The organism is Rhodococcus sp. OAS809, from assembly GCF_040546695.1.
GTDB classification, from domain to species: Bacteria; Actinomycetota; Actinomycetes; order Mycobacteriales; family Mycobacteriaceae; genus Rhodococcus_F; species Rhodococcus_F qingshengii.
The window spans coordinates 2,583,644-2,641,314 of sequence record NZ_JBEPOI010000002.1; the positions used below are offsets into that span (position 1 = coordinate 2,583,644).

At 60.3% G+C, this 57,671-nt stretch carries 54 protein-coding genes and 1 pseudogene (2 of these 55 running past the window's edge); 13 read left to right on the forward strand and 42 right to left on the reverse strand.

Features of this window, described 5'->3' with window-relative positions; all coding sequences use genetic code 11:
• Positions 1–418, forward strand: the final stretch of a protein-coding gene (locus ABIE52_RS15050; RefSeq protein ID WP_070162082.1) for a hypothetical protein. It extends 515 nt beyond the left edge of the window; the window shows 418 of its 933 coding nt (coding positions 516–933); its start codon lies beyond the left edge, outside the window; the stop codon is at positions 416–418.
• On the opposite strand, the gene ABIE52_RS15055 is transcribed toward ABIE52_RS15050, so the two are convergent.
• A complete protein-coding gene (locus tag ABIE52_RS15055; RefSeq protein ID WP_192712055.1) occupies positions 408–2,348 on the reverse strand; it encodes a S9 family peptidase in 1,941 nt (646 codons plus the stop codon). The genes ABIE52_RS15050 and ABIE52_RS15055 overlap by 11 nt on opposite strands.
• Before the next feature lie 76 nt (positions 2,349–2,424).
• Between ABIE52_RS15055 and ABIE52_RS15060 the strand changes: the two genes are divergently transcribed.
• Positions 2,425–3,678 carry a pyridoxal phosphate-dependent aminotransferase gene (locus tag ABIE52_RS15060; RefSeq protein ID WP_192712054.1) on the forward strand — a complete coding sequence of 418 codons (1,254 nt, stop codon included), beginning with the start codon at positions 2,425–2,427 and terminating at the stop codon, positions 3,676–3,678.
• Positions 3,679–4,189: 511 nt separating this feature from the next.
• Positions 4,190–5,452, forward strand: a complete 1,263-nt coding sequence (locus ABIE52_RS15065; protein WP_003943628.1) for a YibE/F family protein — start codon at positions 4,190–4,192, stop codon at positions 5,450–5,452.
• Between the two features lie 9 nt (positions 5,453–5,461).
• Here ABIE52_RS15065 and ABIE52_RS15070 read toward each other — a convergent pair whose 3' ends face one another.
• Complete coding sequence (locus ABIE52_RS15070; protein WP_230793321.1) at positions 5,462–7,138, reverse strand: DUF7159 family protein; 1,677 nt, start codon at positions 7,136–7,138, stop codon at positions 5,462–5,464.
• 149 nt (positions 7,139–7,287) lie between these two features.
• Positions 7,288–8,607: a UDP-glucose dehydrogenase family protein gene (locus tag ABIE52_RS15075; protein ID WP_007726649.1), complete on the reverse strand. Its 1,320-nt coding sequence runs from the start codon at positions 8,605–8,607 to the stop codon at positions 7,288–7,290.
• Positions 8,608–8,715: 108 nt separating this feature from the next.
• Between ABIE52_RS15075 and ABIE52_RS15080 the strand changes: the two genes are divergently transcribed.
• Positions 8,716–9,240 carry an arsenate reductase/protein-tyrosine-phosphatase family protein gene (locus ABIE52_RS15080; protein ID WP_192712052.1) on the forward strand — a complete coding sequence of 175 codons (525 nt, stop codon included), beginning with the start codon at positions 8,716–8,718 and terminating at the stop codon, positions 9,238–9,240.
• Here the strand turns inward: ABIE52_RS15080 and ABIE52_RS15085 are convergent.
• The 25 genes and pseudogenes from ABIE52_RS15085 to ABIE52_RS15205 all read right to left on the reverse strand — a co-directional run bounded on the left by ABIE52_RS15085 (position 9,212) and on the right by ABIE52_RS15205 (position 38,766).
• Positions 9,212–10,636: a tyrosine-protein kinase domain-containing protein gene (locus tag ABIE52_RS15085; RefSeq protein ID WP_064074620.1), complete on the reverse strand. Its 1,425-nt coding sequence runs from the start codon at positions 10,634–10,636 to the stop codon at positions 9,212–9,214. The genes ABIE52_RS15080 and ABIE52_RS15085 overlap by 29 nt on opposite strands.
• Positions 10,637–10,766: 130 nt before the next feature.
• The gene (locus tag ABIE52_RS15090) at positions 10,767–12,092 is read right to left on the reverse strand and encodes a UDP-glucose dehydrogenase family protein (protein ID WP_192712051.1); all 1,326 of its coding nucleotides are present in this window, start codon (positions 12,090–12,092) and stop codon (positions 10,767–10,769) included.
• Between the two features lie 55 nt (positions 12,093–12,147).
• Positions 12,148–13,116 (reverse strand): GDP-L-fucose synthase family protein, encoded by a 969-nt coding sequence (locus tag ABIE52_RS15095; RefSeq protein ID WP_054187595.1) that lies wholly within the window; start codon positions 13,114–13,116, stop codon positions 12,148–12,150.
• Positions 13,113–14,144, reverse strand: a complete 1,032-nt coding sequence (gmd, locus tag ABIE52_RS15100) for a GDP-mannose 4,6-dehydratase (RefSeq protein WP_007726640.1) — start codon at positions 14,142–14,144, stop codon at positions 13,113–13,115. The genes ABIE52_RS15095 and gmd (ABIE52_RS15100) overlap by 4 nt, the downstream gene beginning before the upstream one ends.
• Before the next feature lie 97 nt (positions 14,145–14,241).
• On the reverse strand, positions 14,242–15,036 hold the full coding sequence (locus tag ABIE52_RS15105; protein WP_192712050.1) for a WecB/TagA/CpsF family glycosyltransferase: 795 nt from the start codon (positions 15,034–15,036) through the stop codon (positions 14,242–14,244).
• Between the two features lie 5 nt (positions 15,037–15,041).
• The gene (locus tag ABIE52_RS15110; RefSeq protein ID WP_192712049.1) at positions 15,042–16,208 is read right to left on the reverse strand and encodes a glycosyltransferase family 4 protein; all 1,167 of its coding nucleotides are present in this window, start codon (positions 16,206–16,208) and stop codon (positions 15,042–15,044) included.
• Positions 16,205–17,101, reverse strand: a complete 897-nt coding sequence (locus ABIE52_RS15115; RefSeq protein WP_065456015.1) for a glycosyltransferase family 2 protein — start codon at positions 17,099–17,101, stop codon at positions 16,205–16,207. The genes ABIE52_RS15110 and ABIE52_RS15115 overlap by 4 nt, the downstream gene beginning before the upstream one ends.
• Positions 17,098–18,309, reverse strand: a complete 1,212-nt coding sequence (locus ABIE52_RS15120; RefSeq protein WP_192712048.1) for an MATE family efflux transporter — start codon at positions 18,307–18,309, stop codon at positions 17,098–17,100. The genes ABIE52_RS15115 and ABIE52_RS15120 overlap by 4 nt, the downstream gene beginning before the upstream one ends.
• A complete protein-coding gene (locus tag ABIE52_RS15125) occupies positions 18,306–19,517 on the reverse strand; it encodes a glycosyltransferase family 4 protein (RefSeq protein ID WP_192712047.1) in 1,212 nt (403 codons plus the stop codon). The genes ABIE52_RS15120 and ABIE52_RS15125 overlap by 4 nt, the downstream gene beginning before the upstream one ends.
• A gap of 1 nt (position 19,518) precedes the next feature.
• Entirely contained in the window at positions 19,519–20,844 is a 1,326-nt protein-coding gene (locus tag ABIE52_RS15130) for an O-antigen ligase family protein (RefSeq protein WP_064074617.1), read from the reverse strand.
• On the reverse strand, positions 20,831–22,354 hold the full coding sequence (locus tag ABIE52_RS15135; protein ID WP_192712046.1) for a sugar transferase: 1,524 nt from the start codon (positions 22,352–22,354) through the stop codon (positions 20,831–20,833). The genes ABIE52_RS15130 and ABIE52_RS15135 overlap by 14 nt, the downstream gene beginning before the upstream one ends.
• A gap of 875 nt (positions 22,355–23,229) precedes the next feature.
• Positions 23,230–23,601, reverse strand: a complete 372-nt coding sequence (locus tag ABIE52_RS15140; protein ID WP_116057106.1) for a GNAT family N-acetyltransferase — start codon at positions 23,599–23,601, stop codon at positions 23,230–23,232.
• Positions 23,602–23,945: 344 nt separating this feature from the next.
• A complete protein-coding gene (locus ABIE52_RS15145) occupies positions 23,946–25,391 on the reverse strand; it encodes a tyrosine-protein kinase domain-containing protein (protein ID WP_007726623.1) in 1,446 nt (481 codons plus the stop codon).
• A 639-nt stretch (positions 25,392–26,030) separates the two neighbouring features.
• Positions 26,031–27,356: a UDP-glucose dehydrogenase family protein gene (locus ABIE52_RS15150; protein ID WP_007726621.1), complete on the reverse strand. Its 1,326-nt coding sequence runs from the start codon at positions 27,354–27,356 to the stop codon at positions 26,031–26,033.
• Between the two features lie 52 nt (positions 27,357–27,408).
• Positions 27,409–28,377, reverse strand: coding sequence for a GDP-L-fucose synthase family protein (locus tag ABIE52_RS15155; protein ID WP_054187555.1), 969 nt, complete (start codon positions 28,375–28,377; stop codon positions 27,409–27,411).
• A complete protein-coding gene (gmd, locus tag ABIE52_RS15160; RefSeq protein WP_003943737.1) occupies positions 28,374–29,405 on the reverse strand; it encodes a GDP-mannose 4,6-dehydratase in 1,032 nt (343 codons plus the stop codon). Before gmd (ABIE52_RS15160) ends, ABIE52_RS15155 begins: the two co-directional genes overlap by 4 nt.
• 46 nt (positions 29,406–29,451) lie before the next feature.
• On the reverse strand, positions 29,452–30,582 hold the full coding sequence (locus tag ABIE52_RS15165) for a polysaccharide biosynthesis protein (RefSeq protein WP_232319026.1): 1,131 nt from the start codon (positions 30,580–30,582) through the stop codon (positions 29,452–29,454).
• Between the two features lie 218 nt (positions 30,583–30,800).
• The gene (locus tag ABIE52_RS15170; RefSeq protein WP_007726615.1) at positions 30,801–31,727 is read right to left on the reverse strand and encodes a glycosyltransferase family 2 protein; all 927 of its coding nucleotides are present in this window, start codon (positions 31,725–31,727) and stop codon (positions 30,801–30,803) included.
• Positions 31,717–32,049, reverse strand: coding sequence for a glycosyltransferase family protein (locus ABIE52_RS15175; protein WP_228232624.1), 333 nt, complete (start codon positions 32,047–32,049; stop codon positions 31,717–31,719). Before ABIE52_RS15175 ends, ABIE52_RS15170 begins: the two co-directional genes overlap by 11 nt.
• Before the next feature lie 168 nt (positions 32,050–32,217).
• A pseudogene (locus ABIE52_RS15180) lies at positions 32,218–32,508 on the reverse strand (glycosyltransferase); the annotation flags it as partial.
• Complete coding sequence (locus ABIE52_RS15185) at positions 32,505–33,554, reverse strand: glycosyltransferase (RefSeq protein ID WP_007726612.1); 1,050 nt, start codon at positions 33,552–33,554, stop codon at positions 32,505–32,507. The gene ABIE52_RS15185 and the pseudogene ABIE52_RS15180, both read right to left, overlap by 4 nt.
• Complete coding sequence (locus tag ABIE52_RS15190) at positions 33,551–34,873, reverse strand: O-antigen ligase family protein (protein ID WP_054187556.1); 1,323 nt, start codon at positions 34,871–34,873, stop codon at positions 33,551–33,553. Before ABIE52_RS15190 ends, ABIE52_RS15185 begins: the two co-directional genes overlap by 4 nt.
• A 1-nt stretch (position 34,874) precedes the next feature.
• Complete coding sequence (locus ABIE52_RS15195) at positions 34,875–36,017, reverse strand: polysaccharide pyruvyl transferase family protein (protein ID WP_003943694.1); 1,143 nt, start codon at positions 36,015–36,017, stop codon at positions 34,875–34,877.
• On the reverse strand, positions 35,998–37,095 hold the full coding sequence (locus ABIE52_RS15200) for a glycosyltransferase (protein WP_054187557.1): 1,098 nt from the start codon (positions 37,093–37,095) through the stop codon (positions 35,998–36,000). Before ABIE52_RS15200 ends, ABIE52_RS15195 begins: the two co-directional genes overlap by 20 nt.
• 150 nt (positions 37,096–37,245) lie before the next feature.
• Complete coding sequence (locus tag ABIE52_RS15205) at positions 37,246–38,766, reverse strand: sugar transferase (RefSeq protein ID WP_007726602.1); 1,521 nt, start codon at positions 38,764–38,766, stop codon at positions 37,246–37,248.
• An 872-nt stretch (positions 38,767–39,638) separates the two neighbouring features.
• Between ABIE52_RS15205 and ABIE52_RS15210 the strand changes: the two genes are divergently transcribed.
• From ABIE52_RS15210 to ABIE52_RS15220, 3 genes are all read left to right on the forward strand, one after another.
• Complete coding sequence (locus tag ABIE52_RS15210) at positions 39,639–41,108, forward strand: hypothetical protein (protein WP_228401969.1); 1,470 nt, start codon at positions 39,639–39,641, stop codon at positions 41,106–41,108.
• Entirely contained in the window at positions 41,102–42,574 is a 1,473-nt protein-coding gene (locus tag ABIE52_RS15215) for a glycosyltransferase (RefSeq protein WP_081305432.1), read from the forward strand. Before ABIE52_RS15210 ends, ABIE52_RS15215 begins: the two co-directional genes overlap by 7 nt.
• Before the next feature lie 261 nt (positions 42,575–42,835).
• Entirely contained in the window at positions 42,836–43,162 is a 327-nt protein-coding gene (locus tag ABIE52_RS15220; protein ID WP_228232489.1) for a helix-turn-helix domain-containing protein, read from the forward strand.
• Here ABIE52_RS15220 and ABIE52_RS15225 read toward each other — a convergent pair.
• The 4 genes from ABIE52_RS15225 to ABIE52_RS15240 all read right to left on the reverse strand — a co-directional run bounded on the left by ABIE52_RS15225 (position 43,156) and on the right by ABIE52_RS15240 (position 49,537).
• Positions 43,156–44,079 (reverse strand): UTP--glucose-1-phosphate uridylyltransferase, encoded by a 924-nt coding sequence (locus ABIE52_RS15225; protein WP_007726597.1) that lies wholly within the window; start codon positions 44,077–44,079, stop codon positions 43,156–43,158. The genes ABIE52_RS15220 and ABIE52_RS15225 overlap by 7 nt on opposite strands.
• A gap of 571 nt (positions 44,080–44,650) precedes the next feature.
• Positions 44,651–45,799 carry a cellulase family glycosylhydrolase gene (locus ABIE52_RS15230; protein ID WP_054187559.1) on the reverse strand — a complete coding sequence of 383 codons (1,149 nt, stop codon included), beginning with the start codon at positions 45,797–45,799 and terminating at the stop codon, positions 44,651–44,653.
• Positions 45,800–45,845: 46 nt separating this feature from the next.
• Positions 45,846–47,579, reverse strand: coding sequence for a glycosyltransferase family 39 protein (locus ABIE52_RS15235; protein WP_054187560.1), 1,734 nt, complete (start codon positions 47,577–47,579; stop codon positions 45,846–45,848).
• Entirely contained in the window at positions 47,576–49,537 is a 1,962-nt protein-coding gene (locus ABIE52_RS15240) for a hypothetical protein (RefSeq protein WP_192712045.1), read from the reverse strand. The genes ABIE52_RS15235 and ABIE52_RS15240 overlap by 4 nt, the downstream gene beginning before the upstream one ends.
• A 306-nt stretch (positions 49,538–49,843) precedes the next feature.
• Here ABIE52_RS15240 and ABIE52_RS15245 point away from each other — a divergent pair, with 306 nt between their 5' ends.
• Positions 49,844–50,566: a hypothetical protein gene (locus ABIE52_RS15245; RefSeq protein WP_003943634.1), complete on the forward strand. Its 723-nt coding sequence runs from the start codon at positions 49,844–49,846 to the stop codon at positions 50,564–50,566.
• 33 nt (positions 50,567–50,599) lie between these two features.
• On the opposite strand, the gene ABIE52_RS15250 is transcribed toward ABIE52_RS15245, so the two are convergent.
• From ABIE52_RS15250 to ABIE52_RS15290, 9 genes are all read right to left on the reverse strand, one after another.
• Positions 50,600–50,797, reverse strand: a complete 198-nt coding sequence (locus ABIE52_RS15250) for a CsbD family protein (protein ID WP_007726588.1) — start codon at positions 50,795–50,797, stop codon at positions 50,600–50,602.
• A gap of 88 nt (positions 50,798–50,885) precedes the next feature.
• Positions 50,886–51,149, reverse strand: coding sequence for a GlsB/YeaQ/YmgE family stress response membrane protein (locus ABIE52_RS15255; protein WP_047890188.1), 264 nt, complete (start codon positions 51,147–51,149; stop codon positions 50,886–50,888).
• A 406-nt stretch (positions 51,150–51,555) separates the two neighbouring features.
• Positions 51,556–52,140: a hypothetical protein gene (locus ABIE52_RS15260; protein WP_054187562.1), complete on the reverse strand. Its 585-nt coding sequence runs from the start codon at positions 52,138–52,140 to the stop codon at positions 51,556–51,558.
• Complete coding sequence (locus ABIE52_RS15265) at positions 52,137–52,706, reverse strand: DUF6286 domain-containing protein (RefSeq protein ID WP_054187563.1); 570 nt, start codon at positions 52,704–52,706, stop codon at positions 52,137–52,139. The genes ABIE52_RS15260 and ABIE52_RS15265 overlap by 4 nt, the downstream gene beginning before the upstream one ends.
• Positions 52,703–53,095 carry an Asp23/Gls24 family envelope stress response protein gene (locus ABIE52_RS15270; RefSeq protein ID WP_054187564.1) on the reverse strand — a complete coding sequence of 131 codons (393 nt, stop codon included), beginning with the start codon at positions 53,093–53,095 and terminating at the stop codon, positions 52,703–52,705. Before ABIE52_RS15270 ends, ABIE52_RS15265 begins: the two co-directional genes overlap by 4 nt.
• Entirely contained in the window at positions 53,088–53,267 is a 180-nt protein-coding gene (locus tag ABIE52_RS15275) for a hypothetical protein (RefSeq protein WP_003943629.1), read from the reverse strand. Before ABIE52_RS15275 ends, ABIE52_RS15270 begins: the two co-directional genes overlap by 8 nt.
• A 38-nt stretch (positions 53,268–53,305) precedes the next feature.
• The gene (locus ABIE52_RS15280) at positions 53,306–53,494 is read right to left on the reverse strand and encodes a hypothetical protein (RefSeq protein WP_007726577.1); all 189 of its coding nucleotides are present in this window, start codon (positions 53,492–53,494) and stop codon (positions 53,306–53,308) included.
• A gap of 70 nt (positions 53,495–53,564) precedes the next feature.
• A complete protein-coding gene (locus ABIE52_RS15285) occupies positions 53,565–53,849 on the reverse strand; it encodes an Asp23/Gls24 family envelope stress response protein (RefSeq protein WP_007726575.1) in 285 nt (94 codons plus the stop codon).
• Positions 53,846–54,310 (reverse strand): Asp23/Gls24 family envelope stress response protein, encoded by a 465-nt coding sequence (locus ABIE52_RS15290; RefSeq protein WP_003943699.1) that lies wholly within the window; start codon positions 54,308–54,310, stop codon positions 53,846–53,848. The genes ABIE52_RS15285 and ABIE52_RS15290 overlap by 4 nt, the downstream gene beginning before the upstream one ends.
• Before the next feature lie 186 nt (positions 54,311–54,496).
• Between ABIE52_RS15290 and ABIE52_RS15295 the strand changes: the two genes are divergently transcribed.
• Both ABIE52_RS15295 and ABIE52_RS15300 read left to right on the forward strand, forming a co-directional pair.
• Positions 54,497–55,075, forward strand: a complete 579-nt coding sequence (locus ABIE52_RS15295) for an RNA polymerase sigma factor (RefSeq protein ID WP_007726571.1) — start codon at positions 54,497–54,499, stop codon at positions 55,073–55,075.
• Positions 55,072–55,563, forward strand: a complete 492-nt coding sequence (locus tag ABIE52_RS15300; protein ID WP_218960345.1) for a hypothetical protein — start codon at positions 55,072–55,074, stop codon at positions 55,561–55,563. The genes ABIE52_RS15295 and ABIE52_RS15300 overlap by 4 nt, the downstream gene beginning before the upstream one ends.
• 220 nt (positions 55,564–55,783) lie before the next feature.
• Here ABIE52_RS15300 and ABIE52_RS15305 read toward each other — a convergent pair whose 3' ends face one another.
• On the reverse strand, positions 55,784–56,032 hold the full coding sequence (locus ABIE52_RS15305; protein WP_007726566.1) for a hypothetical protein: 249 nt from the start codon (positions 56,030–56,032) through the stop codon (positions 55,784–55,786).
• A 167-nt stretch (positions 56,033–56,199) separates the two neighbouring features.
• On the opposite strand from ABIE52_RS15305, the gene ABIE52_RS15310 reads away from it, so the two are divergent.
• The 3 genes from ABIE52_RS15310 to ABIE52_RS15320 form a co-directional block, all read left to right on the forward strand.
• On the forward strand, positions 56,200–56,388 hold the full coding sequence (locus ABIE52_RS15310) for a PI-type proteinase (protein ID WP_136472457.1): 189 nt from the start codon (positions 56,200–56,202) through the stop codon (positions 56,386–56,388).
• Positions 56,389–56,647: 259 nt separating this feature from the next.
• Positions 56,648–57,067 carry an STAS domain-containing protein gene (locus tag ABIE52_RS15315; RefSeq protein WP_007726563.1) on the forward strand — a complete coding sequence of 140 codons (420 nt, stop codon included), beginning with the start codon at positions 56,648–56,650 and terminating at the stop codon, positions 57,065–57,067.
• Positions 57,064–57,671, forward strand: partial view of an alpha,alpha-trehalose-phosphate synthase (UDP-forming) gene (locus tag ABIE52_RS15320; RefSeq protein WP_054187565.1) — the start only. 880 nt of this gene lie beyond the right edge of the window; 608 of the gene's 1,488 nt are visible here — the first part of the coding sequence; the start codon lies at positions 57,064–57,066; its stop codon lies off the right edge, out of view. Before ABIE52_RS15315 ends, ABIE52_RS15320 begins: the two co-directional genes overlap by 4 nt.

The window sequence follows — 57,671 nt, forward strand, 5'->3', positions numbered from 1 at the left end:
CAGCCCGAACGATCCGCGCCATCGACATGCGCTCCACGCGCTCACCGCGATGGACTCCCGTATCGAAAGCGTCGGTGAATCACGGAGCCTCGCATTGTTCCTGCACGAACACCTGCCGCTCCCCGAACCCCAGGTCGACATCCACGACGCTCGAGGGTTCGCCGGCCGCGTCGACTTCCTGTGGCGTGAGCAGCGCACCATCGGAGAGTTCGACGGCCGCATCAAGTACGGCCGACTGGTGCCCGCCGGTCGCAGCCCCGAGGACGCGCTCTGGAACGAGAAGCTCCGCGAAGACCGACTCCGTGACGCAGGGTGGGAGGTCGCGAGGTGGACGTGGGCCGACCTGTCGACCCCGTCACTGGTGGCAAGTCGGATCCTGGCGGCCTTCGCGCGCAGCCACGGGGCCGTCAGCTACTGATCGCAGGCTTCCACAGCTCGAGCGTCGGAATGCCGGGTGGAGTGAATCCGAGCACCTGCCCGTAGAAGGACAGCTCGGCGTTGCGTGAGCTGATGATGGTCGACTGCTTGCGGAATCCGTGAGATTCACCCTCGTAGGCCAGGTACGCGTGCGGAATGCCCTTGGCCACCAGAGCATCCCGGAATCGCTCCGCCTGCGAGGGTGGCACGATCGGATCGTCGAGACCCTGGAGAAGCAACACCGGGCAGTTCAACCCGTCGACGTTGTTGAGTGGAGCACGTTCCGCGTACAGGTCGGCAGATTCCGGCAGCGGGCCGATCAAACCGTCGACGTAACGCGATTCGAAATCGTGAGTTTCCTGCACGAACAGGTCCAGTTCGGCCACGCCGAAATAGGAAGCACCACAAGCGAACACGTCGGACGTCGTCAGTGCGGCCAGAACGGTCCAACCACCGGCGGATCCGCCTTCGATGGCAAGGCGGGCCGGATCGGCAAGCCCTTGCTCGGCCAACCCGTTGACGGCGGTGACGACGTCCTGCACGTCGACGACACCCCACTGACCACGCAATCGATTACGGTACTCACGTCCGTAACCGGTCGACCCGCCGTAGTTCACATCGACGACGCCGATTCCGCGGCTGGTGAAGAAGGCGTAGACGAGGTTGAGGGCCGGTGCGACGTGCGCCGTCGGCCCACCGTGAACAAACGCGACATACGGCGGTCGTTCATCGTCGAGCCCTTTGTATCGCGGACTGCGCGGCGGATACGCAACGGCGTGAACTTCTCGCCCGTGTCCGTGAGCCACGACGGCTCGCGCTTCCGGAAGGTAGGCAGACTCGGGCAATTCTTCGACCGACGAACGGATTTCGGTGAGTTCGCCGGTACCGAGGTCCAGTTCACGTAGCGCGCCCGCCAGTTTCGCGCCTCCCGAGATGAGCAGTAACCGATCGCCGCGAACTTGCATGAGGCCGATGCTGGTGACACCCGGGGTCGCGATGTCGCGCAGTTCCCCCGACGCCGGGTCGAGTACCGCCAGTGTGTCGGTTCCGACGGTGCGTGCGGTGAGCAGGTGCCCGTTGCCGAGTTCGACGAACCAGCGCCCACCGAAGCGCCACTGTGGGCCACCGAAATCCGCGTTCACCGGGCAAATCGGGCTGATCTTGCCGCCGACGCGATAGATGTTCCACCAGCCGCTGCGATCGCTGATTGCGTAGAGTTCGTCGTCGGTGATCCACTCCGGCTGCAGGACGGACTCTTCAAGTCCGCCGATCAGCACGGAATACGCCTGAGCGACGCCGTCGACGAGTGGAGCTACCCGCAGTTCGGTACCGTCCCAGGGCATTTGCGGATGGTTCCATGCGATCCAGGCGATCTTGGTTCCACTCGGCGAAAGCCTCGGTGACGAGAGGAAGTCCGAGCCGCCGACGATCGAGCGGATGTTGCCGGAACCGTCCAGCGGAATCGCACAGATATCGCGAGTGATCGCCCCGTCCTCCGCGTGCGCTTCCCGAACCGCCCACACCTCGCCGTTCACGATCTGCAGGTCTGCGTATCGCCACGCGGCCGGCGGCGCCGGTTCGGGCGTCAGAGCCCGTGGAGTGACTCCTTCGAGGATGTACACCCGTTGATCGGAGAATTCACTGAAGACCAGTTTTCCGGACTCGGTGACCGTCCAGGCGCCACCGCCGTACTCGTGAACCCTGGTTCGCGCGTTCCACGGCGCGGGGAGGATGTCGACGGGTTGGTTGTCGAGACCAGATCGACGGATCGAGGTCCGACCACCCTCGGTCGGACGAAGTTCAGCCCACCAGATCTCGTCACCGACGTATCGTCCACCCTCGACAGGATGCCCACCTGCAGCCAGATCAGCTGCTCCGATCGGAGAAGTCCACGATCCGTACGGGGCTGCAATCTGCTCGCTGGGGGTCATCGCTCGACAATAGCCAACGGGGCGTGCGACACGGTCCCCGACAATGCACTTGCACAGTGGTGGAATCATGTAACTCGTGAGCACACCAGAACCCGTCCGCCACCGTCAGCCGCAGCGCGAGCTGGAGCAGTCGTCGAAGCTCCAGAACGTCCTGTACGAAATCCGTGGACCGGTACACGCGCATGCCGCCCGGTTGGAGGCGGAAGGACACCGGATCCTCAAGCTCAACATCGGCAACCCGGCACCGTTCGGATTCGACGCCCCCGATGTGATCATGCGGGACATGATCGCCGCCCTGCCCTATGCACAGGGCTATTCGGAGTCGAAGGGCATTCTGTCGGCGCGGCGCGCAATCGTGACGCGTTACGAGCTGGTTCCCGGCTTCCCCGAGCTCGACGTCGACGACATCTACCTCGGCAACGGTGTTTCCGAGCTGATCACGATGACCATGCAGGCCCTCCTCAACAACGGCGACGAGGTTCTGATCCCAGCACCGGACTATCCCCTGTGGACTGCGATGACGAGCTTGTCCGGAGGCACGCCCGTCCACTATCTCTGCGACGAGGCCAACGACTGGAATCCCGATATCGCCGATATCGAATCCAAGATCACCGACAAGACCAAGGCTCTCCTCGTCATCAACCCGAACAACCCCACGGGTGCGGTGTACTCGATGGAGGTTCTGCAGCAGTTGGTCGATCTGGCACGCAAGCATCAGCTTCTGCTGCTCGCCGACGAGATCTACGACAAGATCCTCTACGACGACGCCAAGCACATCTCGCTGGCAACGCTTGCCCCTGATCTGCTGTGCCTGACGTTCAACGGCCTCTCGAAGGCCTACCGCGTCGCCGGCTACCGCTCCGGCTGGGTGGCAATCACGGGCCCGAAGGATCACGCGGCCGGCTTCCTCGAGGGACTCGATCTCTTGGCGTCGACCCGTCTGTGCCCCAACGTCCCCGGACAGCACGCCATTCAGGTCGCCCTCGGCGGTCACCAGAGCATCGAAGACCTGATCCTGCCCGGCGGCCGCCTGCTCGAGCAGCGCGACGTCGCTTGGGAGCGATTGAACATGATTCCGGGCGTTTCGTGTGTGAAGCCTCGCGGCGCGCTCTACGCGTTCCCTCGTCTGGATCCGAACGTCTACGAGATCTACGACGACGAGAAATTGGTTCAGGACCTGCTTCTCCAGGAGAAGATCCTGATGGTTCAAGGCACCGGGTTCAATTGGCCGAATCACGATCACCTTCGGATCGTCACCCTTCCGTGGGCCCGAGATCTCGCCGTGGCCATCGAGCGATTCGGCAACTTCCTCACCAGTTACAAACAGTAGATTCTCACGCTGAATCCGGCTGAAATCGAGTAAACAATTCGTTGTACAAATGCCCCGTAAACGTAAAACTGCGGGGCATTTGTGCGACCTTGGTCACATTTTTCGCAAACCAGGCGGTTTGATTGACTCTTTAACTATTTAGTGACCTGCCCCGATGTGAAAACGGTCCAACCGGTACGTGATTCGTTGTGAAATTGGTAGTTGGACAACGCGCCAAATCGGTTTGAAATTGGGTACATTAGTTAGCAGCACTTCGGTGCCGCGAGCACCTGGTATCCCTCCCCCCCCTGTGGATACCAGGTTGGTGGCGGGGACAACCCCCCCCCTGTTCCCCGCCACCCAGCTCGACCAATCCCAGTTTCACAACCCCTCATCGGTAGCACCGGTTTTCGCCGACTCTGCCTTGCAGCGACACTGCCTTTCACCGACACTGCCGTCAGAAGCTGACCATTCGCTTCGGAGCCGATAACATTGCACCGGTGCAAATCCCCAGTCCGACACTCAGTTTCCGATGAGTCACGGCCACGGCCACGGTGGCCCCATTCAGATCGGCCCCACCGCATCACGCGTCGTCATCGGGTTGCTCGTCGTCATCGGCATGGTCGTCGTCGCGGCAGCTGTCGCACTGTGGCCGGACAAGAACACCATTCCCGTCCCACTCCCCTTCCAGAATGCCGACGGCAGCTCGGTGGAAACCGAGGCGGGCACCGTCACGATGCAGGATCTCGGTGACTGCGGAAGTTCCTCTGCCGGAAGGGTATTCGTCGGTGCCCCGCAACCGCCGCCTACCTCCGCCTACCAGTGCCAGCGAAGTATCGTCGATATCGAATCCGGGCCGAATGCCGGAACGAAGACATTGCTCGAGGTCATTCCGGGCGCCGGTCAGCCGGACCTTCGCGTGGGTGACCACATTCGCCTGGTGCGTCAGACCGACCCGAACGGAAACACGCAGTACTCCTTCGAAGACTATTCGCGTGGGCTCCCGCTGGCGTTGATCGTCATCGCGTTCGCCGTCGTCATCATCGCAGTCGCACGGTGGAGAGGGCTGCGCGCACTCGTCGGCCTGGTGATCGCCTTCGGCGTAGTCGTCGGGTTTCTCCTACCCGCTCTGCTCGACGGCAAGCCTGCGATACCGGTTGCGCTGGTCGCCGGGGCGGTGATCTTGTACGCGGTTCTCTATCTGGCGCACGGGGTCTCACTCAAGACCAGTTCTGCTTTGCTCGGCACCCTTGCCGCCATGGTGCTCGCCGCGGTTCTCTCCTACCTCTGCATTGAACTGACACACCTCACCGGTTTGTCTGAAGAGCAGAACACCAATGTTCAGACCTATATCGAGCACATAGACATCACCGGCCTGCTGCTGGCGGGCTTCATCATCGGCTCGCTCGGCGTTCTCAACGACGTCACCATCACCCAGGCATCCTCGGCATTCGAGTTGGCCGAACTCGACAAGCATGCGTCCCGTCGAAAAGTCTTCGGCGGTGCGATGCGGGTCGGACGTGATCACATCGCCAGCACGGTCTACACCTTGGTTCTCGCGTACGCGGGTGGGGCGCTGCCACTGCTACTGCTCTTCAGCGTCAGCGGGCGCCCACTTCAGGACGTCCTGGTCGGTGATGCCGTCGCAATCGAGATCGTAAGGTCCGCTGTCGGCGGAATAGCCCTGGCGCTTTCGGTTCCACTCACCACTGCCATCGCCGTGATTCTCGCCCGTCCGCCCGGTAGCGCGGTCAAGGCCGGCCCCACGTCAGGTGGCCGACACTCCAAACGCTGAAAGCGAGCCTCAGAGTCCGGGAATCGGTGGGAGAACCGGCAACAGAATCGGCGGAAGCCCCGGGATGTAGATCGCCGGCGGTGGCGGCGCGGGCGCGGGCGCGGGAGGCACGTAAGTGTCCTGCACGACTGGCGGAGCCTCGACGACCGGAGGGGCTTCCTCCGTCGTCGTCGGGGGCGCGGTCGTTGTGGTCGTAGGCGGCGGGGTAGTCGTGGTCGTCGGTGCCGTCGTGGTCACCTCGGTTGCCACGGGTCCGGCGTCCTCGGAATCGAAGACCTTTCCTCCGTAGCCCAATCCCAGCCCCACGATCACGATCGCCGCGATCACACCGGCGCCGAGGCCCGCGAACCGTAGCGGGTTTCTCGGCTCTTTGGATGTCGATTCAACGGGTTGTGTCCCGGCGAGCCAGGACGGGTGTGCGGTTCCTGCTCCGGGTCCCTCGCCTTCGTACATCGCCGAGTACGCCTGGGCGTCAACCATCACGGCCTCGGTGTCTGCGTCACGTTCTGTGCCGAATCCGTCCGTGGCCTGGTCGCTGTCGGCGACCACGAGATCTGCGGCCGGATCGAATCGTTGCTCGTGTCGGTTCGGTCGCGGCTGAGGCAGTTCCGCCGCGTAAGGGCTCGGCACCTGTTCTTGCGGAACGGACTTCGTGCCGGAAGCGGCTTCGGACAAGGCATTCGGCCGCTCCGATTCCGCGAGCGTTGCGACCCCTCCGTGGCTGAACGCTTGAACCGGAACGGGTACCTCCGCCGGGGTGTGGATCGGATACGGCGCAAAGATCGGCGCTACAGCCGGAACCTGAACCGGGGCAGATACCGCGCGCGCCGATGGCGTCATCGACGACTCCGCGATCAGCGCAGCGCCTTGAGCAGTCACGAGTTCCGGCTGCTCGGGCGCGATGAGGGGGCACTCCAGCCACGCGGCGAGGGTCGCCCGCACGATCGGAATGCGTGCACCGCCACCGATCAGGAGAATCGCGTCGGGGTTACGGCCGGACGTTGCGATGACCTCTCGTATCTCGCGTGCGAAGGCCTCCACCGACGTGACGACCAACGAATCGAAAACTTCCCGCGACAGCAGGAGAAGCCCGCCGGGGCCGGGCAGGCACACCGCACTTCGTGAGGACAGCTGTTCCTTCGCGAGTCGGCATCGCGCCTGCAGTTCGGCATCGCCGCCCGGGTCGGCCGGCGTAGCTATACGGCGACGCACGGTCTGATCCGAGTAGACGAGCTCGTCGAAGTGATCTCCACTGACCCGCGTCGACCGGGCGGTGACGACGGTAGACCGCATCTGCCTGTCCACAATGCTGATCGTCGATCCAGAACTACCGATGTCGACGACGACGAGTGTGCTCCGGTCGGTCAACGCACCGGACTCCTCGAGCATTCGAAGCGTCGCGACTACTTCGGGAACCAGCTCGAAGTTGTCGATGCCCTTCTGTTCGAACGCTGTTTGGAGTGCTCCGGCCTGCGCTTGATCCCGGTAAGCGACGACCGTATTGCTGCCGAGGTCGGCATTCTCGGTCAAGGCCACGCCGGTTGCCTCCGCTGCGACTTCCTCGGGAATCTCGCGGCCTCGATCGACCGCTCTGGATCGGAACACCGGACCACTGTGGTCGGGCGTCCCCGGGCGCGCCAAACGCACAGCGCTGGCTCCCACCGTCACACCCAAAACCAAGTTCATGATCCACCTTCGTCGACGGTCGACGGGTTCCGTCACCAGACCCCGTCATTCCCCGGCCGGAAGTCTACCCACTGGGCATGGTCTGCGAGGTTCGCGCATCTCACCTAAGGCCTTCTCGCAGCTATTTTTTCGCTACCTGGACGTTCGACCTACCGCCCCAATCCGCGATAGTTCCAACCGGCGGAGCGCCACAGGTCCGGATCGAGGCAATTTCTGGCGTCAACGATCACCCGCCGCCGAACGAGTGGTTCCAAATCGGCGGGCACGAGTGAGGCGAACTCGTCCCATTCAGTGGCGATCAAGACCACATCAGCATTCCTGCAAGCTTCTGACGTGGAGGTTGCGTAGTGAAGGGTGGGAAACAGTCGGCGAGAATTATCCATTGCCTTCGGATCGAAAACGGTGACCGCCGCCCCGTGCAACTGCATCATTCCTGCAACGTTGAGCGCAGGCGAATCGCGCACATCGTCGGATTCGGGCTTGAACGCAGCTCCCAGCACCGACACGTTAGCTCCCAGCAAACTGCCATCGCAGGCTGCCGTCACCAGTTCCACAGCTTTTGTCCGTCGTCGCATGTTGATGCTGTCGACCTCGCGGAGGAAGTACAGCGCCTGGTCGACACCCAACTCCCCGGCGCGTGCCATGAACGCCCGAATGTCCTTCGGCAGGCAACCACCGCCGAACCCCAAGCCCGCATTGAGGAACCGTCTACCGATCCGAGCGTCGTACCCGAGAGCGTCGGCCAACATCGTGACGTCGGCCCCGGTCGCCTCGCACACCTCCGCAATCGCATTGATGAAGGACACCTTGGTCGCGAGAAACGCATTCGCAGATCCTTTGACCAACTCGGACGTCGCCAGATCGGTCACGAGGAAGGGCACCCCCGCGTCCAGTATCTCGGCATACACCTCGCGAAGAACGCCTTCGGCGTTTCCCGGCCGGTCACGATCGATCCCCAGAACCAACCGGTCAGGGCTCAAGGTGTCCGCGATCGCGTGTCCTTCACGCAGGAACTCCGGATTCCAGGCCACCTCTACCGAGCCACCCGCCGGCGCAGTCGCTCGGAGTCGCTCGCCGAGAGCCGCTGCCGTGCCTACCGGCACCGTCGACTTCCCGACTATCAGCGAAGGCTTTCGCAACAACGGCGCCAACATGTCGATCACCGAATGAACATGACTCAGATCTGCGGCGTACTCCCCCTTCTTCTGGGGCGTCCCCACACCGACGAAATGGATGTCCGCAAAATCCGCGGCATCGGAGTAGGAAGTCGTGAACTGCAGCCGACCCGACGCCAGATTCTTCTCCAGCATGTCGGTCAGACCCGGCTCGAAGAACGGGACCTCCCCACGAGACAACTTGTCGACCTTGGACTGGTCGATGTCGACTCCCAGCACGTCGTGGCCAAGTTCGGCCATACACACTGCGTGGGTCGCCCCCAGGTATCCCGTTCCGAACACGGTCATCTTCATGTGTTGTTGGTATGCGTCCGAACTTTCCGAAACGCGTACGCCAGGTGGGCGCGAAACCAACATCGGGCGTACGACGAGTGCGTCGCGTGTGCAACCTATGCTTCTGCCATGCACGTTCTCTTCGTTTGTACGGGAAACATCTGCCGATCACCCACGGGCGAACGCCTTGCACGTGCTTATGCCGCCGAAGCCGGGGTCACCGGATTCACCGCGTCGAGTGCCGGAACCCGGGCGATGGTCGGACACCCGATCGAGCCGACTGCTGCGAGGGTTCTCGCGGGGCTCGGCGGCGACCCCACGGAGTTTCAAGCCCGACGCATGACAACAGCGCTGGCCTCGGACGCCGACCTCATTCTCACGATGACCGAAAGTCAGCGAGACAAGGTCCTGGCGATGGCTCCGGCGCGGCTCAAGCGCACGTTCACACTTCGAGAAGCCGCACGGTTGGGCTCGCTCGCAGATGCAGGAACTGTCGAGGACCTCGCCGCCGCCAGACACCGATTTCGTGCCACCGAACCCGAGGACGTCATGGATCCGATGGGTAAGGAAGAGAACGTGTTTCACGAGATCGGACTTGAGATCGCCGATCTCCTCGGCCCGCTGCTCAGCCGACTTCGCTTCGGTGAGCGTTGAGCGCGGGCACCGCGGTCAACTGCGGTAGCGACTTGTCCGACTCGTAGTAGTAGCTGTACTCGTACGCATTGCGTCCGCGAGACGGCGTCATCGTGATGACAGTGCCCAGGACGTGCGCACCCACACTCTGTAGGTTTCCGACCGCGCGCGCCAGTTGATCGCACTTCGTGGAGCCGTGTCGGGCGATCACCAGGGCACCGTCCGACATCGCGGCCAGGACCGCGGCATCCGTGACGGGTAGCAACGGCGAGGCGTCGATGATGACGTAGTCGTATCGCGCCCGCAGTTCCTCGAGAACATGTTTGGCCGTGTCCGTGCCGAGTAGTTCGCTCGGGTTCGGCGGGATCGGTCCGGAGGCGAGCACTGTCAGCCCGTCGAACTCGGTCGGCTGAAGCACATCGTCCAGCGTCGCTTGACCGGAGAGCACCGAACTGACGCCGACACTTCCGAGCAATCCCAAATACTTCGATACTCGCGGCTTCCGGAGGTCGCCTTCCATCAGGCACACTGATTTGCCGGCCTCCGCCAAGACGAGAGCGATGTTCACGGCCGTGGTCGTCTTACCTTCGGAGGGAAGCGAACTCGTGACGACGATGACACGCGGTGGATGGTCCACCTCGAGGAACTGAAGGTTGGTGCGCAACTCACGGAAGGCTTCGGCACTCACGGAACTTCCGTCACTGAAAGCGATCGCGTGATTGACTTCGACGTCCTTGTCGAACGGGATCGTGCCCACCATCGCCGAACCCGCGATCTCTTCTACAGTTCGACGATCTTTCACCGTGTTGTCGAGTCGATCACGAATCAACGCAAGCGCGATCCCCACAACCAGTCCCGCCACTGCGCCGAGCGCGAGGTTGCGCGAAGTCTTGGGTGACACCGGAACAGTCGGCTGTTGAGCCTGCTGTTCGACGACCACACGTGCAGGCGGTGTTCCGCCGTTCTCGGGTGTCTCCAGTTCCTTTGCCAATGCCACGAATTCGGATGAGAGAGTGTTCGCGATCTCGCGTGCGAGTTCCGGTGACGCGTCCTTGACTGCGAGGTCGATCAACACAGTGTCGGGCGCCGACGTCGCAGTGACCTTGGAGGCCAACTCGTCAGCCGACATCCCGCCGACCACCCTCGGTCCCAGTTCGTCGATCGTCCGCTGTGCGAGTGTTCGGCCGGTCAGGAGTTTTGTATAGGACAGAACTCGCTGCTGTGAAAGTTGACTGCCCTGCAGTGCCTCGTTGACCGAGGTACCCGCCGACGTCGAAACGAACAGCCTCGTCGAGGCCTGGTAAACGGGCGTCGAAAGAAGAGAAGCGCCAAGGGCTCCGAGGATTCCGAGCACGGTTACAGCAGCGACGATTCGCCATCTGGCTTGCAATATCTTCAGGTAGTCGACAATTTCCATCTTGATGTCTCCTTCGGCTCACGCATGTCCACTGCGGGTCTGAGCGGTCTTTGCCGGTCGGACCGCGAGGGCGAACCGGGCTTTATCAATTTCGATATAGATCAGCTGCGACGGACGAGACGTCCTGTGCTCACGGGCGTCCCAGTCCGCGGTAGTTCCAACCTGCGCCTCGCCAGTCGTCGGGGGAAAGGCAATTGCGCCCGTCGACGATCACTTTGTTGCGAACCACCGAATCGAGATCGGACGGCTGCAACTTCAAGAATTCGAGCCACTCGGTCAATACCAGGACGACGTCGGCACCTTCGCAGGCCTCCAATGCATTTGCCGAGTAGGTCAGCGTCGGGAACAGCGCGCGCGAATTGTCCATGGCCTTTGGGTCGTACACGTTCACTGCAGCACCTTGGAGCTGAATCTGACCCGCGACGTTGAGCGCCGGCGAATCACGAACGTCGTCCGAGTCCGGTTTGAACGCGGCACCCAGAACTGCGACTCTCGCACCGAGAAGCGATCCGCATGCCTCCCGCGCCAGTTCGACCATGCGTGTACGTCTGCGCATATTGATGTTGTCGACTTCGCGCAGGAACGTCAGTGCTTGGTCGGCACCGAGTTCACCGGCGCGAGCCATGAAGGCGCGGATGTCCTTCGGCAAACACCCTCCGCCGAAACCAATTCCCGCGTTGAGGAATCGACGTCCGATCCGAACGTCGTGCCCGATCGCGTCGGCGAGCACTGTGACGTCGGCGCCCGCGGCCTCGCACACTTCGGAGATGGCGTTGATGAACGAGATCTTGGTGGCCAGGAAAGCGTTCGCTGACGCTTTCACCAACTCCGCCGTCGCAAGGTCCGTGACGAGAAACGGAATCTCCTCATCGAGGAGCTCTGCATAAACTTCGCGCGCAACAGATTCCGCTCGACCGCGGACATTTCGATCGACTCCGAGCACAAGTCGGTCCGGGTGCAACGTGTCCTGGACGGCAAATCCTTCACGGAGAAACTCGGGATTCCACGCGACTTCGACGCCGTCACCGATCGGTGCCAGTTCCCGCGCGCGTTTGCCGAGCCGTTCCGCGGTGCCCACCGGTACTGTGGACTTGCCGAAGATGACCGAGGGCTTGGTGAGCAGCGGCGCCAAAGTCTCGATCACGGCATCCACGTAGACCATGTCCGCGGCGAACTCACCCTTCTTCTGCGGCGTACCGACCCCGAGGAAGAACACGACCGCAAATTCTGCGGCTTCCTCGTACGACGACGTGAACTTCAGTCGCCCTCGATCGATGTTTCGTCGTAGGACCTCGCCCAACCCTGGCTCGTAGAACGGAACTTCACCTGCTGCCAGTTTCTCCAGCTTTGCCGCATCGACATCCACTCCGAGGACCTCGTGACCGAGTTCGGCCATACAGGCCGCGTGTGTCGCGCCCAGGTATCCCGTGCCGAATACTGCTATGCGAGTGCTCATGTTGCTCGATCTGCTTTCTCGAGAGTGTGCGAAGTGTGTTGATGGGAAAAGTGATTCAGGTGCGTACGGCACCGATGTTGTCGCGGTACCACGAGATCGTCGACGCGATTCCTTCGCGCAATCCGATTGTCGGCCGCCATCCGAGTTTCCGAATCATGCTCACGTCCAGCAGTTTCTGCATCGTTCCGTCCGGCTTCGAGGTGTCCCACCGCGTCTCTCCGGTGTATCCGACCTCCGTGGCGACTATCGAAGCGATCTCACGAATTGTGTGGTCCTCGCCGGTTCCCACGTTGACATGCGATGCACCGTCGTAGTTGTCGAGCAGATGCAGACACGCCGACGCCAAGTCGTCGACATGCAGGAATTCACGTCGCGGATTGCCACTCCCCCAGTTGACAACCGACTGGACTGCCGACGACTGCGCCTCGTCGTAACGCCGAACGAGGGCGGGAAGTACGTGCGATCCGTGCGGCGAAAAATTGTCTCCCGGGCCGTACAGGTTGGTGGGCATAGCTGAGATCCAGGGGCGACCATGCTGCCGCCTGGCAGCTTGAACATGGAGTATTCCCGCGATCTTTGCTATTGCATAGGCGTCGTTGGTCGGCTCGAGATGCCCGGTGAGCAGGTATTCCTCCTTGATCGGTTGCGGTGCCAATTTCGGGTAGATGCACGATGATCCGAGGAACAGGAGACGCTCGACGCCGTGTGCGAGGGCAGCGTCGAGCACGTTCACCTGGATGCGCAGATTCTCCGACAGGAAGTCGACGAGGAAAGTGCTGTTCGCCGCAATCCCCCCAACTTTTGCTGCTGCGAGGATCACGTTGGTCGGCTTTTCGCGGGCGAAGAAATCGAAAGCAGCTTCCCGGTCACGTAGATCGAGTTCGGCCGACGTCTTTCCGAGCAACCTGGTGAAGCCCGCAGATTCCAGGTGTCGCCACACCGAAGAGCCGACCAGACCTCGGTGGCCGGCCACGTAGAACGGTGCGCCTCGATCGAGTGGTCGCGCTGCGAATGAATCACTCATCGCGTCGCCGACCAGTCGGGAAGTGCCGGAGTGTCGATCCACGGTCGCCCTTCGTGTTCGAGCGCTTCGATGTCTGCCTCGACCATGATCCGGGCCAGTTCGGGTGTGTGCACGCCGGCCTTCCAACCGAGTTTGCGCTCGGCATGACTCGGATCCCCGATCAGTGCGTCCACCTCGGTCGGCCGAAGATACCGTTCGTCGAATCGAACGTGGTTTTCCCAGTTCAGACCTGCATGTTCGAACGCGACGGTCAGGAAGTCGCGCACCGAGTAGTTGCCACCGGTGGCGAGCACAAAATCCTCAGGCTCGTCGACCTGCAGCATGCGCCACATTCCCTCCACGTACTCCGGCGCATATCCCCAGTCGCGAATCGCATCGAGATTGCCCATGTACAGATGATCCTCGATACCTGCCTGGATGCGTGCGACCGCGCGCGTGATCTTCCGCGTCACGAATGTCTCACCACGCCTCGGGGATTCGTGATTGAACAGAATTCCGTTCACAGCGAAGATCCCGTATGCCTCACGATAGTTCTTGGTGATCCAGTACGAGTACACCTTCGCCGCACCGTAGGGCGAACGTGGGTAGAACGGTGTCTCCTCGTTCTGCGGTGGCGGTGTGGCACCGAACATCTCGGAACTCGACGCCTGGTAGAACCGGCAGTCGAGTCCGGCCATCCGAACCGCTTCGAGTAGTCGGATCGACCCGACGCCAGTGGTGTTCCCGGTGTGTTCGGGTTCGTCGAAGCTGACCCTGACGTGAGACTGCGCAGCGAGGTTGTACACCTCGTCCGGCTTGATCTGCGCGAGTAGTGTCACCAGGCGCGCTCCGTCACTGAGGTCACCGTAGTGAAGAAAAAGTCGAGCATCCGCATCGTGCGGGTCAACGTAGATGTGGTTGATCCTCGAAGTGTTGAACGTCGAGGATCGACGGATCAGTCCGTGAACCTCGTAGCCTTTGGAGAGCAGCAACTCGGCAAGGTAAGAGCCGTCCTGCCCCGTGATTCCGGTAATCAGTGCGCGTTTCATCCTGCGTTCCTTCCGTTGCGGGACAGCCCGCCTGATAGTTGCGAAACCACGGTTGTGGTCCGTAGTCCTCCGAATCGCTCGGCAGTCTTGATCTCGCTCATGCGCGTCCCCCCAAACGGCCGAAGACTTTTCGTATGTCACGTGATGCCAGCCGTATGAATGTCGAGTTACCGAACAGGTAGCGCCGCCACAGACGTTTGGGTTCGGATACAAGTCGATACAACCACTCGAAACCCAAGTTCTGGACGAAAGATGGTGCCTCCGAAACAGTTCCGGCCAAGAAGTCGAAGGCCGCGCCGACACCGACGGCCACGTAGTCGGTTCGATCCGCTATCGCCTTCGTGACAAAGTCCTGCTTCGGCGCACCCAGACCGACCCACACGATGTCCGGTGACGTCGGATCGACCTTCGTGATGATGTCGTCGACGAACTCCTTGCTGAACGCGGCAAACGGCGGGGCATATGTGCCGGCCACCTTGATTCCCGGGTATAACTCCTCGACTCGATCCGTCAAGAGACTCAACGTCTCTTCTGTCGTGCCGACAAAATGGTGACGAAGGCTGTAGCGGCGTCCCTTGTCCAGGGTGGCCTCGAAGAACGACGGACCCCGGACTGGTCGAACACCGACGTGATCGGCGGTGCCGCCGATCAGGCGCATCACCCAGCTGACCGGGGTTCCGTCTGCGAAGTTCACACCGGGACCCTTCAAAACCGCGGAGTAGTCGCGATCACTGTGCGCCGCCGACACGCAGTAGGAATTCGACAACCTCACGGAGACTCCGGTTCCGGCTCCCTCTCGTCTGTCGTTGACCACCCAATCGGTAGCTCTCTCGAGATTGGTCGCGGCAAACGGAATGCCACCCACCTCGATGACCTCGAACGGACTGCTCATCTGTCTCACCACTTTTCCGAGTTCGTTTGTCGACGTTCATTGCACTGGCCGTAGCTGCGCGACAAGACCGATGTCAACCGAGACCGAGTCCAATCACGTTGCGGTTCAAAGAGAGAAAGCTCGGTCTCGACAATCGATCGAGCGATACGAGAGGCGAGAGTCGACGCCGGAGCAACCGGGATCGTCACGGCGTTCCTACCTGCCAGTGTCGGCACACCGCCGAGATCCAAACAGACCACCGGCAGGCCCACCGCAGCCGCTTCGGCCGCCACCCAGCCGCCCGAATCGTGCATGCTCGGGAAGAGCAGAGCGGAGGAGGCCCCCATCTCGCTTACCACTTCCGATCTGTCGCGCCATCCGCGAAGCGTGACCTGACCGCGCCGATACGGAAGCGACTTCTCGATCCGCCCGCGGGCGGGTCCGTCCCCGACAAAGGTCATGGACCAATCGGTGCCCAGCTGCTCGAGCGCATCCAGAATCAGGTCGATTCCTTTGTATTGCAACAGTCTTCCTACGAACAAGAGTCTTCGTTTCGGTCTGGGTACCGCTTGCTTCTCGATTCCGTCGTAGTCCAGAACACAATTGGGTTGGACGACGACATTGCGTGCCCGCGGTGCGCCTCGTCCGCTGTCGGAGTTCATCGCGATGAAAGTGTCGACTCGTCCGGACATGAAGATGTGTGTCAGTGACCGAACGGCTTTCGTGGAGCAGGTCCGAACTGCCGTGGTTGCCAGGTACCGCATACCGATGCGCCTGGCGAGCGGCATCGGCGGGTAGGTGTTGCCCCCGGCAGGCCCCCATACCAGTCGTACTCCGCCGGCTCCACCGAACAGCACCGGTGGGGGCAACCAGTCGGAGGCGAACGTTGCATGATGCAGGACGTCGAAGTTTGCCGCTTCACGCCGAACGAACAGTGAGGTGTGCCAGAGCCATCGGAGGTATCGACCGTACGATCCGGCTTCTTCCGCGGGCAAAGTCGCTATTCGCACGACACGAACTTCGCAACCGAGCTGTTCACACTCTGATTCCAATTCGGGAGCCTCACCGGAGCGAGTCACCACCGTGATCGACTCACACAGTTCGGAAGCTGCCGAGAGAAGCGCCCAACCCGCACCGGATTCACTCCCCTGATTCGGATCGCAGGCGTATGCCGTCATCAACAACCGTGTCATCGCGCTACCACCAGCCTCTGTGCGCGCGGCGTCCGAGAATCGCTGCGGCTGAATCGCTCTGAGAACCAACCGATGTTGCGTGCACCGTTGTCGAGAACCACGCGCTTGATCCGTGGACTGATCAAGGCAACGGGGATCAACGTCGCCGACGCGAGTACGAGCAGAGCGCGTTTGGCACTCTGAGCCGCCAACAGTGGCAGCTCGAGCTGTCCCTGACAGACCGCGAGGATTCGTCCGTTGTTGACATACCGGGCGAAGAGCCAGGAATCCCGACGCCGATCCTCGTCTACCGGTTCGTACGCAAGCGCCTCGTCGCACCACACCAACCGGACACCGCCGGCGCTCATCCTGAGCGTGAACTCGGTGTCCTCGCCGCCAGGTAGATCCCAGTCGTCACTGAAGTTCAAGCCGTTCAAAGCCTTCAGGTCCAACAACAGATTTCCAGCGCCTGCAGACGCAACCGGGGTGCCGGTCGAATGGCGAACGCGAGTGTGCAATGGAAGTTCCGAGGCAGGCAGACCCACCGGAATCACAGGACCGGCCACAGCACCTGCGTCGAAATCTGCGGCGCAGGTGAGGAGATTCGACAGCCAGTCGACATCGACGTACTCGTCGTCGTCGACGAAGACGATGTAACGACGATCTCGTGCACGGGCGAGATCGACCAGCGCACGTCGCGCCGGAGATACCCCGCCGAATCCGAGATGCAGTCGTTCGATCCCGTCGGCAACATACGTCGGCGTGGTGGATTCCGGATCGTTGTCGCCTACTACGACCTGGGCGGAGGCACCGGAAGCCTGGATCGATGCCCGGACGCTGTCGATGCAGACAGCCAGTTCCGATTCACGACGAAAGGTCAAAATCGCCACTACGACGCCGTTGGGATTCTTCATGAGAGGTCAACTTTCGGTCGGGCGTCACGGTTCATCGAAACCAGAAGTGCGACGCTCGCGCTGGCGCACGCCGACACGGCCAATGCTCCTGCGACGTATACGGCGCTGTCGGTCAGTCCCGCCCCGAGAACGATCAGAAACTGTAGAGGCAACAGCAAGGCGCGAAATGTGTTGAGGTTTGCGGTCTTGTCCACGACGCGGATCGAGGTACCGACGCCCAGAAGAATCCCGTTGAACGCCACCGCCAACCCGCACAGCAGAATGACCGGTATCAAGTTCGGAAAGTGCGGCCCGACCAGATGATCCATCAATCGCACTCCCGAGAGTCGAATCTCGAGCGTGAGACAGATCAGCGAAACGCAGATGATCGAAACCCAGAAGATCTGCAAGCCCACTCGGCGGCCGAGTGCCATGCACTCGCTCGGGCTCATCGCTTCGACACCACTGCCGAACTTACGCATCAGAATTGGCGAGATGCCCGCGAACATCAAGGACAGCGGACCGAGCAGTGTCTGGGCAGTTCTGATCTCACCGATCATCGAGATCGACGCCACCACAGTGAGTATCAAGAACATCGCCTGCTGCGCAGCTGATCCCATCAATATCTCGATCGCAAACGGCACGGATCTATATCGGTGAGTGCGCGAGTACCTGATCGACGGTACCGGCGGTACCAGACGCATGGATGCGTGACCGAGAGCGAGCGCGACGAAGACACCGACCGTATAGGTCACGAGTGCAAGTGTCAGATTCTCGACCAGGAAAGCTGCAATAAGGACGAACGAGAGTGTCACGATCTGTATCGACACAGAGATCCAACTCGCACCGTCGTGCATCAGCATCGTGCGTACCACGTCCAACACCACGAAACCAGCTGCAGCCAAGGCGTATACCGTGAGATTCATCGAGTCCGAGCCGGCGATCACGAACAGTGCCCACACCGATGTCACCGATACCGCCGCCAGCACGATCGTGGGCGCCAACGCCGGTCCACGCTCGTCAGACCCCGCCCCTCGCGACAGCCAGACGTCGACGCCGATCGCTCTCCCCAGTGCCAGTGCCAACAGACCCGCCGATTGAATCACGGCAACCTGGCCGACTTCGATCGGACCACCGAGTCGTGCCACCGAGGTGAGAACGACAAAAGTGAGGACGCTCGAAAGCCCTTGATCGGCCATGAATGTCACATGCCGAGTGCGATCTTTCACGATCTCACCTCGTCGATGAGCTCACGCATCGACGTCGCCGCTTTGCGCGATGTGAAGCGATTCGAGTAGTGACGATAAGCGGATCTGCGTATCGCCGATCGATCGTCCGCTCCGAAGATTCGATCGAGGGCCTCGCGTATCGACGACTCTTCCAAGGTATTGAGAGGCGTTCCGCCCGGTCCGACGATGTCCGCGAGTGCACCGTTGGTTGCGTAGATGACCGGGGTGCCAACCGACATCGATTCGATCGCAACGCGTCCGAACGGTTCTGCCCATTGAGACGGCACCACGGACGCCGCACTGTCGCGAAGTATCTCGATCACATCTTCGTGCGAAGTGAATCCGGCCAGCGTGACGTTGTCGAGAGCTGCGCTTATGCTGGAGATCTCGCCGTACTGCGGTCCGTCACCGAGAACTGTGAGCGAGGGACTTCCAGCGCCCTGCGGCCAGTTGCGCACCAAATCCAGGACGCCCTTCTCCGGTGTCAGTCGGCTGACGCACACAACCGAATCAGTGCTCCGAAACTCGGGTTCATTTTCTTCGAATCCGAAGTTCGGACGAACCACGACGCGGCCAGAACTGATCAGTCGTCCTTCGACCAGACGTGCTGTCATCGCGCTCGTTGCGACGAACCTGTGCTGCTTCCACCCCAAGACGCTCAGCTTGACCGCCGTAGCGCTCAGGTAGCAGACAAGGCTCTGCAGTCGGCTGTTTCCGTAGCATCCGTTGCGGACACAACTCGTGAAGTATTTGGTGGAACCGCATTCGGTGCACGTGCCATCTGCGCGCAACTTGGCTGACGGTGTGGCGAGGCGATAGTTTCGAACCGCCTGCAACGTAGGAATTGCGGCGGCTCTTGCGGCCACGAGCAACGAAGCCGAGAACGCCGGCCAGAGATTGTTCACGTAGATGACGTCGGGGCGCTCCGAACGGATGATGCGCAACGCATCGACGAGTACGCGAGGACTGAACACTGCGGTGAATGCCGCCCACGGTCCCCGGGAGATCTTGGAATTCTCGGTGGTGCACTGAACCGTCTCGTATCCGATCGATTTCAGGAGCTTGGATTCGTTGGCGAAGCTCTGCTCCTCACCACCCGGATTCCGATAGATCGCATGGAACATCAAGGCTTTCGGCGGCGTGAATCCACCGGCGGACGTCGGGTTCACTTCGGGCTTCGAACGCGCTACATCGAACGACTTGTACATCTCAGTGACCTCCTCTTCGCTCCGGAGCGAACCTGTACGCGTCGTTCTTGTCGGCACGAACCCCACGGATCGACAACTCGGCGTTGCCCGCATTGTGGGAGCGGTGGGTCGACGGTCCGTACGGCGCCAGGAAGACCCATGCGATCAGCCACATGGCGCCGAAGAAGAGCGTCGACTCCGTCAAGTCCATCGAGAAGACGAGAGCCATGATCGCGACGACGGCGATGTACTCCGTTCTGCTGCGGGCTCGCCCGAGCGCCGTGCTCAGAAGCAGGTAATAGCCGGCCAACAGCAGCAGGAATCCGATCCAACCGATCTGCAGCCGAATGTCGAGCATTCCGTTGTGTGCGCTGGTCGCCGGAAAGGACAGCTTTGACCGAATCATCTGCCCCACTGCACTGTCCGGCGCCCACACCGAGCCGAAGCCCCATCCGAGCAGAGGCCGCTGTTCGGCGTAGTAGTCGGATACCGTCCAGAGATGTAACCGGCCGGTCAGCGTGACATCTCGCGAGAGTAGCGCCGCGACATCGGGTCCGAGCACCTTCATCGCGCCGGACACCCCGAGGTACAGGCCGATGATCACAGTCGAGGCGAGGTGAGCGTTCGGTGTCCGTCTAAAGCACCTCAGAGCAAGCATTGTCGCCAGCGCAATCCCTGCAGCGACGAGACCGGTCTGGCTCCGGGCCTCGAACAACACGATGCCGGCGACAGCAAGCGCCGCCACCCACGGAATACGCTTGATGTCGGGAAGCATGAGCATGACACCGACAAGTACAACTTCGATGGCAGCCATTCGTCCCAAAGTGTTCTTGTGCGTGAAGATTCCGCGATAAGCAACGGCGCGGGTGTCCACGTCGATGCCAGTCGAAGGATCGAGGAACACGACCATCAGCGACAGCACGAGAAGTACCAGCAAGGTGAGGGCAACAGTCCGCACTCGCACCGCGAAGGTCAACTCACGGGCGACGATGATTCCCGTGATCGCCAGGCACACGACGACGATGCCGGCGACGGCGGAGTTCCGGGGCAGTGTCGACCAGTACCAGCTGGTTGCCGGGACGCCGGCCGAGATCATAAGCGTGAAGACAGGCCACGTCGTATTGCGTGAGTATCGCCGGTCGAGGAAGTAGACCAACGCAAGTGTCGCCGAAAGAACGGCCGAACCGTGTACGAGCAACGATCCGAGCGCTGTCCTCTGCGTGTACGCCTGAAAGGCTCCGCTCGCGCCGATGACCGCGATCACCAATGCCGTTCGCAAGATCAGCGGATTGTTCGGCGCCTCATTTTCGCAAGGCGCCGGTACCGCCTTCTTGTCAGTAGGCGCCATCACTTCCCACCACCGCCTTGAGCGTCTTCGCGACGATCATGACGTCACCCATCATCGACCAGTTGTCGACGTAGGAAAGGTCCAGGCGGACAGTGTCTTCCCACGAAAGATCAGAACGGCCACTGACCTGCCACAGGCCGGTGACACCGGGCTTGACCAGTAGCCGACGACTGACCGCGTCGTCGTACATCTCGACCTCGCGCCGAAGCGGTGGCCGCGGTCCTACAACACTCATCTCTCGCCGGAGGACATTGACGAACTGGGGCAACTCGTCGATCGAGTATCGGCGCATGAATCGACCTACCGTCGTCACACGCGGATCGTCTCGCATCTTGAAAAGCACTCCGGCGCCTTCGTTCTCCTTCATCAGTGCCGTGACCTGTGAATCCGCATTCTGGACCATCGAGCGGAACTTGAGCATGGGGAACGGCTGACCGTCCAACCCCATCCGCTCCGACTTGTACAGAACCGGACCCTTGCTCGTGAGCTTGACGGCGATCGCAGCCGCCAGAAGCACCGGACTGATCACGGCCAGCACGAGCGCCGCGAAAGCAACGTCGAAGGTCGTCTTCGAGAACTTCTGTGCGCCGTGATAGCGCGGACGCTCGACATGAATCAGCGGAAATCCTGCGACCGGGCGCATCGAGAGCCTCGGCCCGGACACATCCAGAATCCCCGGTGCGACAACAAGGTCCACATGATCGCGCTCGAGATCCCAGGCCAGCTTGCGCAGCCCTTCCGGTCTGAGTCGCTCCGACGCCGTCACCGCCACCGTGTCGGCACCGACCTGTTCGAGTGCGTCGGTGACACTGTGCTCGTCTCCGAGCACCGGAATGTCCCGACCGTTCACTGTGACAACTTCGCCCACGTCTCCTCCGTAGCCGGGTACGCAGACTCCGACAACTCGGTATCCATGGGCATCGTCGCGCTCGAGGTTGCGTGCAAGATCGACAACCGCCCCTCGCACACCGACCACAAGTACGGCAGTTCGAAATTCACCTCGGGCTCGCTCACGAGCAATCACCCGTCGCCAGATCCAACGACTCGCGATCAAGGCGGTCAATCCCATCGGAAACGCCACGGCAAGGTACAGGCGCGCGATCTCCAGGTGAAGGAGAAGGCTGGCGATCGCAATCAGTCCGAACAGGCGGAGCGTTCCGACAGCGATCAATCGGTACTCTTCAGGGCCGCTTCCGATCACACGAGGAGATCTGGTCCGAAATACCCTCAGTACGGCAAACCAGCCGATAATCAGGGCGAAAGACAGTGCGGTGTAGCTGAAATGGCCGAATGCTTCACCGTCGACGACATCCGCGTCGCTACCGAATCGCCACCATTGAGCCAGAAACACAACTGCCGCAACGATGATCGTGTCGGTGATCGCCAGACGACGAAGATACGCAGATTGCCATTTCCTGCGTGCGGAAACTCCACCGGCCCTCTCCGGCGTTACTCGTCGGTGTTGTTGTGGCCGCTCTTTCGTGGGCGCGGCCATCTCGAGAACCGTCATGTGTTCAGAAACCTTTCCCCATGCACAGAATTCGGCCTGAAGATGTTCACCGGCCGAGGTCCATCGGACCGCCTTGCCGATTCCCGAAACTTCGACAGCGAAGCAACTGCTCCGCATTGCTGCGTTCAGTGCGTATGGTCGCATTACGTGCGCCTTGCAGTTAACCCGGCGACTATTGTCAGGCCTCGGCCCAACTGTCGATTATTGCGGCATTGCCGCAGCTCATACCCCATGATTGAAGCAGAGTCCACTAACAACCCAAACACAGGACGATCGGCGATTTCTCCTCGCCCGCTGACGTCGCCGGCCTCGATATTGCCAGGACTCACATCTTGGCAACTCTTCGGCTAGCTGGTCAGTACCAGTGAGGAGTTTGCCACATTCCGGACAGCGTGGCAATGGCGCTTTCCGAAGTTCTTCCCGACGCCAGCATTGACGTCAGTTATTCACCCTCCGACAAGAAGGAGTGAACATTGCTCACCATTACCATTGCGTACCTATAGTTTTCATCGCCTAGCCCATTTGGGCTCCGCGTTTGGACGGAAACCAGCACGCGGTTGGTAAACACTCTGCAATCCATACTTTGATGCGCTCAGCGTCGACTCAGCCCTGGACGATTGTTCGACACTTCGCCTCTGGGCGTCTTACCTACTCCTGGCCGGCATTGCGCGAACCTACGATCGGGCGACACCGAGAATTCAGACATGCAAAAGGAGGAGTGTGGACCGCCAGCGATCGCCGGTGATGTCCTGAAATAGTTGCAGCACAGCCCAATTAGGGACATGCGAGTTGCGCAGCCGCTCGGCTGCAAAGCGGGGCGACTGCTACCGATGGCTATGGCTATGGCCATGGCAAACGTGTGTGGCCGTGTAGGGTCAACGGACGCTCGACACGCTCGTTCGCACCCAGTAGCGGAGCGTGTCTCTCGAACAACCGACATTGCGGGACAACTGATCAGCTGGGCGCACGCTCTCGAGTAAACCCCCGCACGCTTCGATTGCCTTACGCGAAACCGGGTTCCTTTCGTCGCAGGTAACCAGGACGCGACTGAGCCCCACCGGGTCGCCGACATACGCGAGCGCCTCACCCAGAGCAGTCGACGCTATCCCTTTCCGGCCCTCCGACCGACGGACCCGTGGCCGATATGACCACCGACATCGGCCAAGAACTCGTTCATGCTGAGTCGCAGCTGGCCGACAACCCCCGCACCCGCTGTCCAAATCCATCGAGGGATGCCAGATCGACATCTAGGCGTTGCGAAACTCTCGAGGCCGAATCGGGCTGGTCCGCCTGCGGTCCGCCACACTCGCTACGCGATTCCAACCAAGACGCCCAAGGCCCCGTCGGGCGCAACCAGATCGACAGTCATAGAGGCACTGGTCAAGCAGGGACAGCTCAGACCGCAGCGTCACATCCCGCATGCCCGTGCCTACCCAATTACTGCGACGGCCGATGAACCCGTATTCCGCACTGCGCGTCGCAGACTCAGAGGACCCGACTAGAGAATTGCGTCCGATTCACCACACAGAGAAGGGCCCTCGAGCATTGCTCGAGGGCCCTGTGAGGCGTCGGGATTTACCGTACGACCAGGTCAGATGACTGTCGACGTGACCTTTCGTTCGCCGACTGGATTGCTGTCCACGGACCCTTCCACGGCCACGTCAGCGACAACCGGATCGGAATCGTAGTAGTACTTGTACTCGTAGACACCACGACCGTTCAGCGGGGTCATCGTGATGACAGTACCGAGAATCGTCGCGCCCACACTGTGGAGATTGCCGACCGCCCTGCTCAGCTGTTCCCTCTTCGTCGTGCCGTGACGAGCAATCACTAGCGCACCGTCCGCCAGCGCTGAAAGAACTGCAGCATCCGTAACCGGAAGCAACGGCGAGGCGTCGATGATGACGTAGTCGAACCTTCTGCGGAGATCGGTAAAGACCGCATGGGCAGTGTCAGTGCCCAGAAGTTCGCTCGGGTTCGGGGGAATCGGACCTGAGGCAAGAACCGTCAGGTCAGCATTGCTCGTGACTTGAAGTACGTCGTCGAGATCTGCTTGCCCGGCCAGGACCGAGCTCAGACCAACGCTTCCGATAAGTCCCAGATACTTCGAAACGCGAGGCTTACGGAGGTCACCTTCGACGAGACACACCTTCTTGCCTGCCTCGGCTAACACGAGTGCGATGTTCACCGCAGTCGTGGTCTTTCCCTCGGAGGGAAGAGAACTCGTAACGACGATGACACTCGGTGGGCGATCCACGGCCAGGAACTGCAGATTGGTTCGCAGCTCGCGGTACGCCTCGGCACTTGCGGAGTTGCCCTCGTGGAAGTTGATCGCTTGATGAACTTCGCGTTCCTTGTCGAACGGAATTGTTCCCACCATCGCCGCGCCGGCGATGTCTTCGACCACCTTGCGCTCTTTGACGGTGTTGTCCAGGCGATCACGCACCACAGCCAACCCGATCCCCAGCAGAAGCCCGATCGCGGCACCGAGCGCCACGTTCCGCGAAGTCTTCGGCGACACCGGTTCCGCGGGAGTTTGTGCTCGCTGTTCGACAACGACGCGCGCAGGTGCTGTGCCACCATTTGCGGGCGTACCCAGATCTTTGACCATCACCACAAACTCGTCCGAGAGCGCATTTGCGATTTCACGTGCCAGTTCAGGCGACGCATCTTGCACGCTCAAATCGAGCAGTACTGTATCCGGCGCCGATGTGGCGGTCACCTTGGACGAAATCTCCGCAGCGGAAAGCCCGCCGAGTCGATCGGGCCCGACTGAATCGATCGTTCTCTGTGCCAGTGTCTCGCCGGTAAGGAGCTTGGCGTAGGAAGTGACCAACTGCTGTGAGAGCTGGTTACCTTGGTAAGCCTCGTTCACGGTTGTTCCGGTAGAAGTCGACACGAACAGGCGCGTGGAAGCCTGGTAGATCGGCGTGGCAATCAACGAGGCGCCCAATGCGCCCAAGATCACGACCACAGTGACGACAGCGACTATCTTCCACCGTGCCTGCAAAATCTTCAGGTAGTCCCGTACATCCATCGTCGAATCTCCTTCGGCTCGAACACGTATCACGTCTTCGAGTAGTAATCGACAGCCGCTGTCGAGCCGCTGCACTCAATGCAGGCTGAACGAGGCAGCCAATCTTCTATCGCGTGTCCCTGCGTCACAGCGCGAGGTATTTGCCGAAACAGCCAGGGGGGAGAGGCCTTCACGGCATCTCACACATCTCACTTCCTGGCCGATGCATGATCGGGAAGTGGCGAACACGCGACACTGACAAACCCGCGACACTGACATCGGGCCCACTCACACATCGCGCAGAGCAGACACAACGTGCAGCCAGGCTGAACTCTACTGCGTCATTGGTCTTTTCACCACCGCAACGGAGCCTCGAAACTTCCTAGACATCGTCAGTCGACTGTGCCGACCATGAAAGGGTCACATACCACAGCGGGCCGTAGGACCAACGTCCGTCGACGACCAACTACGCAACTTGCCGCCGGAAGTTGATGCATACCAACCGAACAAGGCAACATGCCCCTCACCCTGTGATGCACGAGCGGCTATCCCAGCATCTCCCCCGGCCACAGCTCGCTCGCTGACGGACTTTGGTCCCGGGCACACGGCCACTTCCCCTCGATGCCTACAACACCCACCCTCCGTGAAGGTTTCACCGGTTTACGGCCTTCCGAGACCTCGGTAGGTCCACCCTGCGTCGCGCCAGGTGGTCGGTTCCAGACAGTTACGTCCGTCGATGATGACCTTCTTGCGGACGACAGGTTCGAGGTCCGACGGCAACAACTTTCGAAACTCGGCCCACTCGGTCAGAACCAAGACGACATCAGCGCCTGCACACGCTTCAAGTGCGCTCGAAGTGTAAGTGAGGGTGGGGAACAACGCCTTCGAGTTTCCCATCGCCTTCGGGTCATAGACATTGACGGCAGCGCCTTGCAGCTGAATCTGCCCGGCAACGTTCAGCGCAGGTGAGTCGCGCACGTCGTCGGAGTCAGGCTTGAAGGCTGCACCGAGAACCGCCACATTGGCTCCGAGTAGAGAACCACACGCTTCTCGAGCCAGTTCGACCATCCGAGTACGACGACGCATGTTGATATTGTCGACTTCGCGTAGGAATGTGAGTGCTTGATCTGCTCCCAGCTCACCAGCACGTGCCATGAAAGCACGGATGTCCTTCGGTAAGCAGCCCCCACCGAAACCGATTCCGGCGTTGAGGAATCGCCTACCAATTCTCTCGTCATGGCCGATGGCATCGGCAAGAACGGTCACATCCGCACCTGAAGCCTCGCACACCTCCGAGATCGCATTGATGAACGAGATCTTCGTTGCCAGAAATGCATTGGCTGATGCTTTGACCAACTCCGAAGTCGCAAGGTCGGTCACAACAAAGGGAATACCTTCGTTCAAGAGTTGCTCGTACACTTCACGCGCAATCGATTCCGCACGTCCGGGTCGATTGCGGTCGACCCCGAGCACAAGCCGGTCCGGGTGAAGCGTGTCTTTCACCGCGTAGCCTTCCCGGAGAAATTCCGGGTTCCACGCCACCTCCACGTCTTGTCCGGCAGGCGCCAGTTCCCGTGCCCGCGCACCCAATCGCTCTGCTGTACCGACTGGCACAGTTGATTTCCCGAAGATTACGGTCGGCCTGGTCAAGAGGGGTGCGAGTGTCTCGATCACCGAATCGACAAAACGCATGTCGGCCGCGAACTCCCCCTTCTTCTGCGGCGTACCGACGCCGAGGAAGTGGATGTCGGCGAACTCTGCGGCCTCCTCGTAGGAAGCCGTGAATCGAAGACGTCCCGCGGCTATGTTGCGGCGCAGTACTTCCTCGAGTCCCGGTTCGTAGAAAGGAACCTCCCCAGCTTCGAGCATAGCGAGCTTGTTCGGATCAACATCCACCCCGAGAACCTCGTGACCCAACTCGGCCATGCAAGCTGCGTGTGTCGCCCCGAGGTAGCCTGTGCCGAATACCGCAATACGAGAAGTCATAACGATGTCTGCCTGTCGAAGTCGAGTTTACGTCGAATAATGCTGTAGTACTTCATGTCCTGATCGAATCGACGTTCTGTCGATACCACTCCACGGTCGATGCGATCCCCGCACGAAGATCAATCTTGGGCTGCCACCCCAAATCTCGAAGCTTCCCGATGTCAAGCAACTTCCGCGGCGTCCCGTCAGGTTTCGAATGATCCCATTCGATCTCGCCGTCGAACCCGATCTCGTCCGCCACGATCGCAGAGATCTCCGCGATGCTCTGGTCCTCGCCTGTACCAACATTGACGTGTTCTGCTCCGTCATAGTGGTCGAGCAAATGAAGGCAGGCATCCGCCATGTCGTCGACGTGGAGAAACTCGCGCCTCGGCGTCCCGCTGCCCCAGTTCACGACTGAAGCAGCTCCATCGCGGCGCGCGTCGTCGAAGCGTCTGATGAGGGCTGGCAGCACATGAGAGCCCTTGGCAGAGAAGTTGTCACCCGGGCCGTAGAGATTGGTCGGCATCGCGGAGATCCACGGACGCCCGAACTGCTTTCGAACAGCCTGTACCTGCAGGATTCCCGCGATCTTGGCGATGGCATATGCATCGTTCGTCGGTTCCAAATGACCGGTCAGCAAATATTCTTCGCGAATCGGTTGAGGAGCGAATTTCGGGTAGATGCAGGATGATCCGAGGAACAGCAGGCGATCTACGTCGAACTCGGCCGCCGCGTCCATCACGTTCACCTGGATGCGAAGGTTGTCGGAGATGAAGTCCACCGGCAGTGTGCTGTTCGCCAGTATCCCGCCCACCTTGGCTGCCGCGAGGACCACGTTCTTCGGCCTCTCGGCGGCGAAGAACTCGAACACGGCACCGCGGTCGCGAAGATCGAGTTCGGCGGACGTGCGACCGACAAGGCGATTGAAACCGTCGGCCTCCAAACGACGCCAGATCGCTGAACCCACGAGTCCACGATGGCCCGCGACGTACACCGCATCGTTCCGATCGAGGGACTTCTGCGCGTACTCCCCCGTCATCGGGCATGCTCCCAATCCACCAGGTTCGGGCGGTCGATCCAGGGCTTGCCCTCACACTTCAGAGCCTCTATGTCCGCATCGACCATGATTCGAGCCAGCTCGGGGGTATGTACAGTCGCCTTCCAGCCGAGCTTCTGCTCCGCCTTACCTGCATCTCCGATCAACGCGTCTACTTCCGTCGGCCGCAGATAGCGCTCGTCGAAGCGCACATGATCTTCCCAGTTCAGACCCGCGTGCTCGAAGGCCACCGTCAGGAAATCCTTGACCGAGTAGTTACCGCCTGTCGCGAGCACGTAATCGTCCGGCTCGTCGGCCTGAAGCATCCTCCACATTCCCTCCACGTACTCCGGCGCGTAGCCCCAGTCGCGGATTGCATCGAGATTACCCATGTACAAATCGTTTTCCAGGCCGGCCTTGATCCGCGCCACCGCTCGCGTGATCTTGCGAGTTACGAATGTTTCGCCTCGCCGCGGAGATTCGTGGTTGAACAGAATTCCGTTCACGGCAAAGATCCCGTACGCCTCGCGGTAGTTCTTGGTGATCCAGTACGAGTACACCTTCGCCGCACCGTACGGCGATCGCGGATAGAAGGGAGTCTGCTCGTCCTGCGGAGGCGGTGTCGCACCGAACATCTCGGAGCTGGACGCCTGGTAGAACCTGCATTCGAGACCAGCCATCCGGACTGCTTCGAGCAGCCTGATCGACCCGATTCCCGTCGTGTCACCGGTATGTTCGGGCTCGTCGAAACTTACCCGTACATGGGACTGCGCTGCGAGGTTGTAGACCTCGTCCGGGCGTATCTGTGCGAGAAGAGTGACCAAACGCGCCCCGTCGCTGAGATCTCCGTAATGAAGGAACAGTTTTGCATCCGGCGTGTGGGGATCCACATACATGTGATCGATTCGAGCTGTATTGAACGTGGACGATCTACGAATAAGTCCGTGGACCTCGTATCCCTTGCCCAGCAACAACTCCGCGAGATAGGAGCCGTCTTGACCGGTGATGCCTGTGATCAGTGCCTTCTTCATTTCTCTCCTTCATGTATGTGCGACTTCACGATTTTCGGGCAGCTATTCACACGGTCACGCCTGCCTCCACCGCCTTCTCCATGCTTGAAATTCGCCGAACCGAAATATAGATACACGGAATAACCTGGAGTACAACCATTCCTGCGGATAGTCCCAAGTAGAGTGCGGCGGCTCCGAGTTCAGGAATCAGGGATATTGCCAATACCATTCCGACGAGGCCGCTCAGCCAGACACAGAGGACTTGCAACCATAGTCCTCGCGGGTCCATGAGGAACATCGCCGCCGGCTGATGCACCGAAACAACAAGGATGTAAACACTTCCGGCCAAAACGGTTGCCAGCGGGACGACAAGACTTCCACCCGAGACAAACCGAATTCCCGGATAGCTGATGACGACCAGAGCAAGCGCAAATACGGCGCCCACAGTGCCGAGAAGTACTATATGCTGGGCGAATTCACGCACCCGAAGTGTCCCGATTCGGTATCGCTCGCGATATCTTGACCACAAGTTCTGGCCCATCACTCCCAAGATAGCCAGCAGGGGTCCAGCGAATTGCGCCACCACCGAATATTGTGCGACGTCTTCGACCGTTCCAAAAGTGGAGATCAGCAACCTATGGCTCTGGAACCCGACAACCATGCCGATCGATATGAGAAAAAACGGAACCGCCGTTTCAGCTATGCGAACTCGCACCGGGCTTGTAAGACGCCAGCCGATCAACGAACCCTCATCGCCGGAAATCGATCGAAGCGCGAGAGCAAGGGTAAGAAATCCGACGGCGAGGTAGCCTGCGCACGGTGCCAGAACAAACAGGTAGGCCGGCGCCTGAGTAGTCCAACAAACCCCTATCACGATCAGTTGAATGATCGGACCGATCAACGCTGCGGTAACGACAACGCGCATCTTTCCGCAACCCTGCAGGATGCGTGACCCCAAACCCAATGGAATACCAACTGCCGCAGATACAATCACTACTGTGGCCAGCGCCGACGCATGATCCATCTCACCGACTGCGCCTAGAACTGGCACCCACAGCCCCATCTGATAGAACAGGAACGCGAGGCTTGCGACAGCGAGGGATACCAGAACGGTGACCAGACTCGCCCGCCGAAAATGGGATTGGAACGACATCCGATCGAGTGCACCACTTCGGTAATCTGCTGTCGCGTTCACCATGGTCGCGCCGATACCGAAGTCCGCGAAGGGAAGTAGATTCAACATGGACGCCATCAGCGCATAGAAGGCGTAGTACTCGACGCCGTAGTCCCGAGACAGAATTGCTATTACGGCGAAGTTCGCGCAAGCGCCGGCCAGCAGACCTACCAGTCGAAAGAACCCGGTCCCGCCCAGGTCGATCGACTTCGCCGACCTCACGTATGAGCTGACCACTGTGTTCACCCTCGTGTCTCCGAGGTTCCAGCGCCAGACACGATTGTGGACTGCTTCAGACCGCTGTCGCCGATCCGAGCGAGTACCTTGTAGCACGCGGCAACTGCTACCTTCACGCAACCCCGCCAGTACAAACCTTGCGCGAACGACGCTCGTCCCATGCGTGCGTTCGCAGCTGCGGCAACCGCCGATGCGCTCATCAGCCGAACTGGGATCCCCAGATGTCGCGCGTAGTGCCCCCTGATCGATTCCTTGCACAACAGCGATTTCTCAGGAGAACCAATGGATTTGCCTGCGTACATCGAATACACGAGGGAAACGGTGTTGTGTTGAACGACTCGGCCGACGACGGATAGACGAATGAACATTTCGTAGTCGTCGGCGTAACGCTCGACGATCTCCGGTACGTCCAGCGCAATCGCTGCTTCGTAATCGGCACGCCGAACCAGCGCCGCTCCCGGTGGAAACGGACCATACCCTTGTGTCAACAGGGTTCGAGTATTGATCTCGGAGTACGACTGATTGTTCAACCGACTACGCCCACGTGGGAGACTCGCCATCACACGTCCAGCGACGACTGCGCAGTCCGCCTGTGCAGAGAGAATACGCAAGGACTCGTGAATGCCGGGTGCGACCAGAAGATCATCCGCGTCCAGGAACACGATGTACGGTGCCGTGACGAGCGTGGCCCCCCGTCGTCTCGCGAGGTATGCACCCGCATTTGGCTGCGTCAGGACACGTATATCGTGGGCGCGACATAACGCGGCGGTACTGTCTGTGGATCCGTCGTCCACCACGATGACTTCCGAAGCGCCCGCATTGTGCGCGCTCTCGATTGACGCCAAAAGTGTGGCTTCCGCGTTGAAAGCTGGTATGACAACTGCGAATTCCGCACTTGATTGCGTTGTGGGTTCCAAATAGTCATCGGACACGAGGAGTCACCCCTGCTAGAACTCGTCTTTGAACACGGTCGGTTTTTGCGAGAAGCGCAACCCCCAAGGACACCGCATAATCGAGCCACTGCGCCCTGAAGACTGTAATTCCGGTCAGGGCGCGTGATCGCCGCATGTCCCGGTAATGATCCATCATGCCCCGCACCGAACCAGCGCCGGCCGAATCAAAGTCACAGAAGAACTCGGTCCACACGCGCGGTTGCGATCGGACCGCCATCTTCAACAGATACAGTTGGTCGGCACTGAGTCCGAATTCGGTATCGTAACCGCCGATCTCAACATGCAGCGACTTCTCGATCACACATGCTTGATGGGGAATGATGTTTCCACCTAGCGCGAATCGGGACAGACTGAACGGGATACGGCCACCGATTCCGATGGAACTTCCGGAGTCGTGGATGTTGCTCAGCCCGTAACCCCACCGCCAAGAGACGCCCCCTCCTTGATGATCTCGAGAGACTCTCTCCAGAACGTCACATGAATGGAACACGTCGGACGAGTGCATGAACCACAGCAACTCGCCACTCGCCAGTTCCGCACCGATGTTCATTGCGTCATAGCGACCGCTGTCGAGGCCTGTGTTCCACACTAACGAATCACCCAACGAATCAAGGTATTCGACAGTTCCATCCGTCGAACCACCATCGATCACGATGTGTTCGACTCCCTGTGCACTCTGAGCCCGGACGCTCTCGATCGTGCGGACCAGCCCCGAAAGATCATTCCTGGTGATGGTAATGACGGTGACCGATGAAGTCATCGAGAAGCCCCTATCGCGAATGCATAGGCGTCGATGAGTGCTGTACGCGAACTCATGACGTCCACTGTTCGGTTGAAATATTGTGTCTTGGCTTGAACAGTCGTTCGGTAGTCCAGGCAGTCGAAGTAATGTGTGACGGCCATTGACAGAGACTCCGCAGTATTGCCAGCGACTGGATAGCCAAGCGAGACCATACTTTTGATGTCACGACTGATCACCGAGACACCGACCGCGGCGGCTTCCGCAGCGGAAATCGGAGCGCCCTCCCAGGCCGCGGTATGGAGATACAGCGAACTGGCGCGCACTTCATCCAGCACCTGTTCAGCTGGAATCCAGCCCGTCACCCGAACCCCGGATTCCACGAGACTTTCTTTCAACCCGGCTTCGCCGTCTCCTACCCACACGAACTCGAACCTGCTCGACAACCTTGCTGCAATATCGGCGAACAGTTGGGGATCCTTTTGGGGAAATATCCTTCCCACCATCACTACTCGGCTTCTTTCAGCCGATGCTTCCGCTGTCCGAGGGCTGCTTGCGCGCAAATATGCGCCGTGATCGGTCGGGGATACATTGCCGACCACGATGGAGGTGGAGGAGTTCGACAACTCCGTAGTCAACTCGGCTTCTCGTCCACTCACGGCAACAACGCACTGACGCCGAATCGAGAGTAGCCCACGCTCAACGGACTTGTAGAGTACCCGCGCCAGGGGACTGACGTCGGTGCGCTCGAATGCGTAACAGTGTGGGGTGTATACGATTCCAGCTCGGTGCCCCGGGATGATCCGGGCGAGACCGGCAAGACTGGAATGCAGGTGGAGAACATCGAAATCTCCCCGGCGCACCATACGAATCGCGGACAGCAAAAGTGCGGCCAAACTTCCAGGTACCAATGTCACGCTGAGTTCGGAGGGGAAATTGTATGTGCTCTGCCCGGCCCGTTCGCGAGCAATCACGCAGTGATGCATTTCTGGCGTCAACGCCTGATAGTTCAAGATCGCGGTGCTTACACCTCCTCCGAGCGCTTCCGTGACATGCAGAACTTTCATCGCGCACCATCCCTCGTCAGGCCGGCATCAACATGTGAGCTTCGAATATCTTCCATCGCAAGGTCTTCCGTCTCCGAAGTATCAACTGATCTTTTCCGCATACCCGAGGAGCACAAGAGAAGAATGAGAGGGCACAGGAAGGGAAGCAGACCGGTTCGATACGGTTGGATGGGCGCCTCCAGAAATCCCACAGCGACCGTAGTTACGATCAGCGCCCATGCCAAGTATCGATTTTCCACGTCAGTGGTCAGCAACGCCCAGGCCGCAGCGACGACAAGCACGGCAATTCCGAGAAACCCGACGGCAACGCCGAGTTCTAACCAAATGTTGTGCGCGGCATAGTTGGAGGAGAAGCGATACGCGTTATGCTCCGTCCAATAGTTCGCGCCGTGACCAACATTCGGACTCTCCGAAATCAGCTCCTTCGCCCTCATCCACAAAGCACCGCGATAGGTGTAATCGCGGAGCCCGTAAACTCGGAACACTGGCACAAAAGAAATCACCAACGCAACCATCGCAGCTGCCAGAGCCACAACCCGCGACATGCGGTTTCCGATACCGAGGACTACGAGGTAGCCGAGAACCAGACCGATCATCGCTGTTCGACTGCCAGAAATTTCGATCACGATGAGGCTCGCCAGTCCAACCGCCGCAACTGTGATCCAGTGTTGCCGATACACGGCAACGACGCTCAGCAGTGCGACACACAGCCCCAGGAAGTTGCCATTGCCTGTGATCGATGACGTGAGCACTTGGCCCGCCACAGTGCACTTGTCCAACCGACAGGTCTCGACCACAGCCTCAGGCCAGACGACGAAAACCACAGCCATGCTCAGACAAAGCGCAAGCAGACCCTGGTAACAAAGACGGGGCCAGTTCAGTACGTCAACCGAGAGCGCGCGGCACCACAGGAGCGTAGGCACAATCATGAATATCGCTCCGACGACACCGATGTCCACGACCCCGAAGATGAGGATCGGCATGATCGCCACCGCCATGACCAGTATCGCGGGGATATAGGGGAATGAATCTCGGGACCCGAGAGAGGCGATGAAAATCGCGATTCCGATGACAATCGAAGGCACGTAGGAGATCACGAAGACCGCGGAGCCAGAAACTGGAAGGTATAGGGCAAGGACGCTACCTAACACCGCCTTGAAAAGGACCGGCCATATCACCGATACCCAAAACCAGATCCCGATCAGCCCGCTTCTGGTACCTGTTGAGGTTTGACGGCGGGTTGGCAACACCGTCACCCCACGTACACGTGCGATCAGCAAGAGAAAAACACTGGCAAACAACAGGAACGAGAGGTTCATGTCATTGGCCAGCCGTCGGCAGGTGGCATGGCACAGCCAGGGAGCCGAGTAGGCGTTCCCTCTGGGACGCGACGGCCTCGATGCGTGAATCGATCAGGCGCCAGTAAGTGGCTGGATCGTCTCGTATCGATTCCACCGCGTCGAGAACGCGAGTTGCCGAAGTCCGTCGGGCATCGAGAACGTACTGTTCCAACCCCAGATCATGAAATGCTCCCCATGATTTTCGTTCGTAGCCCAGGTGCACACTCGGCTTTCCGGCGAGCAATGCAGACAACGATCCATGCAGGCGTGTACTGACAACGACGCGATTCTCCGCGCTCTCCAGATAGTGCTGCAATGGCTTTGGGGTTCCCGAGGAGTATTTGACGGTGAGTGGAGTGTCATTGTTTCCGCCACCGGTGGACTGAATCGCCCATACAACATGATCTGACCGAGCCAAGTCGGACAGAGTGTTCTCGTAGGATCCAGGGCGGGACAGCTCACGTGCCACGACTACCGGGCCATGCGTGATCTCGATAGTACGAGGTGTACGGACCTCCGCCATCTTGAGAACCGCCAGATCCGAGATTCGTTCGACATTGGTCAGGTCGGCGAACAATTCCCGTGATCGATCGTCACGAACGAGCACCTGATCCATCGCCTTCAGTGAACTCGCGATACGCCGACGGAGAATGTTCGGGAACGGACCGATACTCTGCGGCAGATAGATCTTGCGCGCACGACTTCGTGCGGCAAGATCGAGTTGACCGAAATGCGCCCCCGCAGTTTTCAGGGCCTCGGAAACGGACGAACCCCGAAGGTATCCGCCCCCGACAGCGACTATCAAATCCGCTTGCTCGAACAGTATCCTGACAGGTGCCGGCCCGCCGGTGACGGTACTGGCCAGCATGGAAACACGTACGGATGCCTTCTTTTTCGGGTTCGGAATCCATGCCGACGTCCACTGATGAAACTTGACATGATTCGCGATCGGATGGTGGCGGAACGATTCGGCATCAGTGGCAATCACGTCGACGACAGAATCCGGCCACACCGATCTCAGCAATTCGAGTGTTTCCTCCACCAGCAACCGGTCGCCGGAGTTTTGAGCACTGTATGCGTGAATGACCAGGATGCGCGGGTGGTCACGATTGTATTCGGGCAACGATCTCACTCCTGGTCGTCATGGTTCGGGACGCCTGCAAACCCATTGAATAGGCGAAATCTCGGTACTCGTCACTCGATACGACGCCGAGGGCGGACCGAAGGCTGGCCGCGCCGGTAAATGTGAGCACCGGCCCGGAGGTTCGCAGATCCTCGAATGCAGGTAGATGGGCAGCAACAACCGGCCGGCCGCGCGCCCACGCCTCCCATACGAACACAGGGTTGAGTTCGTTTCGGCTGGGCATAAATGCCGCGTCTGACCAATCCAGATAGGGCACAACGTCATCGACGCGTCCTACTAGTTCCACCGTATGCGAAGAAGGCTTCGTATTGCCGAACCGCCGTTTCAGGTCTTCTTCTTCCGGTCCTGATCCCAAGATCTTTATTTCACACGGAATCTCGATATCTGACAGCAGTTCGGGAATACGATCGAAGCCCTTCTGCTTGGATAGACGGCCACAGGCCAGGAGCCGTAGAGGTGCCCCCGAAGATTCACGACGAATGGTTTCTCTCGAGTCAACTCGGATCAAGTTCGGCTCGTAAACAAGCCGAGCGTGCGGTCCGTAACGTCGTTGACGAATCTGACTCACGGCTGATTCCGAAGGTGCGGTGATCAGCTTTGCGTGCCGAAGTGCTTTACGAACGAGCATGTTCTCGACCAGGGAGAAAACGCCAGTTTCATCCGCACTCGGCAACTGATGGAAGGTCGCAATCAGCTCACTCGGAAGACGTTTGAGCAAACTCGAAACGCCTAGTGCGACATGGCTACCCCTCATCAGTGAATAGACCACATCCGAATGCTGTAGATGTGTTGCTATGGCACGACTGGCTCCGACCAGTCCGCCAGGACTCCTTGGATAGTCGAGCATGACGAACTCGTCTGCGAGGTCCGCAACCTCGTTGAAGTCGCGGCAGCCTGCAAACAAAGTGACCACGGTCGTATGTGTGTCGGTAAGCCCGCGCAATAACCCGCACAATGATTTCTGTGCACCCCCACCTTCCAACCAGGGCGCCACAACAAGCAACGACTTCAACTTTGGCGGTTCCGACACAAACTTCTCCTGGTCAATTTGCTCCATCACTTCCCAACATCGCCTTGAGCGCCTTCGCGACGATCGTGTTCTCGCTCGCCATCGACCAGTTGTCGACGTACGAAAGATCAAGGGGAGCTATGCCTTTCCACCGAGAACGTCACGAACTGAAGTCGGTCCCGAATCCGCATTCACGTCTCAGTACGCACCGTCACTGGCCAACACCGCTTTCAACGTTTTGCCGACGATCAATACATCACCCATCAGCGACCAGTTGTCGACGTACGAAAGGTCCAGTCGTACAGTCTCTTCCCAAGAAAGGTCCGATCGTCCACTGACCTGCCACAATCCTGTGATCCCCGGCTTGACAAGAAGTCGGCGACTGACAGTTCCGTCGTAGGCCTCGACCTCGCGGCGAAGCGGAGGCCTGGGGCCGACCACGCTCATCTCGCGCCGAAGAACATTGACGAACTGTGGCAGCTCGTCAATCGAGTAACGGCGCAAGAAGCGCCCGACCGGTGTAACGCGCGGGTCGTCGCGCATCTTGAAGAGCACACCGGCGCCGTCGTTCTGGGCCATCAACGACTCCACCTGTGAGTCTGCGTTCTGGACCATCGAACGGAACTTGAGCATCGGGAATGGTTTGCCGTCCAGTCCCATTCGCTCCGCTCGATACAACACCGGGCCCGGGCTCGAGAGCTTGACCGCCAGAGCCGCGGCCAGGAGAACAGGTGCAATTGCTGCCAGTAACAATGACGCGAAAATTACGTCGAACGAAGATTTCGCAAAGCGTTGCGCACCATGATATTTCGGGCGCTCGACGCGTATCAAAGGCTGACCGGCCACCGGCCGCATCGACAGGCGCGGCCCCGACACGTCGACGATACTTGGCGCAACGACCAGATCTACGTCCCGCGATTCCAGATCCCAGGCAAGCGCACGGATTCCATCCGAGCCGAGATGTTCGGTTGCCGTCACGGCAACGGTGTCTGCGCCGACCAGTTCCAGCGCTTCGACCACCGATGTCTCACCACCGAGGAGCGGTATGTCACGCCCGTCGACTGCGATGGACTCGTCCGCGCGCCGAAGGAACCCCGGCACACACACTCCGACCACGCGGAAACCGTCTGCGCTACCCCGCTCGAAGTTTCGTGCAAGTTCAGCGCCGGCATCCTTGCTGCCCACCACCAGTACCGATGTGAGGCACTCACCGCGAGTACGCCTTCGCACGATCACCCCACGCCAGAGCCAACGGCTCACCAGTAGCGCGAGAAGGCCGACAGGGAACGCGAATGCGAGGTAGAGCCGGGCGATATCGAGACGAAGCAGAAGGCTTACTATCGCAATGACGCCGAACAATCTCATCGCGGACACCAGGATTCGCCGATACTCCTCAGGACCGCTTCCGATCACACTCGCAGATCTGGTCCTGAATATCTGCAACGTCGCCAGCCACGCGATCACCACGCCGATCGACAAACCGGTGTAGCTGAACTGCCCGAGCTCACGAGCGTCGACGGCGGTCGGCGCGGCGCCGAATCGAAGCCACTGCGCAGCCGAAACCGCCGCTACGACAATCAGCGAATCCGTCACTGCCAGAGCACGTATGTATCGATGCTGCCACGCAGCACGCGAGGAAAACTCCGCACGGGAGTCCGGCACGATGCGCGGACGCCGATACCCGAGCGACGGCGCCATGGACATGTCCAATGCCGACATCTGACCAACCTTCCCGTTTGCGAGCCGCCAGGCCCCGACCGTTCTTCGGAATTTCCCGTTTGCACCCGAATGCTTCAGGCACAGCTAGAGATGGAGAAGAGCAAATGTTCCGCTTAGGTATCGGCAACATTGCAACTCGATAATCCGGAGGCATTGCACGTGCCGCGTGAGTACTATGAGAACATCTCCAAGGCCGGAGTTCAATTCGAATAATGTTGCAGGTCAAGACTCTAACCGGCAATTTTTCTTCCCAGCACACACCCAAAGAATGTTGGACGATCGTTCACGTTCAATCGCCGCAATGTCACGGTGCCATTTACGCTGTAGTTACCAGTTAGTAGCTATAGTTCAGCTATTGAGTAAATCCGCGGAAACGTCGAGGGCTTAGGTCCCGACGACTGCAATAGCTCACAAAGCGGACATTGCCTCTCACTGCTGACCACAGTTCTTTCGCATGGGTAACTGGACCCGAATCCACGCAACCGAGAACCGTCCCTGCACGCCGGGGACCTATGTCCCCGTAGGTCGAATCCGCCGGACCTGATTGAACTTTCTGCAATTCGCAAGTGAATTGCCCTTCGATATGGAGTAATTCGGCAGACCCGAAATCCCGCCATGCCATCCGGCCAACCCAGACCCGCACTGGGTACCGAAAAAAAGATTTCAAAATTCCCACTATGTGAGATGTGAGCATGTGAGACGTTCCGGCCGGACTGCTCGGGGACTGGCGCTTCGACGTGGCGAGGGCGATATGTCTCGATCAAGTAATGTCTGCATATGGCGCCGGACCGATGGCGATGGTCGGCAGTCCCCAGCGGTGCGCAGCCTCGAATCGCACGCAGATGTCGGGTAGTAAGCGAATGGAACTGGAAATGTTGAAGATTCGTGAGATCCGCTCCGAGTCCGGGATCATTCCTCGACTCGCAGTGCGGTGGTTGATGATCGCGCTCGCCACGATCTTTGCATTTTGGCCCACCTGGACCAAGCTTTGGCAGAGCACGGCCAGCGGAACTGCCATCGGCTACGTCTTCGCTCTACCGCTCTTGTGCCTGGTTGCAGCCGTCGGAACAGACTTGAGGCGCGGCCCGGAGCTTCCGATTCACGATCGTGAGACCGACAAGATAGTCGGCTGCATCGGTCTCTTCGTCGCGTTGGGACTTCAAGCGCTCCTGCTACCGCGTTTCGCCGAGACCTACGAACTGATGCATATCGACGTCATCGCAGCCTGGGTATTCGTCTGGAGCGCAGCGGTTCTGATGTTCGGCCTCCGTCCGGTCAATCGGTACTGGGCAATCTGGGTGGTCCCGATCATCTTGGCGCCGCTGCATTACCGCGCCATCGCGACCGAAATGGGCGGAACTCGTTTCGACTACAGCGTCCTCATGGTGCTTGTCGCGTCTGCCGCGACCACGATCGCCGTCAGTAGAACGTGGAGGCGAGGGGCGATCGCCTTCGTCGCCGCGACGGTGCTCGGTGTGGTGATTCTCTACTTCACGATTCAGACGTATCCCGCTGCTCCGCTTTTCGCCGTGCAGTTGTTTCCGGCACTCGGAACCGCAATCGTCGTCGGCGGTGCCTTCTATCTGTACGAACGCCGGGGTAAGTCGCTCAAACCGTTCGACCGACCACTCCGAAAGCCTTCGACAGCCACAAGCAACTGGACCATCCTCGCGGTGTTTGCCGCCGCAGTGCTGATGTTCTTCACGCCGCTGCCATCGACAAGTTTGACCGTCAACGTCGGTCCGCCCCCGGCTACTGCGGATCCTCGACTTGTCGTTCCGCTGGGCTGGCATCAGATTGGAGCATCCGAATACGACTGGCCCCGTCGCTACTTCGGCAGCACCGCCGAACTGAGTCGTCAGACCATTCGGGCCGACACTCCGAATCCCGCTTGGGACTCACAGATGCGGCCTCGCACGGTACAGATTGACGTCGTCCAGGTCCGTCGACCCTCCACGCTCGCCGTGTATCCCAGCAAGACCACCTACGACCTGGAGAACGCGAGAGTCAGCCCGACGGTCACGCTGGAGCTGCCGCACGGGATCGTCGCCGAGATGTACACGATCGTCGACGACGCTCTCCTTCTCACATGGAGCAATCTCAATTTCGTCTGGACGCGGGGCGACGGAGCAGCGCAACGAGTCAGCCTGATCAGCGTCGACAATCACGAACCCGACGCCTACTTCCCCGAACCGAAGCCGTCGATGGCGTCCAACGGTAGCAATACCCTCGCCGTTCTACTGCGTGGTGAAACCTCGACCGAAGACACCGAATCCGAGTACAAGGACCTGGACATGCTCGAAGCACTCGCTCGACTACTCGTGGAGGCTCAGACGTGGTGAACGCAAACCGAAGCCAGTCCAACAGTGTCGTGGTCAGCGGTGACCCGGATACAGCGGAGTACCGCGAGGCCGCCCTGCACGATGCAGTGAACGGTCTACGCGAGCGCCATCCGATCTCATCCGCCTCCGTGGCCTTCTATCCGTGGCAGCGAAATACGTTGTTGGCAGGCTTTGCGCTGGTCGTCGTCAGCCTCGTGTTCTTCCTCGTCCCGACTCTCATCGCGCTGACATTGATCTGCACCATTGGATACATCTGGGCGATGGTCGACCGTCTGATCTTGTTCACGAGGGGTCTCGATGCGTCCTCGATCATGACGATCAGTGACGAAGAGGCACTTGCTCTTTCATACGACGACCTTCCCACCTATACCATTCTGGTCCCCGCATACAACGAGCCTGAAGTCGTCGGCGACCTCATCGCAGCCATGCGAGCGATCGAGTATCCGGCAGACAAGATGCAAGTCCTTCTCCTACTGGAGGAAGACGACGCCGTCACTATCGAAGCTGCACTTGCCGCCGGTGTGGACGAGGTCGTCAGCATTCTGAAGGTGCCCGCGGCCGATCCACGAACCAAACCGAAAGCATGCAACTACGGTCTGCATTTCTCGACGGGCGAGATCGTCACGATCTACGACGCCGAGGATTCCCCCGACCCACTCCAATTACGTCGAGTAGTCGCAACTTTCGCGAAACTTCCCGAGAACACTGCTTGTGTTCAGGCCAAACTTGCATTCCACAACGGAACTCAGAACCTGTTGACCGCGTGGTTCACCGCCGATTACGCGCTGTGGTTCAGCTTCATCCTTCCTGGATTGATGCGGAGCAATTCACCGATTCCTCTCGGCGGCACCTCGAATCACCTACGCCGTAGCGTCCTCGACGAGATCGGGGCGTGGGATCCTTTCAATGTCACGGAGGATGCGGACCTCGGCGTGCGGATTGCAGAGAGCGGATATCGCACCGCGGTCTTGAATTCCACCACGCTCGAAGAAGCCAACAGTGACACGATCAACTGGATCAGACAGCGCTCGCGTTGGTACAAGGGCTATTTGCAGACGTGGCTCGTCCACATGCGCCAACCCGTCAAATTATGGCGAGGATTGGGTCCGATCGGCTTTCTCCGATTCACGATTCTCATGGCCGGCACACCTTTGGTCGCCACTTTGAACATGGTGTTCTGGCTCATCAGTCTGGACTGGATTCTCGGACAACCTGAAGTGATCCACCAGGTCTTCCCCAACTATGTCTATTTCCCCGCGTTGATCTCTCTGGCATTCGGTAATGCCGCTGTTCTCTACATGAACCTCGTGGCGTGCCGAGAAACGCGAAACGCGATGCTCCTCCTCGCCTGTCTGACTGCTCCGTTGTATTGGGTGCTGATGAGCATCGCGGCGATCAAGGGGACCTACCAATTGATTCGCAACCCGTCCTACTGGGAAAAAACCTTCCACGGTCTGAACACGTGACAACGCAACCCTCACGTTCTACACAGGTGTGAGTTATGTCTACTGATCCGCCTCACCCACAATTTCACCCGATTTCGGGTTTCACCGGAAAACGCACAGCTAGATGGTTGCGGTAAACACACAATCCAGTCACAAAACTTAACTACCGGTACGCGAGAACTGCGGTGATTGGTTGCCGAATGATCACAGATCAGCCGTCGAGCGCCTTACGTGTCGAGACGGCGCTGGCTTACCGCGCAGCACTCAGGCACTATGACCGGTATGAGCGGTTTTTCGGAATGGGTGAAGCATCAACTGGAACTTCGCCAAGAAACTGACGTAGCCGATGCTGCGCGTGCGCTGGGAATACGCCCCTCCGAACTCGGTCGGTGGCTGTCCGCGAAACGCCCCCCCACGCAGGACACGATCAGAACTGCTTGCCGCGTCTTCGACGTCCACGTCCAGGAAATTCTTGTCGCGGCGGGCTACATGACACCTGACGAGTCGGGTCTGGACGACAAGCCGATTTCGCTGTCGTCGCTCAGCACGCAAGATCTCCTCGATGAGCTGGCGAGACGCTCCGCGTCGCATAGCCTTGCAAGTCAGTAGGTCAGCTGCGGATCCGGCTGATCCAATCGTTCCTTGAGCCAGACTCGCAACTCCGGTCCGTACTCGGTGCGACTGAGCGCATGGTCGAGAGATGCTCGCAGAAAGCCTCCCGGGTTACCAAGATCGTGGCGGGTTCCGTGATGGACGACGACGTGAACCGGATGCCCCTCCGCGATCAACAGCGCTATCGCATCCGTCAGTTGTAGTTCGCCACCCTGCCCGGGTGAGATTCGTCTGAGCGCGTCGAACACGGCGCGATCGAGAAGGTATCGTCCGGCCGCGGCGAGAGTGGACGGAGCATCCTCAGGAGCCGGCTTCTCAACCATGCCGATGACGGCAAGCACATCGGGATCGCTGCCCTCCACAGGTGTTTGGACGTCGAATACTCCGTAGGCCCCAACACGATCGGGCGCGACGTCGAACGCGCACAGCACAGAACCACCACGCTCGGCACGTACCTTCGCCATCGCGTCGAGAATGCCGCAGGGGTGGACCAGATCGTCGGGAAGCAGCACCGCGAACGAGTCCTCGTCCGCGTCCAGCACCGATTCGACCAGACCGACAGCGTGTCCCAATCCCAGCGGAGACTCTTGCACAACCGGCTCCACCGAGATCAGGCCCGGAGCCCGACGCACACGTTCGAGTAGATGGTGCTTCCCGCTGGCGGCGAGCTTGCCCTCGAGCACCAGGTCCTCGACGAAATGCCCGACGACCGATGCCTTGCCCGGCGCAGTGACGATCACCAGACGTTCCGCGCCTGCTTGCGCCGCTTCGCTGGCGACCAGCTCGATCCCGGGTGTATCGACCACGGGGAGCAACTCTTTCGGAACCGTCTTGGTGGCCGGGAGGAAACGAGTCCCCATTCCGGCAGCCGGAACCACAGCAGTCTTGAAAGGCCGTTCAGCGCACCCAGTCATCGTTCACCTCTCCGCTCACGCGATGTTTCACACACTTACCGTTACGCGCATGCAGCGGTCGTCCCCTCATTTCGACGACCGAAGCTCACACCGCATGTACAGCCTGCGCACAAGGTCTACCGGGCGGCCGATGCCGCCGCAAGTTGACTCGAACTCGGAATTCGTTGCGCGCGAGAGCTACACACCACCCCTCGATGTCACTTCCACGAGGGGCGCGCCGCACTCCGCGCACTACCCGTTACCGCGGCGAACGGTTGTGATCGTATTTCGACGTTGACCACGGCGGGACGTAGCAACTGACCAAAGAGACAGGTACGACACAACTTCCGAACTCAGCGCCTCAACCGGACCGTCCCCAGCCGACCCGGACGTAGGTCCTGGAGGCGTCGCATCGATGGTCCCGTGCGACTTCACCAGCCTTCAAGTTCGGTTATCCACAGGTGAATGCCACTGAATACCATTGAATACGAACGAAATACGATCATCACGCCGCAACACCAGGTTCAGGTTGTTATCAAATCGTGACCATACTCCCACTGGGCGGAACTCCCAGTGGACTACTCGCAGTGTCCTAACTTGCCAGTGAAGCAATTACGTCGAAGAGTGGATCGTCAGGCCCGATATCCATCGTGCATTCGTTCGGCCGTGGATCCGGCACGAATGCCCACAGGAGAGCTCCGGCCGTACCGGCCACCTTCTGCCCCGTCAGCTTCGTCTCGATATTCGTGGCTCTGGTCGCCAGTGATTCACAACTGCCTGCCAATTCGCCTGTCTCGGCGACCAACAACGGCTTCCCGACGTTCGCGGCCTGTTCGATGCGACGCGCCAGTCCGTTCCACTGGTCGCCCGGAAGCGGAACCCCGTCTGCTCCGTAGTCGTGATACTGCAGAACGTCGACGAAGTCGGACTCGCTCACGTACTGGTAGTCGTCACCCGCAGTGCCGCACTGACCGCCCCCGACGTATCCGGCCGTGATCAGGGTGTTCGGATCGATCGCCCGAAGTTCGGCGCCTGCCGTGTCGAAGAACTCCCGCAACACCTGCGCGGAATCAGACGGGCACGTTCTTGTCCACCAATTGCAGGCGGCATCGGTACACAGGCTCGGTTCCGGCTCCCCCACCAATTCCCACGCCGCGACGGAAGGCTCGTTCTTCCAACGGTCGACGGCGGTGTGCATCCAGTCCTGGAAGCTCATGGTGGCTCGACCTGGGATCAGGTTCGCGACCTTCCACTCGTCGGTGTACCAGTCCCTGGATTTGAACAGCCCGTCATCACACCCGCTGTCCTGGGGTGAGAGCACCGGAATCGTGAACTGATTGTGTCGCGCCGCAGCGTCGAACACCGCGTCCATCGGGCCGAAATCCATCTCCCCGGACACCTTGTTCACCGCGAGCGCCTGGAACGCGTTGAAACGCGTGACGGAGTTCGGTGGCAGAGAACCGAAGTAGGCATCGAGATCGACCATGGCGCCACAGCCGAAGTTCACCGACCAATCAGTGGCCAGTTGATAAGCATTCAGCCCGGTAGGCCACCATGGCTGTCCGTCGAGCGTCAGTCCGCTCGACGACGCTCCCACCCGAACCGTCTTGGGCGAATCGGCAACCACCGGCGTCGTGAACATTCCTGTCACCACCGCGACGGTTGCAAAGCTGACTACAGCGGCAGCGATACGGCGACGCACTGTGCCAGGCACACGCGGACGCACTTCTTCAGAAGACATCTACAACCATCCACGTCATACGGACAATCCTCCCACACGAATTGCCTCATCGACCCGTTTGCCGTTCACCGGTGACGCGATACAAACGCCAGGCCGAAGGGTCCATGCCGCCGTCGTTGGGAACCTCGAGTACCAGCGCTCCCACACCGCCGGCCCCGGTGTCGTACATCGTCGGATAGCGCCGATTGACCGCGTCCGACACACCGCGACCGGTGTTCGGCACCGACAGGATGTATTCGACGTGATGTTCGGCGGGGTTGTTCAGTACGCGCACGAAGTCCGCATCGGAAGGCACGACGAATTGCCGAGGATTGTTCGACGACGCCACGACGGCATAGCTCTGCACGGTGTCGAGCAGAACCGACCCCTCCGGCAGAGCCAAGTCGTCCAGGTATCTGGCGATGCGACGCTCGGCCGCAAACGTGCGCAGATTCGTCTGCTCCTCCAGGTTCTGCCGGCCCGGAATGATCGCACTGGCAATGGAATGCTCGAGCACTGCGATCCGCGCATTACCCATCGCGACAAACGTGACCAGCGTCGACCCGACCAGCAAGCACAGAGAGATCACAAGGGGCAGAGAGGGCCCCGACTGCTCGGGGTACGTCGATACCGAGCGTGACGCAGCAGCCCCCGGTCGACGCGTGACGACCGGCGCACCGCGAGGTGCGATCAGGACGACCAACACGAAACACAGCGGAATGATCGAAATGTAGAAGCGCAGAAGGGGAAACGTCGATCCCATCACGTAGAGCAAGGTTTGGGCACCGAGGATGGCGCCGAACAACACAAGAGGCACGACCACTTCGGTGTCGCGCCGCCGAAGTGCGTAGATGATTGCAAGGACCGCGAGCACCGGGAGCGCCGGGCCGAGTACGGCCATTTCGGTAATCGAGAACGCAAGACGGGCGATCGGTGAGTCGGTTCCGGCACCAGCCTGCTCCAGGATGGAACTGTTCCCGTAGACCGACGAGAACTGTTGGAACGCTTGACCTGTGATGAGCCAACTGGCAAACGACCACAAGGCTAGGGCAAGGAATCCCGGCATCAGCACTACGGCACCGTCGAGGGCTGCTGCCCAGAGCCGCAAGCCAGGCCCCGCGCCCTCGCCGCGCTCCTCAGCAGTCGGACGGAAACGAAGCCAACTCACCACGGTCACCAGCACCACCGCGACGAACAGCGGGGCCAATGCGTCGTATCTGGTGAGGTACGCCAGAGCGAAAGCGAGGCCGGCACCGATGAGGTCGTGTACGTCGTCGCTTCGCATCCACCGAATCAATCGACGTGTCGCCCACAGAACGAAGAAGAGGAACGGAGCTTCGCTCATTCCGCTCGCCGCGTACATGACGATCATCGGGTTGACAGCGAACAGCACGGTCAGGACGACGGTGACCCATCGCGCACACCCACGGTCGCGGCTGATCCCACGTACCTGAATCACAGCACCAGCCATGAAGGCCGCGGACATCACGACCGCAGTGATGTTCCACCGCAGCAGATCCGGCCACCAATGACCCATCAGGCCCATCGGAATCTGGACTGCCGCCGTCAACGGGGTGAACACGAACCCGATCGCCGCGAAGTGCGGATCACGGCTGAGCAACATCGCCGACACCGCGGCGACGCGGCTGAGCGAATCGGTGAAGATGAACCCGATACCCGCGTTCATCCACACGCCCAACGCGGTGTAGATCGCGAAGAGCGCGACGAACATCCGCCATGGCTTGCGGCCCGGTAGATCGTGGACCGCGACGGACAGGGCCGGGCGATCGGTGACGGTCACTGTCCGCGACGCCGAGCCACGAGCACACCACCGACGGCAACAGCGATCAGAACCACGGTCCCGAATCCGATCCAGCCGATCGTGACCGCGCTCAGTCCGGTCTCCTCTTCGGCCGAGGTCGCGGTGCCCAACGGGGCGACGTTGACTCCGACATCGAAGGGCTCACTTCCCCGAGGCGCGACCAGGACATCGCCGGTCAGTTCTGCGAACCGGTCCTTCCCACCTTCCAACCAGTTGAGCAGACCGTCGGCATCGGCCGCATCACCCTCAGAGGTCAGCGCCACCACTTCGTTGTGCGAACCCGAAACCACCTGCAAGGCACCGTATTGTCCACCGAATTCCAGACCCTGCAAGCGCAGGAGCCCTTGATCTGCTGTGTCCATGGGTAGAGCCACCGGAGTGGGAAGCTTCCCGTCCGCCGCGATCAACAACGCCGGCAGCGAACTGGTCGCCGCGTCGCCGAACGGGAGCACACGCGGTTGCAGCGGCAGATAGCTCAACCGCTGCATCGCGACAACGAGGCGCTGCGCGCGAACGAGATCTGCGAAATCACCGTGACTCAAACCGACATCGAGTGTGGGCAGCATCGACTGCGGTAATGCCTGGAATCCTCCAGGCGTCGGCGGGAATCCGGTAGTGGACGTGATGGTGCTTGCCGGATCGACAGTGAGCGAAGACGGGCTACTGGTGCCGCATTGGAAGTCGCCGGTCACATCCATCGAGACTTCGAAGGTCAGGTCGCGACGCAGGAGTTCGTTCGGAACATCGACGCCGATGTCGAAGCGCCCTGTCTCGTTCACCGTCTGCGAAGCAAGCCGTGAGTCCCCCAGCGAAATCGACAGTTCTCCGTTGCGTGAATTCGGCAGCGGTACATAGGAACCGATCATTCGGATCGACACGTCCTTCATCGGACGCCCCAGTTGCGACTGGCTGAACGGGACGTCGACCTCGATGTGATTGAGACCGGAAGCCGTCAACGTTCCGAGCTTCAGCTCACCGACGGTGATGGCGTCCTGGGAAATCTGGGCAACTGTGTTGTCCGGTGACGCGAGCGCCCTGCTCGCCGCCCAGTAGCCGTCGAAGTTCGCCGCCAACAGACTGACCTGAGGAACGAGGGTCTTGTCGTCCCCTGAAATTCGCAGCACTGGTGCACCATTCGGAGCAGCCGCGAGATCGATGCCGGCGTCCCCACTGTTGCCGAGTACTACAGCTCTCTCGAACAGTCCCGGCTCAGCGGACGGCAGACTCTGGCCGTTCGGCAGTTGTTCCACCACCACGGCGTCAGGCTGACTTCCGTACTTGTTGACAATCGCTGCACTCAGCTGCAGAGCCGCACTCTGCTGTGACCGTGACGAACCATCCGTGACGTAGATGGTTGCCTTCCTCAAAATCGGCGGAAAGAAGGTTGCAACAGTCGTGGGCTGCTGCTCGGCACCGTCGTAGGCGACAAAGGCATCCCGGAGCGCAAGGGGCTGGTATCTCGTTCGGTCGTAGCAGCGGTCGTCGACGGGAACGAGGTGAGCGATCATCGACACGGTCACGCTCCGGTCGACCACTTCGAGACCTTGCAACGGAACCGAAATCGGTAGGCCGGTTCCGGCCTGCCCGGCGTCGAAGTCGACGCGGCTCACCAATCTGCCGTCCGCAGTCACTTCGAGCCAACCCCTACTGAAGTCGGTCGGGGCAGTCAGGATTCCGGTCACGGCTGTTGCGGTGAGTCCGTCCGGCACCGGCACGGTCACCAAGACGGGTGCGTCATCGGAGGAGAACACGATGTCTGTTCCTCGTCCGAGTTCGGTGAAGGAGATCGGAGTTGTGGCTGCGGCGGCCACCGAAGTATCTGCGTCGTCCTCGAAATCCTGGGCGGAGGCGACACTGCCGAGCGGAAGCAACAAAGTGACCGCGACAGCCACCGGCATTGCCAGCGCGCGCGTCAGCCAGGTTCGAGAGTGGCCCATCAGCGTGTCTCCTCGACATTTCTTGTTTCCGCGCAATCACCAAACACAAATCACGAGTAGCAATCTCGCCAGTTCGCGACGGTCGCAGGTCCGATCGCACCGTTACGGACAAACAAACCATAACGACCAATTTATGCGTTTGGCTAATTATCCCGGCGGGCGAGACTTTTGTTACGGCATGTCACATGATTAGCAATCACCACCACTGGGAAGTCGAAAGACGCCACTGAAAAGCCCGTCAATACGCCTGAACGTCCGTCCAGTCCGGGCGCTTCACGGGCGGAGAATTCTCAGATAAAGGAAGCTGTGACGATCAATTCGATCATCCCCGCCGGCAAGAGTGCGATCGGGAAGCTGGTCGGTGCGCCGTTCCACTTCGCATCATCGCTGCGCATGGCCAGGGTTTTTCACCCTCACGGGATCGAGCTGAAGGGAACATTGAAGCCGGCCACCCCATGGTGGCCGGTATCGGAGTCGTCGACGATTACCGTCACCGCTCGAATGTCGAAAGCCCTCGGAACACCCGGAGACCTACCCGACGTACTCGGCCTGGCGCTTCGGTTGCACGATGTCGGCGCAGATGAAAACCCGTGGGACATTCTTCTCGCAACATCAGGACTTTCGACCTTCTCGAAAATGTTTCCAGCTCCGGCTTTCTCGTGGAACGGCGCGAGATACAGCACACTGGTTCCTTACTCACGCGCGGGCGGTGCCGCGGCGTGGCTGATCGTGACACCGCGCGGTGTCCATCCGGCCGGCACTTCTTTGTCTGCATTGAAAGCTGCGGTCGATCATTCCCCGCTGCACTTCTCCGTGTACCTCGCGAGAATTCAACTTCAGTTGATACCGATCGGGCATCTCTGTCTCGACGAAGTCGAGGACCACCCGGATTGCCTCCAGCCGTCCTTCGATCCGATTCTGAACACACCGGCCCACATGCGCATGCTTCCGGAGTGGCTCGCAGAAACGCGCAAGTTCGCGTATCGCGGTAGCCGCAACGGCCGGGGAGGCACACAAAAGCGCGGTTGACCGGACGTGCCGATCAACCGCGCTGAAGCTCACTCAGCTTGTGAACTTGTCCTTGATATCCGAGACCTTGTCACTGACAGTGTCTCCGGCCTTCTTGACCTTCGCCTCGCCCTGATCGGCAACACCCTCGGCAGCCAGATCATCGTTGCCCGTGGCGTTTCCGAACTTTTCCTTCGCCTCGCCGATGAGATCCTCAGCGCGGTGCTTTGCCTTGTCGATGAAGTCAGACATGTATTTCTCCTTCTTGGGTTCGGTCGTGCGTTCGGCCGTGGAATTCGGTCGTGGATTCAGTCGAACTCGAACTGCGTGGACAAATGTGTCAGCGTTTTCCGGTGACTGCCTTGACCAGGAACAGCAAGATGACAGCGCCGAGGAGGCAAGTGAGGAAGCTGAAGATCCAGCCCGCGCCCTCGACATCGACGCCGAAGACTCGAAGCAGGAAACCACCGATCAGGCCGCCGATCACACCGACAACGATGTTGAGGAAGATCCCCTGCTGCGCATCGGTTTTCATGATCTTGCTGCCGATCCAACCCGCTAGTCCACCGATGATGATCCAGGCGATGATTCCGAGTGAGAGCATTGTGACTCCTTGAGGTAAGGGACGGCGCAATGAGAGACTGCCGGTGAAGGGAGAGTTCCGAGCGATCGGCCCGCGCAACTAGACCGTGATCGCGGGTTGTGTTTGCACACAACCGGACTCTCCGCCGCACGACGCGGGGGATCGTGCACTCAGTAGCAGCCACATTGTCTGCTTACCTTTCTATCAGGTGTTCACGACAGAACCAAAATGACTGGCGATTCACCACATACGAGAAACGACACTCACCGACGCGCACATGATCAGCGTCACTACGATCGCGATCGCCATCGAAGTGACGGTCGCAAGGAGCACCGTGACGCACAGTGCCACAGCAACATCCATGACTCTGTGCACGATCGGGAGGTCTACCAATACCCGGCCGTCGGGAGGCTCAAACCTCGATTGATCAGAGAGTTCTCGGCTCATCGCGTTTCGCGCTTTCCACGGCGATGTGAGTTCTGGTCGCGACGGATGGATCACCGACCACCGCAGCGACTTGATCCCCCGTGTCAGTGACGCGAGAAATCAACTCGGACAACGTTTCCGATCCGGATACGACGCTACGTCTCAATGTCACTCGCAAATCGATCGTGCGAACTCCACGATCGAGCAACGCTTTTCCTCGGACACGCGACACTTCGTCGAAGTCCTCCAGTGATGCGCTCGCCCCTTCCGCCACCGCACCCAGATCCGCGGTGATGGAATTGTGCGAGTTCGACCCAGGGACCGTGATCTCCTTCACCCGACGCAGCGGCACATGCGCGATCAACCACCGCAACGCGAGGAGGACTAGCAATACTCCCCCAGCTCCGACAGCCCATGGCCACCACGAGTGATCGACAAGATCTTCAGCCCACGGGATCTCGATACGCGCCGGGAAATCCTTGATCACGTCGCGATTCCACAGGATCGCTGCAACTCCCACCGCTATCGCGAGCATCCCCACGACGCATGTCGCCACGCGATCCATCGCCGTCGCCGTCCGAGTCATGACAGCGATCCCGTCTGGATACGAACCTTGATTCGCGGCGATGGTGACAGCGACCCGGCCAAGTCCCCCAGCACCGCACGGATTTCCGATTCAGCGGTGGCGGCTCCATCGGGCGTGACCGAGGCCTTCACTTCCAGCTTGCGCCGGGTCGCGTGTGACGAAGCGGATCGAACCTGGGCCAGTGACTCGACGCGAACAGACGCTATCGCCGCTACATCGGCGGGATCGATCCACGTATTCGCGACTCCGACCAAGGCATTGGCAGTCTTTCGTCGCGGTTTGAGTCCGAGGATGACGAACCACAGGCCGAGAACGACGGCTGCGATCCCCGCCGGGAACATCCAACCCTGGTACGCGAGCCCGTCCACATATGCGGCAGCACTTGGTATCCACTGCGACCCGGTGATCACGCCGGTATCCACCAGCGCGTCGCGGACGCCGACCACGCCGAGCGCAAGTAGCGCCGCGGCGATGAGGAATCCCGTGACGGCCGATCCGGGCGCCGCAAGGGGAACAGGAGCAGCAGCCCTCGAGGCAGTGGGTGGTGCGACCTTGTCGGCGGTCATCGCACTTTCCTTCCCGCGTCACGCGTGGTCGATGCCAAGAGAACGCTCACGATCGCCACGTCCACGCCGTCTACGTCCAGGCCCGATACAGACTGCAACTGGGTTGTCACGTTCTCTCGCACCGCGGTACCGATGACCGACAAGGATCCGGGCCACTCGATCGCGATGTCCACCTTGGCCCGTACCCGCTTGCCGGATACCAGCACTCGCGCCCTCGGCAGTTCACGCCCGGTCAGTTTGTCCATGCCGCCGGCGTGATGACGCACCCCCGGGGTCCCGCGCGTCGCCTCGAGAACCAACTTCTGCGCGACTCTGTCTCGAATCGTCAGCGTTCCGCGATCGCCCGGCTCGGCAAGCACAGACGACTCCGGTCGAGCTGTCTCAGCCACGTCCGCGACCCTTCAGCATCACACCGAGATCGAACTCGCCGTCACGCTGACCACCGACGAGGTATCCGATCACACCGAGAACCAGAGCGATGAGGAATCCGGTGAAACCGCCTGCAGCAGCTGCGACTCCGAGAAGTAGTCCTGCCAGTAGGCCGACAGTCGAGGTGGTCATGTGAATCCTCCGTTGTGGATGATGTTCGTTGGTGCCTGTCAGATCTCGGTGTAGGTCTTTGCACCCGGAAACCGAGCGCGCAAACGCGTGTACTGGGTCCGAGCGGGTTTCGCTATCTGCCGCATCGTGCCGCGCAGTGTCCTGCGCACACCCACACCGATCGGGGACGCGAAGTCCCGGTCGACGCGTTCGAGCGCTCGATTGAGCGCGTCGGCAGATCCGCCCACGTCGGGGTGGTAGCTCCTGATCGCCTCTCGGCGTGCGGATCGGCGATCAGGAACTGGACCACGAGAGTGCTCAGGCATCGTGCGCACGACCGACTACGTCTTCCACTGTCACGTTCACGGGGCCTGTAACGATTCCTGAAACCGCTTGGCGGATACGTAAAGCCGTATCTCGAACGGCGGCGTCGGCGAAGATGCACACATGGATGTCTGTCGACGACTCCGTCACCCGCACGCCGACGACGCGGCGGCCGGGGAGGTACGTGCCAACCTCGCCGAACATTCCGGCATGAAGCGAGGCGACCCCAGGTATCCCCGTCACAGCCGCCGCGATGGTGTCGGCGATTTCGGAACTCACTGCACCCGTGCAGTCTTGGGCTCGCCGGTTTCGTCGTCACTGCCCTCGTCGAGGTGAACGTCGTGAACCGTGATGTTCACCTCGGTCACTTCGAGACCCGTCATCCGTTCGAGCGCCGCAATGACGTTGCGGCGAATGCCGGTGGCCAGATCGGCGAGCGATACGCCGTACTCGGCCACGATGTCGATGTCGACCGCTGCCTGCTTTTCGCCGACCTCGACCGATACTCCCTGGGAGTGGTTGACACTCGCGCCGGGGATCCGCTCGCGCAGTGCCCCGACAACCCGCGACGCTCCGCCGCCGACGTCGTACACGCCGCTCACCTCTCGCGTGGCGATGCCGGCAATCTTCGAGACAACGGTGTCGGCGATCGACGTCTTTCCTTGCGAACTCACGAGAGCCGAGTCGTTCGATGATGCAACATCCTTCGTAGATGCTGTCGCAACCTGCGTGCTGACCATTGTCATCTCCTCCTGTTGATCGATCTACCTGTGTAGTCGTCACTCGAAGGCAAAACCGAATGCCCCAGTCAGGTGACGTGCATCACTGACACTTGTTAGTTACTGTCCGTAACATTCAACGCCCCGGCCGGGCGAACAATCTTCGAACGCAGCCGAGTTTTCCGCATTTCCGCGAGAGGAGCGACTGTGGCGTTACCGCATACACAGGGGCTCACCGAAGCACCTGACGGTTTGGACACCGCGACAGTGAACGCTGCGATACTCGGCGACCGAGAAGCATTCGAGTCACTGGTGCACTACTACGGACCTGCACTTCACCGCTATGCGCGTCGCATGCTCGCAGACGAAGGTGACATTCTCGAGGTAGTCCAGGACACCTTCGTGGCCGCCTGGCGTCGACTCGATTCGTTTCGTGGCGAATCGTCGATGCGAACATGGCTTTTCGCGATCTGTTCCCGAAAGATCGTGGACAGCTATCGAATCAAGAGAGCTCAACCGATCGACGACAGATTGCTCGATCCTCTCGTGCCGTCTCCCGAGGCCGGCCCGTTCGACACGACCTCGAACTCCGCGTTCCTCGAGGCACTGGAAGAAGCGTTGGGTGAACTGCCTTATCGCCAGCGTGCGGCATGGACGCTGCGAGAGGTGGAGATGCTCACGTTCGTTCAAATCGGCAAGATTCTAAGACTCACCCCGGATGCGGTGCGCGGGCATCACCATCGTGCACGGGCTAACCTGAGTGAACGAATGACGAGGTGGCGATGACTGAATCACGAACCGACGCATTGATGGCGCACGCATCCGACGTCCTGCGGAACGCTCCCGAGCCGGGCTGGGATCGAATCAGCGACAAGGTGATCCGGGCGCTACGGTCGACCTCGGCGTCCGGTTGGCCGCTCGACGCACACGCGTCGGAAGGTCCACGTCTAGGCACTGTGTCGGTGAGCGATCACGTACTCCGCACCCACTTGGCCGCCGAGATACGTTCTCGGCACCACTGCTCGCCGAGCAGCATCGAGTTCTTCGTCGACGGCCACGAAATACGTTCACTACGTATCGAACTGGCAGCGCCATACGGAGTGGATCTGGCCGAACTGTCGGACCGGGTTCGGTTCACCGTCGTGGACGTCGTTCACCTGATCCTCGGCGACACGGACCCACCGGTCTCTGCAGAGAGCATCCACGTCGCCGTAGTCGACATCGTCGATGATCTACCTGCCGAAGGGAACACCAAAAGCCACTCCGAACACTAGGTGTTTGTTCGGCAAGTGTTTGGGAACCCGGCACTCATGACCACTCCCCCACCACCGGATCCGGGCCCCGCCCCCGACCCGGGGCCGCCGACACCACCGGCGCCGACACCACCCGATCCGATGAATCCGCCGCCCGTGCCACCGACTCCGACGCCACCGAACCCGTACCCTCCGGATCCGATCCCGCAGATCTGACGTCGGCTGCCCCGAACTTCGGAGTTCAACCGCCGAGTTCGGCGATCATCTCGCTCAACGATTCTGCGGCGATACGTAGTTCACCTTCGTCGGGATTGTCGGGTGAGGACGGTAGACGTTCGGCCAACTGCTCGCGAGTGACAAGCGAGATACCCTCGAGACCGAACCCTTCTTCATCGGGGACGTAGATCTCGATCTCGCCCCCGACCGCTACCAGTTCCGAATGGGGGCCACTGCCCAGCAGTGCACGCAGGTGTTCGGTCGTCACGGTCATATGGTTCACGTGAAATCTCCTGCTTCGGTGACAGCTGACTTTGCCGGTATGGACTCGACGTGACGTACTGGCTCGACGTGACGCACTACCCCCTACTGAGTACCCCTCGCGGGTGAGCAGGAAACGACAAGTACATGAACAACGACTTCCCGAAGGAAACGCGCACCATGAGTGAACAGAATTCCACCGACCGCACGGATCAGACGGACGAGCCGCAGACCACCGGCACCGACCACGGTCCGGGAACCGGCTCCGACACCGCACCCAAGGACGTTCAGACCGATCCGTCGGGCGAACGTACGTGGGCCGACGAGGGCGGAGCCTCGAGCACCGGCCCGGCGACTGACACCGACTGATCCCGGAAGGTCTGAACCATCGGGACCAAGGTCCCGTGGGCCGACGCTCACGGGACCTTGAAATCCGTACGGATCTAACGCTTTTCACCTGGGTTTTCGCGATGCGGTAAGGTAGGCACTCAGCACGGTTGAGTACCCAGCCGTTGAAGACGAGCACGGTTCGTGCGTTGCTTCCCGTGCCGTTTCCCGGTTTCGAACGAAACCGTTTCGAACCAGACCGTTCGAACGAACCGTTTCGAGCAATCCGTCAGGAGTTTCGATGAACGAGTTTTCGAGAACTACAGATGAGCGTACGGACAGTCCCCCCACCTTCACGACGACCTGTGCCGAAAACATTCAGTCGCTCGTGGTCAGCGGCGAGATCGACGTCCGGTCCCGAGCTGATTTCGCTGCCTGCGTCGACGACCTGATCGGTGAGCGACACCCGTTCGTACTCGACTGCTCGGACGTCCAGTTCATCTCCGTCGGAGGTCTTTCCATCATCGAGACTCTGTCGGCCAAGGCACGGAGGCTCGGCGTGCCGTGGACGCTCGTCGCAGCGCACCCTGTCAGGCGTCCGCTGTCTCTTCTGAAGATGGACACCGACATCGTGTACACCGACTCGACAGCCGATGCAGTCGCGTACCTGTCCTCGACCTCCGTCCTGGACGAGACCCTGGCGGAGCCGATGTCGGCGTGAGTACCGATCTCGAAAAGCTCTCCGAATTCGTCGTCGTCGCAAACCGACTGCCGGTCGATCTCGAAACCGACGAAGACGGAAGCAAGAACTGGAAGCGAAGTCCGGGTGGGCTCGTCACTGCGCTCGAACCCATCCTCCGACAGCGGGATGGCGCCTGGGTCGGCTGGCCGGGGGTCGCGGACGAGAAGGTCGATCCGATAGTGGTTGACGGCCTTCGTCTGTTTCCCGTCGAGCTGACCTCTCAGGACCTCGCCGAGTACTACGAGGGGTTCTCCAACGACACGTTGTGGCCGCTCTACCACGACGTTCTGGTGGCTCCGACGTTCGAGCGGTCGTGGTGGCACACCTACGTCGCAGTCAACCAGCGGTTCGCCGAGGAAACCGCGCGTTGCGCCGCGGACGGAGCGACTGTCTGGGTGCAGGACTATCAGTTGCAACTTGTGCCGGCGATGCTGCGCGAGCTGCGCCCAGATCTGACGATCGGGTTCTTTCTTCACATCCCGTTCCCTCCGGTCGAGCTCTTCATGCAGCTTCCGTGGCGCAAGGAAATCGTCAGGGGAATGCTGGGCGCCGATCTGATCGGCTTCCACTTACCTGGTGGCGC

Coding starts and splice junctions, on each gene's coding strand:
- ABIE52_RS15210 (WP_228401969.1), top strand. CDS start 39,639: ATGTTGAAGATTCGTGAGATCCGCTCCGAGTCCGGGATCATTCCTCGA.
- ABIE52_RS15220 (WP_228232489.1), top strand. CDS start 42,836: ATGAGCGGTTTTTCGGAATGGGTGAAGCATCAACTGGAACTTCGCCAA.
- ABIE52_RS15185 (WP_007726612.1), bottom strand. CDS start 33,554: ATGAAAGTTCTGCATGTCACGGAAGCGCTCGGAGGAGGTGTAAGCACC.
- ABIE52_RS15080 (WP_192712052.1), top strand. CDS start 8,716: ATGCACGTTCTCTTCGTTTGTACGGGAAACATCTGCCGATCACCCACG.
- ABIE52_RS15275 (WP_003943629.1), bottom strand. CDS start 53,267: ATGACCACCTCGACTGTCGGCCTACTGGCAGGACTACTTCTCGGAGTC.
- ABIE52_RS15090 (WP_192712051.1), bottom strand. CDS start 12,092: ATGAGCACTCGCATAGCAGTATTCGGCACGGGATACCTGGGCGCGACA.
- ABIE52_RS15145 (WP_007726623.1), bottom strand. CDS start 25,391: ATGGATGTACGGGACTACCTGAAGATTTTGCAGGCACGGTGGAAGATA.
- ABIE52_RS15200 (WP_054187557.1), bottom strand. CDS start 37,095: ATGGAGCAAATTGACCAGGAGAAGTTTGTGTCGGAACCGCCAAAGTTG.
- gmd (WP_007726640.1), bottom strand. CDS start 14,144: ATGAAACGCGCACTGATTACCGGAATCACGGGGCAGGACGGCTCTTAC.
- ABIE52_RS15240 (WP_192712045.1), bottom strand. CDS start 49,537: ATGGGCCACTCTCGAACCTGGCTGACGCGCGCGCTGGCAATGCCGGTG.
- ABIE52_RS15305 (WP_007726566.1), bottom strand. CDS start 56,032: ATGACCGTGACGACCGAACACCTGCGTGCACTGCTGGGCAGTGGCCCC.
- ABIE52_RS15225 (WP_007726597.1), bottom strand. CDS start 44,079: ATGACTGGGTGCGCTGAACGGCCTTTCAAGACTGCTGTGGTTCCGGCT.
- ABIE52_RS15065 (WP_003943628.1), top strand. CDS start 4,190: ATGAGTCACGGCCACGGCCACGGTGGCCCCATTCAGATCGGCCCCACC.
- ABIE52_RS15075 (WP_007726649.1), bottom strand. CDS start 8,607: ATGAAGATGACCGTGTTCGGAACGGGATACCTGGGGGCGACCCACGCA.
- ABIE52_RS15150 (WP_007726621.1), bottom strand. CDS start 27,356: ATGACTTCTCGTATTGCGGTATTCGGCACAGGCTACCTCGGGGCGACA.
- ABIE52_RS15310 (WP_136472457.1), top strand. CDS start 56,200: ATGAGTGAACAGAATTCCACCGACCGCACGGATCAGACGGACGAGCCG.
- ABIE52_RS15155 (WP_054187555.1), bottom strand. CDS start 28,377: ATGACGGGGGAGTACGCGCAGAAGTCCCTCGATCGGAACGATGCGGTG.
- ABIE52_RS15255 (WP_047890188.1), bottom strand. CDS start 51,149: ATGCTCTCACTCGGAATCATCGCCTGGATCATCATCGGTGGACTAGCG.
- ABIE52_RS15105 (WP_192712050.1), bottom strand. CDS start 15,036: ATGAGCAGTCCGTTCGAGGTCATCGAGGTGGGTGGCATTCCGTTTGCC.
- ABIE52_RS15130 (WP_064074617.1), bottom strand. CDS start 20,844: ATGGCGCCTACTGACAAGAAGGCGGTACCGGCGCCTTGCGAAAATGAG.
- ABIE52_RS15300 (WP_218960345.1), top strand. CDS start 55,072: ATGACTGAATCACGAACCGACGCATTGATGGCGCACGCATCCGACGTC.
- ABIE52_RS15315 (WP_007726563.1), top strand. CDS start 56,648: ATGAACGAGTTTTCGAGAACTACAGATGAGCGTACGGACAGTCCCCCC.
- ABIE52_RS15190 (WP_054187556.1), bottom strand. CDS start 34,873: ATGAACCTCTCGTTCCTGTTGTTTGCCAGTGTTTTTCTCTTGCTGATC.
- ABIE52_RS15230 (WP_054187559.1), bottom strand. CDS start 45,799: ATGTCTTCTGAAGAAGTGCGTCCGCGTGTGCCTGGCACAGTGCGTCGC.
- ABIE52_RS15085 (WP_064074620.1), bottom strand. CDS start 10,636: ATGGAAATTGTCGACTACCTGAAGATATTGCAAGCCAGATGGCGAATC.
- ABIE52_RS15250 (WP_007726588.1), bottom strand. CDS start 50,797: ATGTCTGACTTCATCGACAAGGCAAAGCACCGCGCTGAGGATCTCATC.
- ABIE52_RS15070 (WP_230793321.1), bottom strand. CDS start 7,138: ATGAACTTGGTTTTGGGTGTGACGGTGGGAGCCAGCGCTGTGCGTTTG.
- ABIE52_RS15135 (WP_192712046.1), bottom strand. CDS start 22,354: ATGACGGTTCTCGAGATGGCCGCGCCCACGAAAGAGCGGCCACAACAA.
- ABIE52_RS15205 (WP_007726602.1), bottom strand. CDS start 38,766: ATGTCGGCATTGGACATGTCCATGGCGCCGTCGCTCGGGTATCGGCGT.
- ABIE52_RS15290 (WP_003943699.1), bottom strand. CDS start 54,310: ATGGTCAGCACGCAGGTTGCGACAGCATCTACGAAGGATGTTGCATCA.
- ABIE52_RS15125 (WP_192712047.1), bottom strand. CDS start 19,517: ATGTACAAGTCGTTCGATGTAGCGCGTTCGAAGCCCGAAGTGAACCCG.
- gmd (WP_003943737.1), bottom strand. CDS start 29,405: ATGAAGAAGGCACTGATCACAGGCATCACCGGTCAAGACGGCTCCTAT.
- ABIE52_RS15265 (WP_054187563.1), bottom strand. CDS start 52,706: ATGACCGCCGACAAGGTCGCACCACCCACTGCCTCGAGGGCTGCTGCT.
- ABIE52_RS15165 (WP_232319026.1), bottom strand. CDS start 30,582: ATGGTGAACGCGACAGCAGATTACCGAAGTGGTGCACTCGATCGGATG.
- ABIE52_RS15140 (WP_116057106.1), bottom strand. CDS start 23,601: ATGTCGATCTGGCATCCCTCGATGGATTTGGACAGCGGGTGCGGGGGT.
- ABIE52_RS15110 (WP_192712049.1), bottom strand. CDS start 16,208: ATGACACGGTTGTTGATGACGGCATACGCCTGCGATCCGAATCAGGGG.
- ABIE52_RS15055 (WP_192712055.1), bottom strand. CDS start 2,348: ATGACCCCCAGCGAGCAGATTGCAGCCCCGTACGGATCGTGGACTTCT.
- ABIE52_RS15260 (WP_054187562.1), bottom strand. CDS start 52,140: ATGACTCGGACGGCGACGGCGATGGATCGCGTGGCGACATGCGTCGTG.
- ABIE52_RS15115 (WP_065456015.1), bottom strand. CDS start 17,101: ATGAAGAATCCCAACGGCGTCGTAGTGGCGATTTTGACCTTTCGTCGT.
- ABIE52_RS15095 (WP_054187595.1), bottom strand. CDS start 13,116: ATGAGTGATTCATTCGCAGCGCGACCACTCGATCGAGGCGCACCGTTC.